53 protein-coding genes, 1 tRNA gene and 1 riboswitch (2 of these 55 cut by a window edge) are annotated in these 55,829 nt (G+C 69.7%); of the genes, 29 read left to right on the top strand and 25 right to left on the bottom strand.

Features of this window, described 5'->3' with window-relative positions:
• Positions 1-259, bottom strand: partial view of a helix-turn-helix domain-containing protein gene (locus tag ACWD5D_RS08925; RefSeq protein ID WP_451372107.1) — the start only. Its footprint begins 1,886 nt before the window's first position; the window shows 259 of its 2,145 coding nt (coding positions 1-259); the start codon lies at positions 257-259; its stop codon lies beyond the left edge, outside the window.
• A 787-nt stretch (positions 260-1,046) separates the two neighbouring features.
• Between ACWD5D_RS08925 and ACWD5D_RS08920 the strand changes: the two genes are divergently transcribed.
• Genes ACWD5D_RS08920 through drmB form a run of 4 tightly spaced genes read left to right on the top strand, consistent with a single transcriptional unit; the run spans position 1,047 to position 12,809 of the window.
• The gene (locus ACWD5D_RS08920; RefSeq protein WP_451372106.1) at positions 1,047-5,798 is read left to right on the top strand and encodes a DEAD/DEAH box helicase; all 4,752 of its coding nucleotides are present in this window, start codon (positions 1,047-1,049) and stop codon (positions 5,796-5,798) included.
• Positions 5,795-7,699: a UvrD-helicase domain-containing protein gene (locus tag ACWD5D_RS08915; protein ID WP_451372105.1), complete on the top strand. Its 1,905-nt coding sequence runs from the start codon at positions 5,795-5,797 to the stop codon at positions 7,697-7,699. The genes ACWD5D_RS08920 and ACWD5D_RS08915 overlap by 4 nt, the downstream gene beginning before the upstream one ends.
• Entirely contained in the window at positions 7,696-10,950 is a 3,255-nt protein-coding gene (locus ACWD5D_RS08910) for a helicase-related protein (RefSeq protein ID WP_451372104.1), read from the top strand. Before ACWD5D_RS08915 ends, ACWD5D_RS08910 begins: the two co-directional genes overlap by 4 nt.
• Positions 10,947-12,809 carry a DrmB family protein gene (drmB, locus tag ACWD5D_RS08905; RefSeq protein ID WP_451372103.1) on the top strand — a complete coding sequence of 621 codons (1,863 nt, stop codon included), beginning with the start codon at positions 10,947-10,949 and terminating at the stop codon, positions 12,807-12,809. Before ACWD5D_RS08910 ends, drmB begins: the two co-directional genes overlap by 4 nt.
• Positions 12,810-12,897: 88 nt before the next feature.
• Here drmB and ACWD5D_RS08900 read toward each other — a convergent pair whose 3' ends face one another.
• Positions 12,898-13,542 (bottom strand): ATP-binding protein, encoded by a 645-nt coding sequence (locus ACWD5D_RS08900; RefSeq protein ID WP_451372102.1) that lies wholly within the window; start codon positions 13,540-13,542, stop codon positions 12,898-12,900.
• A gap of 266 nt (positions 13,543-13,808) precedes the next feature.
• Here ACWD5D_RS08900 and ACWD5D_RS08895 point away from each other — a divergent pair, with 266 nt between their 5' ends.
• The 7 genes from ACWD5D_RS08895 (at position 13,809) to ACWD5D_RS08865 (ending at position 17,959) form a co-directional block, all read left to right on the top strand.
• Positions 13,809-14,657: a helix-turn-helix domain-containing protein gene (locus ACWD5D_RS08895; protein WP_451372101.1), complete on the top strand. Its 849-nt coding sequence runs from the start codon at positions 13,809-13,811 to the stop codon at positions 14,655-14,657.
• 8 nt (positions 14,658-14,665) lie between these two features.
• Positions 14,666-14,860 (top strand): hypothetical protein, encoded by a 195-nt coding sequence (locus tag ACWD5D_RS08890; RefSeq protein ID WP_451372100.1) that lies wholly within the window; start codon positions 14,666-14,668, stop codon positions 14,858-14,860.
• 213 nt (positions 14,861-15,073) lie between these two features.
• The gene (locus ACWD5D_RS08885) at positions 15,074-15,286 is read left to right on the top strand and encodes a hypothetical protein (RefSeq protein ID WP_451372099.1); all 213 of its coding nucleotides are present in this window, start codon (positions 15,074-15,076) and stop codon (positions 15,284-15,286) included.
• The gene (locus ACWD5D_RS08880; protein WP_451372098.1) at positions 15,270-15,788 is read left to right on the top strand and encodes a DUF6879 family protein; all 519 of its coding nucleotides are present in this window, start codon (positions 15,270-15,272) and stop codon (positions 15,786-15,788) included. The genes ACWD5D_RS08885 and ACWD5D_RS08880 overlap by 17 nt, the downstream gene beginning before the upstream one ends.
• Positions 15,778-16,608, top strand: a complete 831-nt coding sequence (locus tag ACWD5D_RS08875) for a helix-turn-helix domain-containing protein (protein ID WP_451372097.1) — start codon at positions 15,778-15,780, stop codon at positions 16,606-16,608. Before ACWD5D_RS08880 ends, ACWD5D_RS08875 begins: the two co-directional genes overlap by 11 nt.
• A gap of 567 nt (positions 16,609-17,175) precedes the next feature.
• Positions 17,176-17,400: a DUF397 domain-containing protein gene (locus ACWD5D_RS08870; protein WP_451372096.1), complete on the top strand. Its 225-nt coding sequence runs from the start codon at positions 17,176-17,178 to the stop codon at positions 17,398-17,400.
• A gap of 91 nt (positions 17,401-17,491) precedes the next feature.
• On the top strand, positions 17,492-17,959 hold the full coding sequence (locus ACWD5D_RS08865) for a hypothetical protein (RefSeq protein WP_451372095.1): 468 nt from the start codon (positions 17,492-17,494) through the stop codon (positions 17,957-17,959).
• On the opposite strand, the gene ACWD5D_RS08860 is transcribed toward ACWD5D_RS08865, so the two are convergent.
• Positions 17,869-18,447, bottom strand: a complete 579-nt coding sequence (locus ACWD5D_RS08860; protein ID WP_451372309.1) for an inositol monophosphatase family protein — start codon at positions 18,445-18,447, stop codon at positions 17,869-17,871. The genes ACWD5D_RS08865 and ACWD5D_RS08860 overlap by 91 nt on opposite strands.
• An 86-nt stretch (positions 18,448-18,533) precedes the next feature.
• On the opposite strand from ACWD5D_RS08860, the gene ACWD5D_RS08855 reads away from it, so the two are divergent.
• Entirely contained in the window at positions 18,534-19,076 is a 543-nt protein-coding gene (locus tag ACWD5D_RS08855) for an MOSC domain-containing protein (protein WP_451372094.1), read from the top strand.
• Between the two features lie 95 nt (positions 19,077-19,171).
• A complete protein-coding gene (locus ACWD5D_RS08850; RefSeq protein ID WP_451372093.1) occupies positions 19,172-19,474 on the top strand; it encodes a hypothetical protein in 303 nt (100 codons plus the stop codon).
• 182 nt (positions 19,475-19,656) lie between these two features.
• On the opposite strand, the gene ACWD5D_RS08845 is transcribed toward ACWD5D_RS08850, so the two are convergent.
• Complete coding sequence (locus ACWD5D_RS08845; protein WP_451372308.1) at positions 19,657-20,919, bottom strand: DUF445 domain-containing protein; 1,263 nt, start codon at positions 20,917-20,919, stop codon at positions 19,657-19,659.
• A gap of 319 nt (positions 20,920-21,238) precedes the next feature.
• Here ACWD5D_RS08845 and ACWD5D_RS08840 point away from each other — a divergent pair, with 319 nt between their 5' ends.
• Positions 21,239-22,573: an SGNH/GDSL hydrolase family protein gene (locus ACWD5D_RS08840; RefSeq protein WP_451372092.1), complete on the top strand. Its 1,335-nt coding sequence runs from the start codon at positions 21,239-21,241 to the stop codon at positions 22,571-22,573.
• A 79-nt stretch (positions 22,574-22,652) separates the two neighbouring features.
• A complete protein-coding gene (gene rdgB / locus ACWD5D_RS08835) occupies positions 22,653-23,255 on the top strand; it encodes an RdgB/HAM1 family non-canonical purine NTP pyrophosphatase (RefSeq protein WP_451372091.1) in 603 nt (200 codons plus the stop codon).
• Between the two features lie 41 nt (positions 23,256-23,296).
• On the opposite strand, the gene ACWD5D_RS08830 is transcribed toward rdgB, so the two are convergent.
• The 3 genes from ACWD5D_RS08830 to bcp form a co-directional block, all read right to left on the bottom strand.
• A tRNA-Leu gene (locus ACWD5D_RS08830) sits at positions 23,297-23,380 on the bottom strand.
• A complete protein-coding gene (locus ACWD5D_RS08825) occupies positions 23,344-23,640 on the bottom strand; it encodes an HNH endonuclease (protein ID WP_451372307.1) in 297 nt (98 codons plus the stop codon). Before ACWD5D_RS08825 ends, ACWD5D_RS08830 begins: the two co-directional genes overlap by 37 nt.
• A 367-nt stretch (positions 23,641-24,007) precedes the next feature.
• Positions 24,008-24,475 carry a thioredoxin-dependent thiol peroxidase gene (bcp, locus tag ACWD5D_RS08820; protein ID WP_451372090.1) on the bottom strand — a complete coding sequence of 156 codons (468 nt, stop codon included), beginning with the start codon at positions 24,473-24,475 and terminating at the stop codon, positions 24,008-24,010.
• Between the two features lie 93 nt (positions 24,476-24,568).
• Here bcp and ACWD5D_RS08815 point away from each other — a divergent pair, with 93 nt between their 5' ends.
• The 3 genes from ACWD5D_RS08815 (at position 24,569) to ACWD5D_RS08805 (ending at position 25,851) form a co-directional block, all read left to right on the top strand.
• A complete protein-coding gene (locus ACWD5D_RS08815; RefSeq protein ID WP_451372089.1) occupies positions 24,569-24,901 on the top strand; it encodes a DUF3618 domain-containing protein in 333 nt (110 codons plus the stop codon).
• Between the two features lie 99 nt (positions 24,902-25,000).
• A complete protein-coding gene (locus tag ACWD5D_RS08810) occupies positions 25,001-25,303 on the top strand; it encodes a GroES family chaperonin (RefSeq protein ID WP_393879221.1) in 303 nt (100 codons plus the stop codon).
• Positions 25,304-25,424: 121 nt separating this feature from the next.
• A riboswitch (guanidine-III (ykkC-III) riboswitch) is annotated at positions 25,425-25,494 on the top strand.
• Between the two features lie 36 nt (positions 25,495-25,530).
• Positions 25,531-25,851 carry a DMT family transporter gene (locus ACWD5D_RS08805; RefSeq protein WP_129308930.1) on the top strand — a complete coding sequence of 107 codons (321 nt, stop codon included), beginning with the start codon at positions 25,531-25,533 and terminating at the stop codon, positions 25,849-25,851.
• Here ACWD5D_RS08805 and ACWD5D_RS08800 read toward each other — a convergent pair.
• A complete protein-coding gene (locus tag ACWD5D_RS08800) occupies positions 25,845-28,628 on the bottom strand; it encodes a transglycosylase domain-containing protein (protein WP_451372306.1) in 2,784 nt (927 codons plus the stop codon). The two genes, ACWD5D_RS08805 and ACWD5D_RS08800, sit on opposite strands and share 7 nt — an antisense overlap.
• Positions 28,629-29,723: 1,095 nt before the next feature.
• On the opposite strand from ACWD5D_RS08800, the gene ACWD5D_RS08795 reads away from it, so the two are divergent.
• The 4 genes from ACWD5D_RS08795 (at position 29,724) to ACWD5D_RS08780 (ending at position 33,193) form a co-directional block, all read left to right on the top strand.
• Complete coding sequence (locus tag ACWD5D_RS08795) at positions 29,724-30,524, top strand: ABC transporter permease (RefSeq protein WP_451372088.1); 801 nt, start codon at positions 29,724-29,726, stop codon at positions 30,522-30,524.
• Positions 30,525-30,630: 106 nt separating this feature from the next.
• The gene (locus ACWD5D_RS08790) at positions 30,631-31,395 is read left to right on the top strand and encodes an ABC transporter permease (RefSeq protein WP_451372305.1); all 765 of its coding nucleotides are present in this window, start codon (positions 30,631-30,633) and stop codon (positions 31,393-31,395) included.
• A 4-nt stretch (positions 31,396-31,399) separates the two neighbouring features.
• Complete coding sequence (locus ACWD5D_RS08785; RefSeq protein WP_451372087.1) at positions 31,400-32,380, top strand: ABC transporter ATP-binding protein; 981 nt, start codon at positions 31,400-31,402, stop codon at positions 32,378-32,380.
• Between the two features lie 9 nt (positions 32,381-32,389).
• Complete coding sequence (locus ACWD5D_RS08780) at positions 32,390-33,193, top strand: DUF1707 SHOCT-like domain-containing protein (protein ID WP_451372086.1); 804 nt, start codon at positions 32,390-32,392, stop codon at positions 33,191-33,193.
• Positions 33,194-33,240: 47 nt separating this feature from the next.
• Here ACWD5D_RS08780 and ACWD5D_RS08775 read toward each other — a convergent pair whose 3' ends face one another.
• The 3 genes from ACWD5D_RS08775 to ACWD5D_RS08765 all read right to left on the bottom strand — a co-directional run bounded on the left by ACWD5D_RS08775 (position 33,241) and on the right by ACWD5D_RS08765 (position 34,969).
• Positions 33,241-33,648, bottom strand: a complete 408-nt coding sequence (locus ACWD5D_RS08775; RefSeq protein ID WP_451372085.1) for a hypothetical protein — start codon at positions 33,646-33,648, stop codon at positions 33,241-33,243.
• Positions 33,649-33,877: 229 nt separating this feature from the next.
• Entirely contained in the window at positions 33,878-34,615 is a 738-nt protein-coding gene (rph, locus tag ACWD5D_RS08770; protein ID WP_451372084.1) for a ribonuclease PH, read from the bottom strand.
• Positions 34,616-34,735: 120 nt separating this feature from the next.
• Positions 34,736-34,969, bottom strand: coding sequence for a glucose PTS transporter subunit EIIB (locus ACWD5D_RS08765; RefSeq protein ID WP_189813583.1), 234 nt, complete (start codon positions 34,967-34,969; stop codon positions 34,736-34,738).
• 185 nt (positions 34,970-35,154) lie between these two features.
• Here ACWD5D_RS08765 and ACWD5D_RS08760 point away from each other — a divergent pair, with 185 nt between their 5' ends.
• Together ACWD5D_RS08760 and ACWD5D_RS08755 are read left to right on the top strand one after the other, a co-directional pair.
• Positions 35,155-36,474: a PTS transporter subunit EIIC gene (locus ACWD5D_RS08760; RefSeq protein WP_451372083.1), complete on the top strand. Its 1,320-nt coding sequence runs from the start codon at positions 35,155-35,157 to the stop codon at positions 36,472-36,474.
• A 216-nt stretch (positions 36,475-36,690) separates the two neighbouring features.
• Positions 36,691-37,950 (top strand): PTS transporter subunit EIIC, encoded by a 1,260-nt coding sequence (locus ACWD5D_RS08755; RefSeq protein WP_451372082.1) that lies wholly within the window; start codon positions 36,691-36,693, stop codon positions 37,948-37,950.
• A 68-nt stretch (positions 37,951-38,018) separates the two neighbouring features.
• On the opposite strand, the gene ACWD5D_RS08750 is transcribed toward ACWD5D_RS08755, so the two are convergent.
• Positions 38,019-38,771, bottom strand: a complete 753-nt coding sequence (locus ACWD5D_RS08750; protein WP_451372081.1) for an MBL fold metallo-hydrolase — start codon at positions 38,769-38,771, stop codon at positions 38,019-38,021.
• Positions 38,772-38,998: 227 nt separating this feature from the next.
• Here ACWD5D_RS08750 and ACWD5D_RS08745 point away from each other — a divergent pair, with 227 nt between their 5' ends.
• Complete coding sequence (locus ACWD5D_RS08745; protein WP_451372080.1) at positions 38,999-39,541, top strand: type II toxin-antitoxin system PemK/MazF family toxin; 543 nt, start codon at positions 38,999-39,001, stop codon at positions 39,539-39,541.
• 29 nt (positions 39,542-39,570) lie between these two features.
• Here ACWD5D_RS08745 and ACWD5D_RS08740 read toward each other — a convergent pair whose 3' ends face one another.
• The 9 genes from ACWD5D_RS08740 to clpS form a co-directional block, all read right to left on the bottom strand.
• Positions 39,571-40,038, bottom strand: a complete 468-nt coding sequence (locus tag ACWD5D_RS08740) for a hypothetical protein (protein WP_451372079.1) — start codon at positions 40,036-40,038, stop codon at positions 39,571-39,573.
• 144 nt (positions 40,039-40,182) lie between these two features.
• Positions 40,183-42,255, bottom strand: coding sequence for a putative Ig domain-containing protein (locus ACWD5D_RS08735; RefSeq protein WP_451372078.1), 2,073 nt, complete (start codon positions 42,253-42,255; stop codon positions 40,183-40,185).
• 260 nt (positions 42,256-42,515) lie between these two features.
• Positions 42,516-43,466, bottom strand: a complete 951-nt coding sequence (locus ACWD5D_RS08730; protein WP_451372077.1) for a PLP-dependent cysteine synthase family protein — start codon at positions 43,464-43,466, stop codon at positions 42,516-42,518.
• A 17-nt stretch (positions 43,467-43,483) separates the two neighbouring features.
• Positions 43,484-43,762, bottom strand: coding sequence for a MoaD/ThiS family protein (locus ACWD5D_RS08725; RefSeq protein ID WP_451372076.1), 279 nt, complete (start codon positions 43,760-43,762; stop codon positions 43,484-43,486).
• A 108-nt stretch (positions 43,763-43,870) separates the two neighbouring features.
• Positions 43,871-43,966, bottom strand: coding sequence for a putative leader peptide (locus ACWD5D_RS08720; RefSeq protein ID WP_393880512.1), 96 nt, complete (start codon positions 43,964-43,966; stop codon positions 43,871-43,873).
• Positions 43,967-44,063: 97 nt separating this feature from the next.
• On the bottom strand, positions 44,064-44,486 hold the full coding sequence (locus ACWD5D_RS08715; RefSeq protein ID WP_451372075.1) for a Mov34/MPN/PAD-1 family protein: 423 nt from the start codon (positions 44,484-44,486) through the stop codon (positions 44,064-44,066).
• A 145-nt stretch (positions 44,487-44,631) separates the two neighbouring features.
• Complete coding sequence (locus tag ACWD5D_RS08710) at positions 44,632-46,050, bottom strand: amino acid permease (protein WP_451372074.1); 1,419 nt, start codon at positions 46,048-46,050, stop codon at positions 44,632-44,634.
• A 406-nt stretch (positions 46,051-46,456) separates the two neighbouring features.
• The gene (locus ACWD5D_RS08705) at positions 46,457-47,065 is read right to left on the bottom strand and encodes a DUF2017 domain-containing protein (RefSeq protein ID WP_451372073.1); all 609 of its coding nucleotides are present in this window, start codon (positions 47,063-47,065) and stop codon (positions 46,457-46,459) included.
• Between the two features lie 13 nt (positions 47,066-47,078).
• A complete protein-coding gene (gene clpS, locus ACWD5D_RS08700) occupies positions 47,079-47,396 on the bottom strand; it encodes an ATP-dependent Clp protease adapter ClpS (protein ID WP_451372304.1) in 318 nt (105 codons plus the stop codon).
• Positions 47,397-47,453: 57 nt separating this feature from the next.
• Between clpS and ACWD5D_RS08695 the strand changes: the two genes are divergently transcribed.
• Positions 47,454-48,800 (top strand): nicotinate phosphoribosyltransferase, encoded by a 1,347-nt coding sequence (locus tag ACWD5D_RS08695; RefSeq protein ID WP_451372072.1) that lies wholly within the window; start codon positions 47,454-47,456, stop codon positions 48,798-48,800.
• A 96-nt stretch (positions 48,801-48,896) separates the two neighbouring features.
• Positions 48,897-49,490: a nicotinamidase gene (locus ACWD5D_RS08690; protein ID WP_451372071.1), complete on the top strand. Its 594-nt coding sequence runs from the start codon at positions 48,897-48,899 to the stop codon at positions 49,488-49,490.
• A 52-nt stretch (positions 49,491-49,542) separates the two neighbouring features.
• Here the strand turns inward: ACWD5D_RS08690 and ACWD5D_RS08685 are convergent, their stop codons facing one another.
• Positions 49,543-49,878 (bottom strand): hypothetical protein, encoded by a 336-nt coding sequence (locus tag ACWD5D_RS08685; protein WP_451372070.1) that lies wholly within the window; start codon positions 49,876-49,878, stop codon positions 49,543-49,545.
• 121 nt (positions 49,879-49,999) lie between these two features.
• On the bottom strand, positions 50,000-52,357 hold the full coding sequence (locus ACWD5D_RS08680) for an immune inhibitor A domain-containing protein (protein WP_451372069.1): 2,358 nt from the start codon (positions 52,355-52,357) through the stop codon (positions 50,000-50,002).
• 377 nt (positions 52,358-52,734) lie between these two features.
• Here ACWD5D_RS08680 and ACWD5D_RS08675 point away from each other — a divergent pair, with 377 nt between their 5' ends.
• On the top strand, positions 52,735-53,028 hold the full coding sequence (locus ACWD5D_RS08675; RefSeq protein ID WP_451372068.1) for a hypothetical protein: 294 nt from the start codon (positions 52,735-52,737) through the stop codon (positions 53,026-53,028).
• A gap of 85 nt (positions 53,029-53,113) precedes the next feature.
• Here the strand turns inward: ACWD5D_RS08675 and ACWD5D_RS08670 are convergent, their stop codons facing one another.
• Complete coding sequence (locus tag ACWD5D_RS08670; RefSeq protein ID WP_451372067.1) at positions 53,114-53,917, bottom strand: RDD family protein; 804 nt, start codon at positions 53,915-53,917, stop codon at positions 53,114-53,116.
• A 74-nt stretch (positions 53,918-53,991) separates the two neighbouring features.
• Positions 53,992-55,536, bottom strand: a complete 1,545-nt coding sequence (locus ACWD5D_RS08665) for an RDD family protein (protein ID WP_451372066.1) — start codon at positions 55,534-55,536, stop codon at positions 53,992-53,994.
• A gap of 232 nt (positions 55,537-55,768) precedes the next feature.
• On the opposite strand from ACWD5D_RS08665, the gene ACWD5D_RS08660 reads away from it, so the two are divergent.
• A protein-coding gene (locus tag ACWD5D_RS08660) for an SsgA family sporulation/cell division regulator (protein WP_451372065.1) crosses the window boundary here: on the top strand, positions 55,769-55,829 show its start. It continues 353 nt past the right edge of the window; 61 of the gene's 414 nt are visible here — the first part of the coding sequence; the start codon lies at positions 55,769-55,771; its stop codon lies beyond the right edge, outside the window.

The raw sequence follows: 55,829 nt of genomic DNA, 5'->3' as shown, positions 1-55,829 counted from the left end.
GGTACCCGGGCCGGTGGTACCAGGTCACCGGCAGGCCAGCCTGCGTGTCGGTGGTACGGGTGTGCACGGTGCCCAGGTCGGTTCCGAGCGCCTTGGCGATCTCACCCATGACGGTGGGGCGCGGGACAGAGCGCTTGGTGATCCACGCCGAGACGGCGGCGCGAGTCAGCCCCAGTTCCTCCGCCAGCTCCGCCTGCGTCTTGTTCGCCAGCTTGAGCTGACGGGACAACCAGGGCCCGAACTCCTCACCGACCTCCATAGGGCCTCCCGCTCTCTGCCGTATGTCGTTGTGCCACAGTCATGGACAGGCTAATTTGACACAAGGGCAAACGTCAACTGACGCTTGACGCAGCGCGATCGAGCGCGATCGACGCCCATCCGACCTGCCCAATAAGTCCGACTCGAGAGCTACCTCCAAGCTTGCCGCCTCAACGACAAGTCGCGGATCGACCGAAAGTTCTCGGATGTAAACCCAATCGCAAATAGGAGCAGCCAACTCCGGTAACCCGCAACGAAATTGGGGTAGCCCAAACGGGTGACACGCCCTAGGATCACGGCAGCGGAAAGTGTCCGCCTCACTCGGGAACTCCCGTGTGACGACGGGTGAGTTGTACCCTCTTGCATTTTCAACGACCCCGAGCGCGCTTACAGAACGGGGATCCTCAACAAGAACCGGGGACGCGAAATCCATGAAGCACCCTCCCGAGGTGGCGGAATCCCTGCACCAGTGCACCCCTCATTCGATGTGTGCGATCAACTCCGTCACTCACAGCCCGATTTAGCCAGCTCCGAACGGAGATAAAGCAGACTCCCGACTCGTCCGGTACGACGGTCGAGGAATTCGAAGAGCTCTTCGAGCCCCGTTCCGGACCCGTCGCCCCCACGACGACTGATCAGCGACAGCCGATGCCCCTCGACGCACGATCGGCGAGGGCATGAGTTCGCCGCTCCACGTCCCCCAGGTCGAACAGGCTTGGACCGCTCCACGCCCGACCCTCTCGTACGTGTTTCGTCGTGCTATCTATCGCAGGAGCCGTGAAGAAGCAATGTCCGATTCCTCAGCGTCGGTCATCCGCACCGTCCTCGAACAGTCCTCTCGCGTCCTGCAGACGTACGAGGTCGACCCCGGTCTCATTCCCGAGCACGCCAACGGTGAGCGCCGCATCACTCAGGGCGGATACGGCGACCGCCAGCTCTTCGAACTCGTGCAGAACGCCGCTGACGAGATCGCGAATGAGCCCGGAGGGAGCGTCCACGTCGTTCTCACCGAGACACATCTCTACTGCGCCAACGAGGGATCCCCGGTCACTCCCGTGGGCGCGGAAACCATTCTCCGAATGAGCATGTCGCGCAAGCGAGGCGGTCAGATCGGCCGATTCGGCGTGGGCGTGAAATCCGTTCTGGTCGTCACCGACACTCCGCAGTTCTTCAGCAGAACCGGCGACTTCGGATTCGACCGCGAATGGGCGCTGGAGAAGATCCGGTCGGTCCCCGGTGTCCTGGAGCACCTGGGCGACCAGTTCGAGGCGCCGGTGCTGCGGATGGCCCGCCCCCTCGACGCGGCCGTCGAGCGCGCCCAGGACTCCGTCCTCGACGAGCTGCTCGACTGGGCCACCACCGTGGTCCGCCTGCCACTGCTCCACGGTGCCGCCGGCAAGCTGGCGCTGGACATGCACGGCGGGCGGACGGCCGCCGGGGCGGCCCGCGAGGAGTTCCCACTCGGATTCCAGTTGCTCTCCCCGCACGTGACGAAGGTCGTCCTCGAGGACCGCCGGCCCCGCCCGGCCGTCCGTCGAGTGCTGACCGCCGAGCGCTCGGGGAATCTGCACACCGTGGTGGAGGAGCGGACGGGGAGGCCGACCGTCAGTGCCCACTGGCGGGTCTTCTCCACCACGCACGAGCCGGGCCCCGCGGCCCGGGCCGACGCCGGGGAACTGCACGACCGGCTCGCCTTGGACCTCGCCTGGGCGGTGCCCGCGCTGGAGAAGGACGAGAAGACCGGGCTCCGCGTCAGTCCGCAGTCGCGGGGGCGGGGACGCTTCTGGTCCTTCTTCCCCACCAAGTACGAGATGTCCCTGAGTGGCATCCTCAACGGCGCCTGGAAGACCAACGAGGACCGTCAGAACCTGCTCGACTCCTCCGCGTTCAACGAGGAGATGGTCAAGGTCTCGGCGTCCCTGGTGGTCGACTCCCTGCCCGGTCTGGCCCCCGCCGAGGACCCCGCCGCGTACCTCCCGCTGCTTCCCGGCCGTGTGAAGGAGGCGATCAGCTGGGCGGACGAGTTCCTGACCCGGGAGATCTGGGAACGGACAGCTGTCCGCCCGTCCCTTCCCGACCAGGAGGGCGTACTGCGCGTCCCGACCGAGCTGTGCGTCCCGCCGCGTCTCGACAAGGACCGGCACTCCGGCTGGCTGCGCATGTGGCACGAGACCCCCGGCCGCCCCTCTGACTGGCTGCACCCGAACGCCGAGGTCGACCCGCTGCGTTCGGGAAAGGTCGAGCACATTCTCGGTGCGGCCGGCCACAAGCGGTCCGACGTGCGCGCATGGCTGGAGGCCCTCGTCGAGTGCGGCACCGCCGAGGCGTCCGCGACCGCAATCCGCATCGTCGCCGACATGATCGAGACCCGGTCGCCGTACGCCGACGAGGCCCGCAAGGCGAAGATCGTGCTCACGGAGGAGCACGGCCTCGTCCCTCCCGTCCCCGGGCAGGTGTTCCGCCGTGCCGACGAGGACGGGCTGCGCGAGTCCCTGGTGTACGTGGTCGGCGAAATCGCCCGGGACCCGGCACTCGCCTCGGCCCTCAACCTGCTCGGCATCCGTGAGGCGGACGTCGAGGGCCGGTTCATCAGCGTGCTCGACCAGGGGTTCCACGGCTACGGGAACGCCGAATGGGCGCGCTTCTGGGACCTGTTCCGCCAGGCCGGCGGGCGCAGGCTGACCCACACCGTGCTCCAGCACGTGCCGAACGTCGGCGAGACTCTGTGCGTGCGGACCGTGGACGGGAAGTTCCGCCCGGTGCGCGACTGCATGCTGCCGGGCGCGGTGGTCGACGCACGACGCGACCCGGGCATCGCCGTCGATATGGGTTTCCACTCCGACGACCTCGCCTTCTTCCGGGAGATCGGCCTGCGAGAACGACCGTCGAGCTCGGTGCGCCCGGAGGGCGAGAGCTGGTTCGAGGAGTACCGGGAAGCGGTCCACGCGGCCTATCTGCGGAGCCTGGACCAGCGGGCTCCCCGCCCGGCCCTCAACCGCATGAAGGTGGAGGGTTCCGCGATCGGCGGCCCGCTACACCTCTTCCGGTCGCTCTCCGAGGAGTCCCGAGCGGCCTTCCTGAAGGCGTTGCCTGACGACGCCGTGGTGGACAACTGGACGCGCCAGATCGGCGTGCAGTCGAGCACCCGGCAGGCCGTGATGTCGCCGATCCGCTGGATGCTCAGGAAGTACGGAACGGTCTCCACCTCCCAGGGCGTCAAGCCGCTGGGCGAGGCGGTCGGCCCCCAGCTCGCCGCCTACCGCGACGTGCTGCCGGTCGCCGACATCTCGCCCGAGAAGGCGCGCAAGCTGCGCCTGCCCGTCACGGTCGACGAGGTCCCGGCCGCACACTGGGAGACGCTCCTCTCGGAGGTGACCCTGAGCGAGGACGACGCCTTCGTCGGCAACACCTACGTGATGCTCACCCGGTTCGAGGCGGACTTCCCCGAGGACGCGCTGACCCGCTGCCGGATCGGCGACGCCTGGGGCACCCGACCCGACGACGAGATCACCGTCGCCGTCGGCACGACCGAGTACCGGGCACTGCGCGCGGAACAGCTTCCCGCCCTGCTCGTGGCGACCGCCGAGGACGCCGAGCTGATGGTCGAGAAGTGGAGCATGAAGCGCTACGCCGAGGCCATCACCCGGGAGACCCGCGAGGTCCCGGACGGCGACCCGGTCCCGCTCATGGAGCTGTATCCCGCCCTGCGCCAGCGGCTCAGCAGTGGCAACCGGAACGCCGTGGTGCAGCGGTGCACGGAGCTGGAAGAGGTGACCCGGACCCCGAACGCGGCGAAGACCCGCCCTCTGGACGCGGTACGCCAGGGCACCACCGTCAAGGTCCGCGTCCCCCTGGAGCCCGAGCCGATGCTCCGCCTGATCGACCGCGAGCTGGAACTCGGACTGGGCACGGACGGCTGCCGGACCGTCCTGGAACGACAGGAGCAGATGGCGCGGGACAGTGCGACGAAGGCCGCTCTGAAGGCCGTGCGCGACACCGAGGACGTGGTCACCAAGATCGAGCTGCTGATCGGTGCCGAGGCCCTGCGGTCCGGTCTCCCTGAAGGGCTGATGGAGGCCGAACTGGAGGCGACCGGCGGGGAGGAGCCGTCCGGGCACCGGATCGCGCAGATGGCCTTCAACGCACGCGGCGACAGGGTGCTCCACCATCATGCCCGGGACATCCAGGCCAAATTTCCCCACGCGCCGGTCGGGTACGGAGGTGCGTCGACCGCCATCGCCTTCGTGTCGAGCCTCGGACTGCCGGTGACCTTCGCCGGCTCCCGGGCGCCTTCGCCGCCGGTGTTCGAGACGATCGACGGCCCGCGGGACTTCCCCGGGCTCCACGAGTACCAAGAGGACCTGGTCCGCAACATCACCACGTTGCTCGATCGCCTGGTCCCGCAACGCGCCATGCTGTCCCTGCCCACCGGCGCCGGCAAGACGCGCGTCACCGCCGAGGCCGTGATCCGCTGGGTGAAGCGGGTCGGCGAGCTACAGGGACCGCTGCTGTGGATCGCGCAGACCGAGGAGCTGTGCGAGCAAGCCGTGCAGAGCTGGAAGTTCGTGTGGAGCAAGGTGGGGGCGGAGCGGCCCCTCACCATCAGCCGCCTGTGGAGCGGCAACGAGGTCGGCGACGTCGAAGGACACCCGCATCTGGTCGTGGCAACGGACGCCAAGCTGGAGCGGTGCCTGGGCACCGAACAGTACGAGTGGCTGCTGGAGGCCTCCCTGGTCATCGTGGACGAGGCCCACACGGCCATCTCCCCGCGATACACCGACATCCTGGGGAAGTTGGGGCTCACCCAGTACGAGACCCGTCGTCATCTGCTCGGTCTGACCGCCACCCCGTACCGCAACACCAACGAGGAGGAGACCAGGCGGCTGGCCGGCCGCTTCGGCCGGCGACGCCTCGACGAGGGTGTGTTCCCGTCCGGCGATCCGTACCGGGACCTCCAGGAATGGGGGATGCTCGCACAGGTGGAGCACCGCACCCTCGAGGGCGGCAGCATCGAGCTGACCCGCGACGAGAAAGCGCAGGCCGAGCGCATGGCCATGCTCTCCCGCTCCGCCGAGCAGCGCCTCGCGGAGGACCACGCGCGCAGCCGTCGGATCGTCGACGAGGTGGCCGGCCTCCCCGAGGACTGGCCGACCCTGCTCTTCGCCACCTCCGTGGACCACGCCAACTACCTGGCCGCACTGCTGAACGACCGGGGAGTGTCCGCCGCCGCCGTTGACTCGACGACCAGCACGCAGGACCGGCGTCGACGCATCGAGGACTTCCGCGCAGGACGCATCCGGGTCCTCACCAACTACGGGGTGCTGACCCAGGGGTTCGATGCACCCGCCACCCGTGTTGTGGTGGTCGCCCGCCCGGTCTACAGCACCAACGTCTACCAGCAGATGATCGGCCGAGGCCTGCGCGGCAAGAAGAACGGCGGCAAGGACACCTGCCTGATCCTCAACGTCAGCGACAACATCGCCAACTTCGACACCCAGCTCGCGTTCACCCAGTTCGAACATCTCTGGAGCCGCAAGTGACCGACGTCTACCTCGCCAGCCCCCCGCTCACCGACGAGCAGCAGGCCGTGGTCGATCAGCCCTGGGACGCGCGTGTCCTGGTCACGGCGGGAGCCGGGGCGGGGAAGACGCACACCCTGGTCCGCCGGCTCGACGCGCTGTGTGGCCACGAGGACCCGGAGGAGGCGTTGGAGGCCGCCGAGATCCTGGTGCTCACCTTCTCCCGGGCCGCCGCCCGCGAGCTGCGTGAGCGGATCGCCCGGCACGGCGAACGCGCACGGCGGGTGCGCGCCCAGACCTTCGACGCCTGGGCGTACGCCGTGCTCCACCGGGCCCGTCCGGACAGCGACTGGACGGCGGCTGGCTTCGACGAGCGGATCGCCGCCGCGACCGCCGCCGTCGAGAAGGGCGCGCTGGAGATCGGTGACGCCGTCCCGCCGGCCCATGTGGTGATCGACGAGGTGCAGGACCTGCTGGGCGCACGCCGCGATCTGGTGGAGACGCTGCTCGACCGGTACCAGGACAGTTGCGGCTTCACCGTCGTCGGGGACGCGGCACAGTCCGTCTACGGTTTCCAGATCGCGGATCCGGGCGAACGCGCCGACGAGACCGGCAGGTTCTTCGACTGGCTGCGCTTCTCGTACCCCGACGACCTGGTGGAGCTGCGCCTCACCCAGAACTTCCGGGCCACCACCACCGAGGCCCGGATCGCGCTCGCGCACGGCCCCCGCCTCCAACAGCTCACCGACCCGGACGAGGCGGGAGCGCTCTACGACGAGCTGCGCGACCTCCTCCTGGACCCGGCGAACGGCATGGGCGACCTCACCGACGAGTTCACCCTAGACGGCCTGCAGAACCTCACCGACACCTGCGCCGTCCTCACTCGCGACAACAGGGAGGCTCTCGTGGTCTCCGGGCTGTTGCACGCGCACGGCGTCGAGCACAGGCTGCGGCGCCCGCTCGAAGACCGTCCGGTGCCGTACTGGGTCGCCGAGTTGCTGCGCCGCACGGAGGCCACCGGTCTCGCCGAGGACCGGTTCCGCTCCCTGCTCTCGGAGATCCCGCTGCCGTACGAGCCGAACGCGGCGGTCCTGTGGACCGCGCTGCGCCGGGTGGCTCGCGGGGCCGGACGCGGCGTGCTCGACCTGGACCGGCTGCGCAGCGCGGTCGCCGCCGGCAGGTTCCCCGACGAGGCGACCGACCCGGAGATCGCCCGCATCGTCGTCTCGACCGTGCACCGGGCCAAGGGCCTGGAGTTCGACCGGGTGATCGTCCTGTCCCCGCCCACCGTCGCGGAACTCCACAAGCGACACAAGGACGACCTGGACCTCCCCGCCGAGGCCCGCGCCCTCTACGTGGCGATGACGCGCGCCCGCCACGACCTTTACCACGTGGCCTCTCCCGAGCTGCCGCACTTCAGGAGGGCGGGACATCGGCGCGACGGCCGCCGCTACGTCGGGTCGTGGCGGTCGTACGACAGGTACGGGATCGTCGCCGAGGCGGGCGACGTGTGCCGGGACAACCCGCCCGACCACGAGACGGACGCCGCCGCCACCCAGACGTATCTCCTGGAACGGGTGCGCTCCGGCCAGGAAGTGGTGCTGCGCAGGCGCCACGACCTGCCGATGGGCGAGTCGCAGAGCCCGCCGTACGCCCTGGTGCACAACGGACGGGAGATAGGCGAGGCGTCACAGCGGTTCCGCGAGGAGCTGTTCCAGGTGCAGAAGGTGAACAGCACATGGGACCCCTGGTGGCCCGACGAGATACACGACCTGCGGATCGACACCCTGGAGACCGTGACGGGCAGCACCGCCGCCGGCGCCAACGCCGGACTCGGCGAGCGAGGCGTGTGGATCAACCCTCGGATCACCGGCATCGGCCGGTACCGGAGAGCCGACGACAACAAGGAGCAGCGCGCATGACGCACGGGGCTGGCCGACACTCCGAGCACTACCGGGTCCGAGACGAGGAACTCCTGGTGGGGCTCCGCCGTGAGCTCCTCGGCCCCGCCGCGGACGCCGAGCCGGAAGACCGGGACGAGGTGCTCACCCAGGACGCGCCGATCGACCGCTATCTGACCGGCGTGCTGTACCCGCGCCCAGCGGACGAGGGCGCCGAGGAACGCAAGAGGGAGCAGGCGGCCGAACAGGACGGTCTGGACGACACACCGCTGCTCTCCCACGACAATGTCGAGGAGTCCGGCACCGTGCCGGACCTCGGCAGGGCGGGTGACAGGCGTCCGTCCTCGATGGGTCTGACCTTCGCGGTCGATCCGGCCATAAGCGCATCGATCCTGGTCTCCGCGCGCGCCGCCGTCTACGAGCCCACGGACACCGACGGCAACCCGGTGGAGCCTCGCCGTGCCGAGGCCCGCAGCACCTCCGACCAGCAAGAACACTGGCGGCGCAGGGAACTCGAACTCCCGGACCACGAGGTCGACGTCAACACACCCGTCGGCGACGAGCGGCAGGAACTGCACGACGGGGTCGTCCTGCGCGTCACCGTCCGACGGCCCGACCCGACCACCGGCACGGTCACGATCACGGTGACGCTGGTCAACGACAACAGGGTCGGCAAGTGGGATCTCCAGGACGCCTTCTCCCTGTTCCAGTGCGGTCTGACGGTGCGGGCCACCGACGGCTCCACCGCGTTCGTCGAGCGTTCCGCCCCGTACTCCGCCCACGACCCGGAGATCGCCACGAGTCGGCTGCTGCACCGCCACGCCCCGACCTTCGCCGTCGGACACGGATGCTCCGCGGAATGGGACTGGACCCCGCCACCGATCGGCATGACCGACACCGTTCGGGCCGCCGTCGCGCAGGTGCGCAGCCAGTTCGTGCCGACCATGGAGGTGCTGCTCACCGACTCCAACCCGGAGATCGACAGCTCGGCGTTGTCCATGCTGGGACTGGCCAAGAAGCCCGACGCCGAGATCCTGGCCGCTCTGGAGGATCTCGCCACGGGCTACGAACTGTGGATCGACCGCAAGGCGGTGGAGGCGGACGCCCTGACGGGCGGCCACCACGAGAAGGCCGCGCGCGAGCAGGTGGCGGCCTGCCGTGAGGCGCTCGACCGGATCGGCGGGGGCATCGACCTGCTGCGGACCAAGCCCGAACTGATGCTCGCGTTCCGCCTCGCCAACCAGGCCATGGCCGACCAGCGCGCCCGCAGCGCATGGGTCAAGGACGGACGCGTCGGCGCCCCCGACCCGACCGCCGGCCGCTGGCGTCCCTTCCAGATCGCGTTCGTGCTGCTGTGTCTGGCCGGCATCGACGACCCCGATCATCACGACCGCAAGGTCTCCGACCTGCTGTGGTTCCCGACCGGTGGCGGCAAGACGGAGGCCTACCTCGGACTGATCGCCCTCACGTCGTTCCTGCGTCGCATCCGCAGGGGCGCGGACGGCGGCGGCGTCACTGTCCTCATGCGCTACACACTGCGGCTGCTCACCCTCCAGCAGTTCGAGCGCGCGACGGTCCTGCTCTGCGCCATGGAGCAACTGAGGCGCCGGACGCCGGAATTGGGCGACGAGGAGTTCTCCGTCGGCATGTGGGTGGGCCGTTCGGCCACTCCGAACACTCTGGCCAAGGCCGACGAGAAGCTCGGCGAGCTGCGTAGGAACCTCGCCAAGCGCCTCGCCAAGGAGAACCCCGTCCAGTTGCACGTCTGCCCTTGGTGCGGCACCCACCTCGACGCCCGCGACTACGACGCGGACGAGGACGCCAAGCGGATGTACGTCCGGTGTCCCGGCGCGGGCTGCGACTTCGCCGACGGCCTGCCCGTCCATCTGGTCGACGAGGCGGTGTACGACGCGCGGCCGACGCTGGTGATCGCCACCGTCGACAAGTTCGCCTCGATGCCGTGGCGCCCGCAGACCTCCGCGCTCTTCAACCTCGACGACCAAGGCGACGGCACCCCTCCCCCCGAGCTCGTCGTCCAGGACGAACTCCACCTGATCTCCGGCCCGCTGGGCACCCTCACCGGTCTCTACGAGACCGCCGTGGACGCGCTCGCCGGTCGCCCCAAGGTGATCGCCTCCACGGCGACCATCCGACGCGCGGCCGACCAGGGCCGCCATCTCTTCGCGCGCGAGGTGCGACAATTCCCGCCCGCCGGTCTGGACGCCCGCGACTCGTGGTTCGCCGTGGAGACGCCCCGCGAGGAGAAGGCGAGCCGCCGCTACGTCGGCCTTCTGGCCCCCGGGACCAGCCAGTCCACGCTGCTGATCCGCACCTACGCCACGCTGCTGCACCGGGCCGCGCACGCGAACACCGTGGACGAGGTGCGCGACGCTTACTGGAGCCTGGTCGGCTACTTCAACAGCCTTCGTCTGCTCTCGGCGGCAGAACTCCAGGTACACGACGACGTGGTGGCCTACCTGGAGTTGCTCGCCGATCGGGAGGCGGTGGCGGTCCGCTCGGTCGCCAACTACTCGGAGCTGACGAGCCGTGTCGACGCCAGCGAGATCCCGACCCGTCTCAAGGGCATCGAGAAGAAGCTGCCTGACGAGGACACCGTGGACGTCCTGCTGGCCACCAACATGATCGCGGTGGGTGTGGACGTGGACCGCCTCGGCCTCATGGCGATGATGGGGCAGCCGCAGACGACGGCCGAGTACATCCAGGCCACCAGCCGAGTCGGCCGCGCGCACCCCGGTCTGGTCGCGGTCATGCTCAATTCGTCCCGTTCCCGTGACCGTTCCCACTACGAGAGCTTCCAGCACTTCCACTCGGCGCTCTACCGGGAGGTCGAATCCACGTCCGTCACCCCGTTCTCCGCCCGCGCCGTCGAGCGGGGGCTGCACGCGGTGGTCGTCGCCCTCGCTCGCATCCTGATCCCTGCCGCCCGCCCCAACGAGGGCGCCGGCGACGTCGAGTCGTACGAGGACGTGCTCCGGGGCCGTATCAAGGACGTCTTCCTGGATCGTGTCCGCGCGGTCGCCCCCGAGGAGACCGACGCCGTGTCCGATGCCTTCGACGAGTTCGTCGACTGGTGGTGCGAGGAGGCCGACGTCCACAGCGGTCTGCTCTTCGAACCCCGACCGGGGAGTCGCGCCCCCTCACTCCTGAAGTCGTTCGACGACGAGTCCGAGGACGCCCAGGCGTGGTCCACGCTGTGGAGCCTGCGCGACGTCGACGCCGAGTCCGCCCTGTTCATGGAGGGAACCCGATGACCCCGCCCCCCGCCCGTCGGCGCCGCACGGCCGCGAACGGCGCAGCGCCCGCCCACAACCTGCCCAGGCGTGGTGCGGTCCGCCGCGCCCAGGCCATCACCACGTACGGTGTCGGATCTCTCATCGCCGTCGACCACGAGTCCTTCGTCGTCTCGGGCCTCGATGACGCCGAGAACAGTTGGAGAGCCGACGAGGCCCCTCGGATCCACGAGCGGCGTCTGGCCCGCCTGCTCGGCGTCGGCCATTTCAGGCTGCCGCCCGCGTCCGACGACGACAGCAAGGACGGCATGCGGGTCCGGCGCTTCCCGCTGATGCACTCCTGCCCCGAGTGCACCGACCTCCAGCGCCACCGCGACTTCAATCCGCCGGAGGGGCGGAGCGTCTGCGGGACGTGCGAGGTCGACCTCGTCCCCTCCCGCTTCGTCGTCGCGTGCGAGGCCGGGCACCTCGACGAGTTCCCCTATTGGCAGTGGGTCCACCGCTCCACCGGGCGCGGGGGCGCGGCGGCAGAGCGGTGCGGCGGGAGACTCAAGCTGCGTTCGTCCGGGCGTACGGCGTCGCTCCGGTCGATCCTCGTCTCCTGCACCTGCGGGCAGGCCCCCGAGGTCTCCATGGAGGGCTCCTTCCGCAGGAACGCGCTCGAGGACCTGGGTCTCATGTGCCGGGGTTCCCGCCCGTGGCTCGGTACGTCCGCCGCCCAAGAGTGCGGGCGCCGCCTGCGCACGCTGCAGCGCGGTTCGTCCGCCGTGTGGCAGCCGGTGATGAAGTCGGCGCTCTCCATCCCGCCGTGGAGCAACGGCCGCTCGGATCCGCTCGCCGAACACTGGGAGAAGCTCCGAAAGTATGACAACCGCGTGGCTGTCGAGGCCTATCTCGACGCAGTCTTCGACGAGGAGTGGCCCTTTTCCCTCGACGAGGTGATGACGCTGCTCGATGCGGAGCGTGAGGAGGACCCTGACGGTGATGCGGCGGCCTCCTTCGACCACCACTATCGCGCACTGCGCAACAAGGAGTACGAGCGCCTCCGCTCGGGAAACGACGAGAGCGAGCATTCCCGCGACGAGCAGTTCATCTGCGAGACGCCGCAGGGCGACGCGGACGTGCTCGACCCGCTCGGCGTCACCGGCCCGATGCTGGTCAAGAAGCTTCGCGAGGTGCGCGCGCTGAAGGCGTTCACCCGACTCGCCGACCCCGAGTCGACCACCAATTCGACGGAGATGCCCCTCTCCTCGTCGCCCCTGCGCTGGCTCCCAGCCATGGAGGTGCGGGGCGAGGGGGTCTTCCTCCGCCTGGACGAGGGCCGACTGGGCACCTGGGAGAAGGCCACGGCGGTGGCAGCCCGCGCGGAGCGGATACGCACCGCGCACCAGCGGGTCCTTGACCAGCGGGCCGGCGACGGAGGCCAGGCCGTCCCCTCCCCCGTCACCCCACGCATGGTGCTGCTGCACACCCTGGCGCACGTCCTCATCAACGAGTGGAGCCTGGACGCCGGGTACCCGGCCGCGTCTCTGCGTGAGCGTCTGTACGCCGCCGACGACATGGCCGGGATACTGATATACACGGCGACGAGCGATTCGGCAGGCAGCCTCGGCGGTCTTGTCGCGCAGGGCGAGCCGGAACTCCTGGACCACACGGTCCGTTCGGCCATCCGCCGTGCCGAGTGGTGCTCCTCCGATCCGCTCTGCATGGAGACCGGGGTGTCCGGCGCCGGCGGGGCGAACCTCGCCGCCTGCCATGCCTGTGTGATGCTCCCGGAGACGAGTTGCGAGCACAACAACATCCTTTTGGACCGTGCGTTGCTCGTCGGAACCCCTGACGACCCCGAAGTGGGCCTCTTCGCCGGAATCCTGAATCCCTGACGTCCGAGCCACCTTGGCGAAGACGCCGACACGGATCGGCGTCTTCGCCTGTTTCGCGAGTCCGGGACCCTTCCGTCACCATGCGGGGTCATAGCGTGTCCGCCTCGAACTGCATCTGGGCGCGGTCGAGCGCCTCATCGGCGTCATGGCCGTGGGCTCGAAGCCAGTGAAGAAGATCGGAGATGACGTCGATCGCCACCTCCTCCGCGGCGATGGCGCTCAGCTTGCTCGATCCCGGCAGGTGGGTCGGCAGCCCCGCGTTGTAGAGGTGCAGGCAACTCGTGGCTCTGGAGACCCGGACGTCCTTGCTGTGGCCGTTCGCCTCCGTCAGTCCCGATGCGAGTTCGACCCACGTGATCTTGCGGTCGGGCAGGAGTTGGACGCCCCAGCGCTCAGACATCGCGTCTACGAGGGCCATACCGCGCCCCGCCTCGGCATCGCTGGCCGAGGCGATCAGACGCGGTAAGGCCCGAGTGTCGGGATCATGGACTTCCATACGCAGGCTCGTACCGCTGATGGAGACGGCGAGCGTCGTCGGGGTACCGGGGCCCACGTGTGTGATCACATTGGAGACGAGTTCGCTCAGGCAGAGCTGGGCCGGCTCCGTCAGCTCTGCCAGTCCCCAATTGCCCAGATGAATGCGAAGCAAGCGCCGCAGCGCCGCCATTTCCGCCGGCTCGGCGGAGAAAGAAAGATCCCAAGGCCTTCTCGGCGTACATCCACCGCAATCCATGTCCCAACTCCTCTGATCACCTGTCTGGTTGCGCTGCTCGTGAAGCAGTGGCCTGTCGCCCTGGCGCAGGCCACCCCTCCCAGGGCAGGAGAGAACAGGTAGGCATGCACGATGCGCTTCTGCTCACCGCCGCGTGTGCGGTGTGATGTTCAAGCTAGAAGAGGCTCAGGTAAATTTGCCATCTGATTCGGAAAATTAGCTCGATCGTGGCTCGGGGATGCCCGCGCACGGCAGACTGCCGTCTGAGCCAACACGGAAGGACCGTCATGCCCCCGAAGGCAGTCCCCACTCAGCGGCAGAAGCGCCTCGGCCACGAGTTGCGCAGGATGCGGATCACCGCAGGCATGTCCGCGGAGCAGGCAGCGAATCTCCTCGGCGTCGATCGCGGCAAGATCTCCAACATGGAGTCCGGCGTCCGGAACATCAGCGAGGAACGCCTGCGGACCCTGGCTCAGCACTGTCTCTGCGACGACGAGAAGTACGTGGGAGCGCTGGTCGAGATGGCGTCGGCCGGACGAGGTTGGTGGGATCAGTACCGTGAGAGCCTCCCCCAAGGCATGTTGGACATCGCCGAGTTGGAGGCCGGAGCCACTCGTATGCGCGTGGCCTGCACGGTGCACATCCCCGGCCTGCTCCAAACGACGGACCACGCCCTCGCGGTTTTCCGTGCTGTCCTACCACAACTGCCCGAGCACGAGGTGGCCATGAGGGCCGCCCATCGCAGTCGACGCCAGGAGCTGCTGGCCCCTGCTTGCGCACCGCCTTTCACCGCGATCGTGCACGAGGCCGCGATCCGGATGCAGTTCGGAGGGCCTCGGGTCGCTCGCGAACAGCTGGAACATCTGATCGCACAGTCCGAGAGGGACGGCGTCACGGTACGCGTCGTCCCCTTCACCCACGGAGCATTCCCCGGCGCGGGCCAGACGGTCCTCTACGCAGAGGGACCGTCCGAGCGACTGGACACCGTACAGATCGACAACTCTCACGGCCCGGACTTCCACTACGGCGAGGCCGAGTTGACCAAGTACCGTGCTCACCTGGATCGGATGGAGGACCTGGCGCTACCGCCTGACGGATCGAGGGACTTCATCCGCACGGTCGCACGCGAACTCTAGGAGGCGTCATGTCCGAAGTTCAGTGGGAAGAGCCCTTCTGCGGAGAGGGCAACTCGTGCTTTCGGATAGGTGTCGACGAGTCCGGCAACGCGTACATAGCGGTGCATGGCCAGGAGGACCGTTTCATCACGGACAGCCGTGACGCTCTGCGAACCATGATTCTCGACATCAAGGCCGGAAAGGCGGACCACTTGCTGAAGTGAAACCGCTCTTGGATCGCTGACCTTCGATGGAACCGCAAGGAGGGCTGTCGCCCGCGCCTTCGCTCCGGGCTACGTCGGACAGGAATCCCGCACTTACTAGATCGACTACCCCAGTACAGGAATATTCCCGTGGTGTCATGGACACTCTCCACCCTTCCGCCCTAACGTCCCCCTGAGGCAGGGAACGGCCCGGCCCGACACACAGGGGGCACAATGGCGCGCGGCGATCTGACGCGACTGACCGGCAACGGCAACGGCAACGGCGAGTGTGGGGGCGACGACTGCCCCAACGTGTACCGAACCAGGTCGGGGTCGTTCGTGGTTCAAGGGGACTTGTCGAATGCCTTCGACCCGCCGGAGGGCGAAGCGCTCGTGGAGATCCCGGAGTCGATTCTGAGGGAGGCAGTCCGTGCTCTTGGCTGGTGAGGACTGGCGGAGGACGTTCGACGCCATGGAACAGGAGGCATGGCGCCTGGAAACCCTGCCTGTCTACCGAGTCCCGCAGGAGGAAGAAGTCGTCCGCCGATTCCTGGACGGGGAGCCTGTGACGCGTGAAGCGACACAACCCTGGTTCGACAGGGTCGAGGCGTACGTGGCCGGCGGCCGCAGTGTCGGGCGGGTGCATATCATCACTCGCCCGCTCTCGGACTACCTCCGCTTCGAGTTCGAGCATTACCGCCACAACGTCGAAGCAGGTGAGGCGATCCGCATCCTCGACGTGACCGATCGCCCCAACCCACTCGACGGCGTCCAGGACTTCTGGATGTTCGACCGTTCCCGGATCGTGCTGATGCACTACGAGGCGGACGGAACTCAGATCAGCCGGGAAGCGTACGAAGGCGACCCGGCACCGTACCGGGAGTACCAGGGCATCGCACTGTCCGAATCGGTGCCCTTCGAGGAGTACGTGAAGGGCCTTGACGCTTGATCCCGAGCAGCTGGGGCAGTCGAAAGCCGACCTGGCCGAGACGCTGAGAGCGATGCGCAAGCGAGCCGGCCTGTCCCAGGTCCGGCTCGCCAGGCGTTGCAATGTTTCGCAATCAAAGATCAGCAAGATCGAGACGGCAGAGATCACGCCGAGCCTGGTCGACGTTGAACTCATCCTGCGCGCACTCGAAGCCCCGGAGCAATTGGTTGCCGAAATAACGTCGCTGGCGCGGCTGGCGAACACCGAATGGCAACCCATCCGGTCGTCATGGCGACGCGGCCTTGAAAAGCGCCAGGCAGAGTTGGCCGGCCTTGAGGCCGAAGCCACGGAGCTTCGTTATTTTCTACCGGCGATGATCACCGGTTTGCTGTCCACGCCAGAATACATCCGCGCAAGCCTCGAATACTCACCGGGAGACGTCTCGAAGACGGTGGCGCGGAAACTGGAACGGCAGGCGGTGCTCTACGACACGACAAAGCGCTTCACCTTCCTGCTCACGGAGCAGGCCGTGCGGTGGGCCGCGGTTCCTCCGGCCGCCATGGCCGTGCAGATCGATCGCTTGGCCTCGCTGTCCCATCTCCTCAACATACGGATAGGGCTCATACCCATAGGCACGGTCATAAGTCGCGGCCCCATGAACACTTTCACCGTCTATGACGACCGTCTCGCCACTGTCGAGACATTCACTGGGCGGACCGTCTTCCGTGACCCCCGTGACATCGCCGAACACCTCGACGTTTTCAGGAAGTACGAGCAGGAAGCTCGATTCGGAGAAGCAGCCCGGAATCTCCTTCAGGAATGGGCGAACCTCTACCGTTGATCTTTAGTAGACAACGGGAATACAGCTCGACTTAGCGCACTCGGCGATGGATCATGTGTGAGTCATGAAAACCTTGGGAGGACCAATGGCGGACACATGCAAGCCTCACGGGTACGAACCGACCGAACTCCCGTCGGAACCTAAAGCGGCACCAGGGTGCAGCACATGCCTCGGTATTTGTATGCGCCGCGAGAATGATCGGTCCATGGGAGACCACAGCGCCGTATCCGACTCGAACGTGCGGCTGCGCAGGCATCAGGCCGAGGCCCACGCGTCATGAGCCGTGGAAATGCGACCGGACTCTTCACCGACAGCCCTCTCATGACCATTCGTGTCTCGCAGGACTCCGGGAAGACGTGGGGACCCGAACATGCGGTATTCACCACGGATGACCTTCCGCCCCTGATCACCACGGAGTGGCCACCCTGTCGGTGCCGACGCTGCGAAGGACGCGATAGGGGCTCCGCACACCGAGGCGCCAGCGACCTCCCCCATGAACTCCCGCCCACCATGGGCGGCGGCGGTCAGTCGTGGCCGCGACCAGTTGGGCAGAAAGAAGGTGCAGTGATGCTGGACGGAAACAGCCTGTACGGGCTCGACATCAGCGGGGCCTCCTTCGTGAAGGCATGCGGAGGTCCCTGTACCGAGGGATGCGTGACGCTCGCGCGGATCGGCGACGACGCCTGGGCGCTCGGCGACAGCAAGCGGCCGGACGCGGAGCCGTTGCGGTTCACCACGGAAGAGTTGGACGCGGCCGGCATCGACCCCGCGAGGTTCGGCCTGCCCGTGTGACCTTCCTCGGCCCGGCCGGTACCCGCTCAGGCCCGGGACCGGCCGGGCCTTCTTCCACCACCGAACCGACGCCGAATGGGGATGGCGACTGGTGCACCACCATGGCTACCTATGGGTCGGGCCGAAGGAATCCTTCGACGACGAAGCCCTACGGCGGCCGCCGCACCCCGAACCGCCCCCGGCGGGAGGCAGACCCGAGCTGATCCAGCGCTATCGCGAGGTGGCCACGGCGTTTCCGACCGCGGATCTTCCTCCACTGGAGACGGCGTACTGGCTGGCCAAACCGCGCTCCCTGGTGCGCGGTACATGGAGTGAGCCCAAGGAAGCGGCAGCCTGGATCGGCGAACGCGTGACCGAGTACGTGCCTCGGTTCGTCTCCGAACGCGACCGTGAGTGCGTCGATCTGCCGAGACTCGTCAACTCCGCTGTGGAGAGGCTGCTTTCGGGTGCTGACATCTCACTCGGGTTCTACCTTGAGCGTCCCTCATACCTGTCGTTGGCCCTGGTGACGTGTTCTCCGAACCGGTCGAAGCCTGAACTGGCCTGCCCCATGGGATAGCTGAGCGGCAGCGGGGCTTCTACACCTCTCCGTCCCGACCCCCCCCACAGCTCCCCCACCTCCTCCGCTACCCCCGGCGCCGCCAACATCAACGGCTCGTCGTACAGGGAGACTTCCGGGAAGGCCACCGCGCCCGCCTCCGTTGCGATCAGATAGGCCGGGAGGCCGTCCACGGAGTGGAATTCGCCGATGGCCGCGGCGGTTGTCCGGCCTGCGGCTACCTGGGCCAGGGAGAGGGCCGTGGAGCCCATCACCCTTGCCGTGCAGTGGCGGGCGGAGAGGGCGGTGAGGAGGGGGTCCAGGCCGGGCCAGTGGGCCTGGGTGGCCCATTCAGTGAGGAAGAGGTGGCTGGTGAGGGTGGTGTGAGGGGCCGCGTGGATCGGGAGGCCGTTGAGGTGGGCGCCCCGTCCTCGGATCGCCGTGAAGGTCTCGCCACGCCAAGGGTCGGCCACCAGGCCGAGCAAAGGGGTGCCGTCAGCAGCTGCCAGGCCCGCCCAGGGCCAAGCGCCCGCTCACCGGCACCGGTTAGGCTTCGGGAGGTCTTGGATTCGTGCGTGGGAACGGGGGTTGTCGTATGGCCGGGGTTGTCACTGCCGTGAGCAGCAACGGGGAGTACTCCTTCACCAAGCCCAACCGGGAGAGCATCAGGTTGCTCGCCGGGCTCGGGGTCGAGGGGGACGTGCATGCCGGGGCGACCGTCAAGCATCGGTCTCGGATGGCGAAGGATCCGACGCAGCCCAATCTGCGGCAGGTACACCTCATCCACGAGGAGTTGTTCGAGGAAGTCGCGGAGAACGGGTTCCGGGTGGCGGCCGGGGAGCTCGGGGAGAACATCACCACCCGGGGGATCGATCTGCTGGGGCTGCCCACGGGGGCGTTGCTGCGGATCGGGGACGAGGCCGTCGTCGAGGTGACCGGGCTGCGCAATCCCTGTGCACAGATCGACAACTTCCGGCGCGGGCTGCTGAAGGAGGTCGTGAGGCGAGGGGAGGACGGGCGCGTCGTCTACAAGGGCGGGGTGATGGGGATCGTGAAGGTGGGGGGCGTGGTGCGGCCGGGAGACGGGATAGCGGTGGAGGTTCCCGCAGGGCCGTCGCGGCCTCTTGAGCGGGTCTGACGGGGCCCGCCGCGAGGGGCGGCCCGACCGCGCGTTAGCCTCGGCGGAGACAAAAGGGCACACAAGGGCAGGCACAGGCATACGAGGAGACACTCATGGCCAAGGTTCCCAGCGCGGTCGTCGCCGCCACCGGACTCGTCGGCGGATACGGCGTCGCCCGCTGGACCAAGAAGCGGCAGCTCGGCGGAGCCGTCCTGGCCGTCGCCGGTGCGGCCGCCGCGCAGCAGTGGCACAAGAAGGCGGGCGCCAAGGCCGCCGGCGCGCTGAGCGCCACCTACGTCGCCGCGTTCGCCGGGTCCCACCCGCTCGCGAAGAAGGTCGGCGCCTGGCCGTCCGTGCTCGGCGTTGCCGGCGCCGTGGCCCTGGCCTCCTGGGCCGTCGCCGACCGCCGCGGCTGAGACCCCGAACCCCGCAGCACGCAGCTCGCAGGGCCGGGCTCACCTACAAAACCCGGCCCACTTGCACCGGCCCCCGCCTCGGACCCCCACCCCAGGCCTCCACCTCACACCCCCGCCTCACGCCCCCACCTCACACCCCCGCCTCGCACCTCCACCCCGGGCCCCCACCCCACACCCCCGCCTCACGCCCCCACCGCACGCGACACCACATAGATCAGCAACCCCGCCAACGACCCCACCACCGTGCCGTTGATCCGGATGAACTGCAGGTCACGGCCGATGTGAGCCTCGATCTTGCGGGTGGTGTGCTCGGCGTCCCAGCCGGCCACCGTGTCGGTGATCAGCGAAGTGATCTCCTTGCGGTAGGTCGTCACCACGTGCACCGCCGCACCCTCGACCCAGCTGTCGACCTTCTCCTGCACCTTCGGCTCCGTCGCCATCCGCGCACCGAGCGAGAGAAGAGCGGCCCGCAGGCGCAGCCGCAGCGCGCTGCGCTCGTCCTCCGCCGCCGCGAGGACCATGGACCGTACGGCACTCCACGCCGAGGCGATCAGGTCCTGCACCTCGCCACGGCCCAGCACCTCACGCTTGAGGCGCTCCACGCGCGTGCGTGTGTCGGTGTCGGACTGCAGGTCGGACGCGAAGTCCGTGAGGAAACGGTCGAGGGCGCCACGGGCCGGGTGGGACGGCATGTCACGCATCTCGGTGACGAAGCGGAGCAGCTCCTTGTAGACGCGCTCGCCCACCTTGCGGTCCACGAAACGCGGGGTCCAGCCCGGCGCGCCACCCTCCACCGCGTCCATGACATCGCCCTGATGCAGCACCAGCCAGTCATGGGCGCGGGCCACCACCAGGTCGACGGCCCGCCGGTGCCCCCCATCGGCGACGATCTTCTCCAGCATCTTGCCGATGCCCGGCGCGACCTCCTGCGCGTCGGCCCGCCGGGTGATCGCCTCCCCCACGACCGCCTGCACATCGGAGTCACGCAGGACCGTCAGAGCGCCTCGGAGCGCGGTGGCCAGCTCGGCGGTCACCCGGTCGGCATGCTCGGGCTCCGCCAGCCAGGCACCCAGCCGGCTGCCGATACCGACCGCGCGCAACCGCTGCCGTACGACGTCCTCGGAGAGGAAGTTCTCACCGACGAACTCACCGAGAGTGACGCCGAGCTGATCCTTCTTCGTAGGGATGATCGCGGTGTGCGGGATCGGCAGACCCAGCGGATGCCGGAAAATCGCGGTGACGGCGAACCAGTCCGCCAGCGCACCCACCATGCCGGCCTCCGCGGCCGCCGCCACATAGCTCGCCCACTCGCCCGCGCCCTCGTTCGAGGCCCACTTCGCCAGGACGTACACGACCGCCACGAACACCAGCAGTCCGGTGGCCGTCAGCTTCATACGCCGTACCCCGCGCCGGCGTTCCTCGTCGGCGGGGGTGAAGGCGGTCATGGTCCGGTGGGTCGGGGTGCCGCCCGGGTTCCCCGGGGTCTCCCCCGCAGCGCGTTCCATCGCGCTGTCCGCGCGTTCCGTCTCGCTTTCCGTGCGTTCCATCTCGCTCCGCCCGTTCGGTGATCCCGCACACACATTGTCCCTTCCTGACGACTCCCGGAACGGAACCGGAGTTCCCAGCATCTGTGTGGAGGGGACAGGCAGGCTTCTGACCGGGGGGTTCGACAGGGGCCTGTCAGCTCCCCAGAGCTCATGACTCATCATGGGCTCTTCGGATCGGAGCCTCGGGCTCCCATTTCCCGGGGAGAACAACACAAGCGTGACCAAGCGTCATGGTTATGCGGTACTGAGTGCGCTCGTCGCACTCGTCGTGGCCCTGTCCGCCGCCATCTACCTCACAGTGGCCACCGACGGCGGCACCCCGCGCAGCACCCTCGCCGGCAACCGCCCCCAGCACGACTTCTCAGCAGTCCCGGCCTCCGCCGGCACCTGGGTCGGCTCCTGGACCACAGCCCCCGTGGGCGGCGAACCCGGCACGGAGACCGAGGGCCTCGCAGGCCGCTCGGTGCGCAACGTCGTCCACGCGGGCACCGGCGGGACGAGCGCCCGCGTCACGCTCTCCAACCTCTACGGCCAGGCCCCGCTGACCATCACGCACGCCTCCCTCGCCCTCTCCGCCGGCCAGGGCACCGCCGCGGCCGCCGCCGAAACGATGCGGCGCCTCACCTTCGACGGCGGCACCAGCGTCGTCATACCCCCCGGCGGCGAGACAGTCAGCGACGCGGTGCGGATCGTCATCCCCCACGACACCGACATCCTCGTCACCACCTACTCCCCCACCCCCTCCGGCCCCGTCACCTACCACCCCCACGCCCGACAGGTCTCCTACGTCGCCGACGGCGACCGCACCGAGGACGCCACCGGCACGCCGTACACCCAACAGACCGAGTACTGGCGCTACCTGACGGCCCTCGACGTCCTCAGCAACGAGGCCGACGGCACCGTCGTCGTCTTCGGCGACTCCATCACCGACGGCGTCACCTCCACCGTCGGCGCCAACCGCCGCTGGACCGACATCCTCTCCGGCCGCCTGCGCACCGCCGTGGACGACGGCCGGCCACTGCCCCGCTACGGCATCGTCAACGAAGGCATCAGCGGCAACCAGATCCTCGCCGACGGCCTCGGCCGGCCCGCCGAGAACCAGAGCGGCCTCGGCCGCTTCAACCGCGACGCCCTCACCCGCACCAACGTCAAAGTCGTCGTCATCGACCTCGGCGTCAACGACATCCTGCGCAACCCCGGGCTCGCCGACCCCGACCGGATCACCGAAGGACTGCGCACCCTGGTCCGCCAGGCCCACGCACGCGGCCTGAAGGTCGTCGGCGCCACCCTGATGCCCTTCCGCGGACGTCCCGGCTGGACCCCCGCCCGGGAGGCCGTGCGCCGGCAGGTCAACGCCCAGATCCGGGCCGGAAGCGTGTACGACGCCGTCGTCGACTTCGACCGGGCCCTGAGGGACCCCTACGACCCGCGCCGGCTGCGCCCCGACTACGACTCCGGTGACCACCTGCACCCCAGCGACCTGGGCTTCCGCAGGATGGGCGAAATCTTCGACCTGGGCGCGCTGAAGGGTGCGGGGCAGGCGCAGCTGTAGGGACGTGCGGGGACTGGAAGGCGCCCTGGGCCAAGGGGCGGCGGGGGACGCGCCCCACCACCCCGGGATACTGGCCCCCATGACCCGCCTGATCCTCGCCACCCGCAACGCCGGAAAGATCACCGAACTGAGGGCCATCCTCGCCGAAGCAGGACTCCCCCACGAGCTGATCGGCGCCGACGCCTACCCCGACATCCCCGACGTCAAGGAAACCGGCGTCACCTTCGCCGAGAACGCCCTTCTCAAGGCCCACGCCCTCGCCCGGGCCACCGGCCTGCCCGCCGTCGCCGACGACTCCGGCCTCTGCGTCGACGTCCTCGGTGGCGCCCCCGGCATCTTCTCCGCCCGCTGGGCCGGCCGCCACGGCGACGACAAGGCCAACCTCGACCTCCTCCTCGCCCAGCTCGCCGACATCGACGACACCCACCGCGACGCCCACTTCGCCTGCGCCGCCGCGCTCGCCCTGCCGGACGGAACGGAACGCGTCGTCGAGGGCCGGCTGCGCGGCACCCTGCGGCACGCCCCCTCGGGCACCAACGGCTTCGGCTACGACCCGATCCTCCAGCCGGACGGCGAGACGCGGACGTGCGCGGAACTGACCCCGGACGAGAAGAACGCGATCAGCCACCGGGGCAAGGCGTTCCGGGCGCTGGTACCGGTGGTGCGGGAGCTGCTGGGCTGAGCACGGGAGAGGGGTCGCCCACCGGACGACCCCTCTGCGTGTGCGGCCGGTGGGACTCGAACCCACACGGGCTTTCGCCCACGGCGTTCTAAGCGCCGCTTGGCTGCCAGTTACAACACGGCCGCGCGCACCGCCATGGTACCGGTCGTCCACCGCCTGCCCGAGGGGAACGTCGGCGACCACCTCGACACCAGGTACTTGTGATTGCGTGACAGTTGGGACACAGCAGCCGCAGGTTCTCCCGCCGGTTGTCCCGCCACTCCCCGCTGATGTGGTCGATCTCGAGGGTCATGGGCTTGCCGATCCATTGCGAGCCGACACCGCATCCCGCGCACTCCTCCGGGACACCGACTTCGCGGAGCGCGCGGCGCAGCACTTCGTTCATGCTGGCCGAGGCAGCCACAGCCCGCTCAAGGATCTCCCGCGTCCACCTCACCCCCTCCCGCTCGAAGTGCGAGACATCCACCCCCAGCTTCTTCATCCGCGCGAGCACGTACCGCCGCGTCGAACTCCTCGGATCCACCCCCAGCCTCTCCAGTGCCTCCGACAACGTCCGCGCTCCCCGAGCCGCCTCTTCCAGCCGCTCCTTGGTGTACGTACTGGCCCCCATTGAGCCCCCTCCGTTTCCGGCTGCGTGTTCGCAGCCTCGCACGGAGTAACGAACCGGTTATCGGACAGTCACGCCCGATATACGGAACGGCCCGTACCGGGGTGCCCCGGTACGGGCCGTTCCGACGGTGGAGGGGTGGGGCTCAGATGCCCAGGTCCTTGATGATCTTGGCTACGTGGCCGGTGGCGCGGACGTTGTAGAGGGCGTGTTCGACCTTGCCCTGTTCGTCGACGACGATCGTGGAGCGGATGACGCCCATGTAGGTCTTGCCGTAGTTCTTCTTCTCGCCGAAGGCGCCGTACGCGTCGAGGGCCTTCTTGTCGGGGTCGGCGAGGAGGGTGACCTTGAGGGACTCCTTCTCGCGGAACTTGGCCAGCTTCTCCGGCTTGTCGGGGCTGATGCCGATGACGTCGTAGCCGGCGCCGGCCAGGAGTTCCAGGTTGTCGGTGAAGTCGCAGGCCTGCTTGGTGCAGCCGGGGGTCAGGGCGGCCGGGTAGAAGTAGACGATGACCTTGCGGCCCTTGTGGTCCGACAGGGACACCTCGTTGCCGTCGGCGTCGGGGAGGGTGAAGGCGGGGGCCACGTCGCCCGGCTGGAGTCGCTCGCTCATCGGGCCAGCGTAACCGGGGGGCCTTGCGGTGCGGGGTGAGGAGAAGCTGACAGACTGTCCAGAACAGCATCAGGAGACTTCGGAGGCCGTACGGTGGCGGACACGTCGGACACCAGAACCCCGGCGCAGATCGAGGCGGACATCAAGCGCCGCCGCGACGTGCTGGCCGACACGCTCGACGAGATCGGGGTGCGGGTGCATCCGCGGACGATCGTCGGGGACGTCAAGGCGAAGGTCGTCGCCAACATCGACCACACGGTCGGCCGGGCGTATGTGCAGGTCAATCGGATGGTGAGCGAGGTCCGGGCGCAGTTCGTCGATGACGAGGGCGAGCCGCGGATGGAGCGGGTCGTGCCGGTGGCGCTGCTCGCCGTGGGTGTCGTCGGGCTGCTGGCCGTGGGCTCGCGGCGGCGGCGCAAGGGCTGACCGGGCGGGTACGGGCGTGGCGAGGACAGGTAGGTTCGAGGCGTGAGCGCCAACAGAAACGTGCAGAGCACCCCCCATCACGACAAGCTGCCGATCCGGATGTTGCACGACCGGGTTCTCGTGCGGCAGGAGGCCGGTGAGGGCGAGCGGCGGTCGGGGGGCGGCATTCTGATTCCCGCGACCGCCGCGGTGGGGCGGCGGCTGGCCTGGGCCGAGGTGGTCGCGGTCGGGCAGAACGTGCGGACCGTGGAGCCTGGTGACCGGGTGCTGTTCGATCCGGAGGACCGGGCGGAGGTCGAGGTGCGGGGCGTGGCGTACGTGCTCATGCGCGAGCGTGATCTGCATGCGGTGGCGGCGGACCGGTTCGAGGGGTCGGAGGACTCCACGGGTCTGTATCTCTGAGGCCTGCGTCTGTATCTCTGAGGCCTGCGTCTTCATCTCGGAGGCCTGCGTCTTTGGGGGCTAGGCCTCGGGATCGATGGTGTGGAGGGGCTGGTGACTGTTGTCACCAGCCCCTTTTGTCGTTTCTTTGCTATGTTCGAAGGAGCCCGACGAGACGCGCCGTACCGGGATGCAGGCAAAGACGACGCACCCGATGGAAGCGGTCGTTCGTCTCGGAGGTGCCTGTCATGGCCTGGGTTCTGCTTGTCGTCGCCGGTCTGCTCGAAGTGGGCTGGTCGATCGGGATGAAGTACAGCGACGGGTTCACCCGGCTCGTGCCCAGTGTGCTGACGGGTGCCGGGATCGTCGCGAGCATGGTGTTGCTGTCGTACGCCGCCAGGTCGCTGCCCATCGGTACCGCTTATGGCGTGTGGGTGGGGATCGGTGCGGCCGGGGCGGCGGTGCTCGGCATGGTGGTGCTGGGTGAGCCGGTCACCGCCGCCCGGGTGTTCTTCGTGTGTCTGCTGCTGGTCGCCGTGGTGGGGCTGAAGGCGACCAGCGGTCACTGACGGCGGGGACTGAGCTGCTGGCCTCCGGTGCCGGTCGTGGTGCCTGTGGTGCCGCCGGTGTCGGTGGTGCCGCCGCCGGGGGTGCCGCCGTCGGCCGCGCCGCCCGGGGTGCCGCCTCCGGTGGTGCCGCCGGCGGGGTCGCCGCCGGTGACGGTTCCGCCGTCGGTGGTCGTTCCTCCGTCGGTGGTGGTGCCGCCGTCGGTGGTGGTGCCGATGGTGCCGCCGTCGGTCGTGCCGCCCTGGGTGCCGCCGTTGTCCTGGCCGCCGTCGGTGGGTGTGGCGCCGCCGGTGGGGGTGCCGGTGGTGGTGCCGCCGTCGTCCTGGCCGCCGTCTGTGGCGGGCGTGCTCGGGGAGAGGCTGCCCGGTGCCTGGGTCTCGGCGCCCTGCTGGAGCTGGAGGTCGAAGTCGGTGACGGGCTTGTCCTGGAGTGCGGCCTGCGTGTACTGCGCCCAGATCTGGGTCGGTGCGCCGCCGCCGTTGATGCGGGCCAGGCCCGTCACGCCGTACAGCGACTTGTGGCCGGCGGTCACCGGGTCCTGGCCCATCACGGAGACGACGGTGGCGAGTTCGGGGGTGTAGCCCGCGAACCAGGCGGCGGTGTCCTCCTCGGCGGTGCCGGTCTTGCCGGCGGCCGGGCGGCCCGCGGCCTTCGCGGCGGTCGCGGTGCCGTTGTCGACGACGCTCCGCAGGACGGAGGTCGTGGTGTCGGCGGCCTCGCGGCTGACGGCCTGCTCGGTCTGCCGTTCGGGCAGCTGGACCTCCTCTGTGCCTTCCTTGCTGATCTTCTCGATCATGGTGTACGTGCCGTGCTTGCCGTGGTTGGCGAGCGTGGCGTACGCCTCGGCCATGTCGAGGACGCTGGCGGTGGCGGTGCCGAGGGCGATGGACGGGTACGGCTGGAGGTCCTTGGTGTCCTTGGGGATGCCGAGGTCGACGGCGGTCTGCTTGACCTTCTCGGGGCCGACGTCGACGGCCATCTGCGCGTACACCGCGTTGACGGACAGGTCGGTGGCCTTGCGGACGGTGATGTCGCCGTAGGACTTGGAGTCCTCGTTCTCGGGGGCGTAGGGGCCGCCGCTCCAGCCTTGTACGGGGCGCTTGTTGGTGCCGTCGTAGTAGGTGTTGGGCGAGATGGCCTGGCCGTCCTGCGTGGTGGAGCCGTTCTCGACCGCCGAGGTGAACACGAACGGCTTGAAGGTGGAGCCGACCTGGAAGTCGCCGCGGGTGGCGCCGTTGGTGTACTGCTTCACGTAGTCGATGCCGCCGTACATGGCGACGATCTTTCCGGTCTTGGGGTCGACGGAGGCTCCGCCTGCGCGGACGTAGGAGTCGACCTTGCGGTTCTTCGGGTCCAGTTTGGACATGAGCTGGTCGTCGACTGCCTTGACGAAGGCGTCCTGCCGGCTCTTCTGGATGGTGGTGGTGATGCGGTAACCGCCGCCCTCCAGCTCCTCCTTGGTGAGGATGTCGTTCTCGGTGAGGTAGTCCTTGACGGCCTCGACGAGGTAGCCGCGCTGGCCGGACAGGCCGGTGGAGACGGTCTGCTCCTTGGGCATCGGGAACTTCATGCCGGCGCGCTCGGACGGGCTGAGCCAGCCCTTCTTGATCATGCCGTCCAGGACGTAGTTCCAACGGGCGACGGCGGCGGGCTTGTTCTCCGGATGTGCCACGACGTCGTACTCGCTGGGCGCGTTGACGAGTGCGGCGAGGTAGGCGGCGCGGCCCGGGTCGAGGCCGATGGCGTCCTTGCCGTAGTAGGCCTGCGCGGCGGCCTGGATGCCGTAGGCGTTGCGGCCGAAGTAGCTGGTGTTGAGGTAGCCCTCGAGGATCTCGTCCTTGGACTTGGTGCGGTCCAGCTTGATCGAGATGAAGAACTCCTTGGCCTTGCGGGTGACCGTCTGTTCCTGGGCCAGGTAGTAGTTCTTCACGTACTGCTGGGTGATGGTGGAGCCGGACTGCGTGCCCTTGCCGATGGCCGTGTTCCAGGCGGCGCGGACCATCGCCTGGGGGTCGATGGCGGGCTCGGTGTAGAAGTCCCGGTCCTCGGCGGCCAGTACGGCGTGCTGGGCGTCCTCGGAGACCTGGGCGAGGGGGACGCTCTCGCGGTTGATCTTTCCGTCGCGGGCGAGCTGGGAGCCGTCCGCGTAGAGGTAGACGTTGCCCTGCTTGATGGCCATGGCGTTGGCGGGCGGGATCTTCACGAGGGAGTACCCGAGGAAGAACAGTGCGATGAGCAGTAGGAGACCGAGGGTGAAGGTGCCGAGAACCATGCGCCAGGTGGGGATGATCCGTCGCCAGCCGGTGCGCTTGGGGCGCTTGGGCTTCTTGCCGTCGCCGCCGGTGCCTCCGGCCGGGGGCTCGGCGGAGGCGGTGGGGTCGGTGGCGGGGGTGGCGGAAGCGCCGGTGGCCTGGGCCGAGTAGGCGTTGGGGGTGTTGCGGGTGCCGGGCGCGTGGGGCGAGGAGATCCTGGGGGCGGCCGGGAATCCCGGACCGGCGGGGGCCGCCGAGGCTGCCGCGGCCGCACCGGCAGCCGCGCCCGCACCAGCGGCCGCGCCGGCACCAACGCCGGTTCCAGTGCTGGTGCCAGTGCCGGTTCCAGCGCCGATTCCCGTGCTCCGGGAGGCCGTTGAGGCGGGCTCGCCGTCCTGGCCGGGCTGTGCCGGCTCTCCCGTCCGGGGGGCGTTCACCCGCCGGAGAACCTGGGTCGTCTCAGCGGCCGGCCTCTCCCCCGCGTCCTTGGGCGCGCCGGTTCCCCGCGGCGACTCGATGCGCCGCAGGACCTGGGTGCTCTCCGAGGACTGGGGCGCACCGGAGGACTGCGGCGCGCCCGCCGGCTGAGAGGCGCCCGACGACTGCGACGCGCCGGACGACCGGCCCGCGCCCGACGGCTGGCCCGCACCAGCGTCCCGGTCGGCGCCGGACGACTGAGCCGTGCCCGACTGGGCTGTGCCCGACTGAGCCGTGCCCGACGTCCCGGAGGGCTGCTGCCTCGTCGGTGTCCGGGGCTTCTCGGAGGGCGGACCCTGGTCCGCGGTCGGGCTTCCCGTGTCGGTGCGCCCGGCGCGGGCGGCCTGGGCGGCGCGGCGGGCCTGGTCGAGGCGGCCGGTGCGGTCCGGCGCCGGGATCGTGGGGTTCTGGGCGGTCCGGGACGTCCGCTCCGCGGAGGGCTCCTCGTCCCCGGACCGAGCGGCCGAACCGGTCTTCTCCCGGCTCTGGGCAGCCGTGTTCGCCCGGTCGCCGTCCTTGCCCGGGGATTCCGACCGGTTCCGTTCCGTCCGAGACGCTCCGGAGGCCCGGACGCCCCACTCCGCCGGCTCGGCCGACTTCTTCGGCTCCTCGGACTTCTTCGGCTCCTCCGGCCTCTTCGGCTCCTCCGGCCTCTTCGGCTCTTCCGACCTCTTCGGCTTCGCCGACTCCTCGGCCTCGCGTCCCTTGCCCGGGTCCTCCGGCCCGTTGCCGGACTCCTGCGCACCGACCGCCCCGCCGGAGCGCTCGGCCGGCTCGCCCGTCTCGTTCTTGCCGGCGCGCTCGGCCCCCTCTGCCTTCTCCGGGGTCTGCTCGGTGACCGGCGTGTCGCGGGGGCTCGGCTCCGCGGGTCCCTCAGCCGGCAGCGGTCGTCTCGGCGCCCCGCCCTCGTTCGGCTGCTGCGGCTGCGGCTCGTCGCTCATGTCGTGCACGGACTCCTGTTTCGCGTCGTACATTCCCGTACGGCTCGTACGCCTTCTACGCCCCCGGGGTGAAGACTCTCGCACCCGGCGATCCGTTCCCGGATTCCGGCACGCTTCCGGCACGGAAAATGCGTGGCCGGCAGCCAAGCCTCCGGACTAAGCTCCTGCGCTTCGGTGTCGAGCGGTCTTGGGAGGTGGACTGGCGTGGGCGCGGGACGGTTGTACATCGCCGTCGCGGCGGGGGGATTCAGACGGTACGCGACGTATCGGGCCGCCACGGCGGCAGGGGTGTTCACGAACACGGTTTTCGGGCTGATTCTCGTCTTCACATATCGCGCTCTGTGGGACGAGCGGCCTCATCTGGGCGGGTACGACCAGGCCCAGGCAGTGACGTACGTGTGGCTCGGTCAGGCATTCCTGTCGACGCTCGCGATCGGTGGCGGGGGCGTCGAGGACGAGTTGATGGAACGCATCCGAACGGGGGACGTGGCGATCGACCTGTACCGTCCCGCCGATCTGCAGTTGTGGTGGCTGGCGGCCGATCTGGGCCGGGCCTTCTTCCAGTTGCTGGGGCGGGGTGTGGTCCCGTTCGTGTTCGGGGCGCTGTTCTTCCCGGCGTATCTGCCCACCGACGTGGGCACCTGGGTGGCGTTCGCGGTGGCCGTGCTGCTGGCGATGCTGGTGGGGTTCGGGATCCGGTTCCTGGTGGCGCTGAGCGCGTTCTGGTTGCTGGACGGTACGGGGATGGCGCAGATGGTGTGGCTGGCCGGGTACTTCTGCTCGGGGATGCTGCTGCCGCTGAACGCCTTCCCGGGCTCGCTCGGCGAGGTCGTACGGCTTCTGCCGTGGTCGTCCCTGCTCCAGGCGCCGGCGGATGTGCTGCTGGGGCACGCGGACCCGCTGGGGACGTATCTGTTCCAGGGGACGTGGGCGGTGGCGCTGCTGGGCCTCGGGCGGTTGGTGCAGTCCTCGGCGACGCGGCGGGTGGTGGTCCAGGGTGGCTGACACCGGTGGCGCGCCGGAGAAGGGTGTGCGGGCGCCGGAGCGGGCGCTGACGGGGCAGCGGGCGCGGGTGCTGGAGGGGGCGCGGGCGTATCTGCTGATCGCGGGGATGTGGACGCGGTCGACGATGGCCTATCGCGCGTCCTTCGTGATGACCACGCTCGGGAACTTCACGGCGACCTTCCTGGACTTCGTCACGATCATGCTGATGTTCTCCCGGGTGGACGCCCTGGGCGGTTACTCGCTGCCGGAAGTGGCGTTCCTGTACGGGCTGTCCGCCACCTCCTTCGGGCTGGCCGACCTGGTGATCGGCTCGATGGACCGGCTGGGGCGGCGGGTGCGGGACGGCACGCTGGACACCCTGCTGGTGCGGCCTGCGCCGGTGCTGGCGCAGGTGGCAGCGGACCGGTTCGCGCTCAGGCGGCTGGGCCGGGTGACGCAGGGGGCGCTGGTGCTGGGCTGGTCGCTGACCCGGGTGGACATCGACTGGACGGCGGCGAAGCTGCTGCTGATGCCGGTGATGGTGCTGAGCGGGTTCGGGATCTTCTGCGCGGTGTTCGTGGCCGGGGCGGCGTTCCAGTTCGTGGCGCAGGACGCCTCGGAGGTGCAGAACGCCTTCACGTACGGCGGGACGACGCTGCTGCAGTATCCGCCGACGATCTTCGCGAAGGAGCTGGTGCGCGGGGTGACGTTCGTGCTGCCGCTGGCCTTCGTCAACTGGCTGCCCGCCACCTATGTGCTGGGGCGGCCGTACCCGCTCGGGCTGCCCGGGTGGGTGACGTTCACGCCTCCGCTGGTGGCGGTGGCGTGCTGCGCGCTCGCGGGGCTGGCCTGGCGGGCGGGACTTCGTTCGTATCGGAGCACAGGGAGCTAGCGCGGTGGCGGACAGCGGGTTCATCAGCGACTTCATTCATCTCGACCGGGTCGAGAAGGTCTTCGAGGTGCGCAGGAAGACCGGGTTCATGAAGCGGGAGCGGCGTGAGGTGCGGGCGGTGGACTCGATCTCGTTCGCCGTGGCGCGTGGCGAGATGGTGGGCTACATCGGTCCGAACGGTGCCGGGAAGTCGACGACGATCAAGATGCTGACCGGCATTCTGACGCCGAGTGCCGGGCGGTTGCGGGTGGCGGGGATCGACCCCTCGCGGGAGCGGACGCGGCTGGCGCACCGGATCGGGGTGGTGTTCGGGCAGCGTACGACGCTGTGGTGGGACCTGCCGCTGATCGACTCGTACCGGCTGGCGCACCGCATGTACCGGATCCCGCAGGCCCGTTACCGGGAGAACCTGGAGCGGTGCGTCGAACTCCTCGAACTCGGTGAGCTGTTGGACGTGCCGGTGCGGCAGCTGTCGCTCGGGCAGCGGATGCGCGGGGACATCGCGGCGGCGCTGCTGCACGATCCGGAGGTGCTGTATCTGGACGAGCCGACGATCGGTCTGGACGTGGTGTCCAAGGCCAAGGTGCGGGGGTTCCTGAAGGAGTTGAACGCCGAGCGCGGGACGACGGTGCTGCTGACCACGCACGATCTGCAGGACATCGAGCAGTTGTGCTCGCGGGTGATGGTGATCGACCACGGGCGGCTGATGTACGACGGTCCGCTGGCCGGGCTGCACGAGGCCGGGGAGGGTGAGCGGACGCTGGTGGTGGACCTGGAGCGGGAACTGCCGCCGATCGAGGTGGAGTCGGCGCGGGTGGTGCGGGTGGAGGGGCCGCGGCAGTGGCTGGCGTTCCCGGCGGGTCAGTCGGCGGCGCCGCTCGTGGCGCGGATCGCGGCGGGGTACCCGCTGGTGGACCTGTCGGTGCGGGAGCCGGACATCGAGGCCGTCATCGCGAAGATGTACGCGGAGAAGGCCGTCTCGTAGTCTGCTGTCATGACCGACGACGCAGTCCCGGACGTCCCGGCCTCGGCCTCCTCCTCCCCCTCCCCCTCGTCCTCCTCCTCGTCCTCCTCGTCCTCCTCCTCGCCCTCCGCTCCCGTCCCGGATCTTCGCGCCTCCGACGCCGATCGTGAACGGGTCGCCGAGGTGCTGCGGGACGCGCTCGCCGAGGGGCGGCTGGACATGGAGGAGTTCGAGGAGCGGCTGGGGGCGGCGTACAAGGCGCGTACGTACGGGGAGTTGACGCCGATCACCCGTGATCTGCCGGTGCCGGGGGTGGTGGCGCCGAGCCCGGTGTCGTTCTCCAAGGAGCCGGTGGAGAGCGGGAGTTGGGCGGGCCGGATCGTGGGCGGGGAGGGTACGTCCTCGGGTGCGTTCGCGGTGCTGTCGGGGTTCGAGCGCAAGGGGCGCTGGACGGTGCCGAAGCGGTTCGACTGCTTCGTGTTCTGCGGGGGCGGTGAGATCGATCTGCGGGAGGCGAACTTCGCCGACCGCGAGGTCGAGATCAACTGTGTGGCGATCATGGGCGGGGTGCAGGTGATCGTGCCGCCGGGCGTCGAGGTCGTCATGCGGGGCGTCGGCATCATGGGCGGCTTCGAGCACCCCGACGAGGACGGTGAACCGGGCGGGCCGCGCGTGGTCATCGGCGGCTTCGCCTTCTGGGGCGGCGTCGGCGTGGAGCGCAAGCTCACCCGTGAGGCGCGTCGACGACTGAAGGAGCAGCGCCGGCAGGAGCGGCTGGACCAGCGAGAGCAGCGGCGGGAACTACGGGAGAGGCGCAGGCTCGGGGGGAGCTGAGCCCCCCGCGTGAGGGGGGGCTGGTGTCCGGACCTGACCCGAGAGCCCTACGGCGTGCACACCTTCGTCAGTTCGCCCGCCGCGTCGGTGACCGGGCTGACGTCGGGGGTGTCGTCGCCGTTCCTGATGGCGGTGCGGACGTTCTCCACGGCCGTGGTCAGGTCGTCGACGGCCCTGTTGACGTCGGCGTTGTCGGTCCTGTCGCCGATCTTCTTGAGGTCCTGCTGGATGGAGTCGAGGGACTCGTCGGCCTGGGTGGGGTCGCTCGCCGCGTTCTCCACGGCCTGCTGGAGGTCGGTGACGCTGTCCGCTATCGAGTCGGCGGTCTGCACGCAGTCCAGGGCCTTGTTCACGGCGTCGCAGCCGGTGGTGAGGCCCGCGGTGAGCGCGACGGCGGCAACGGCGGCGGCGATGGCGGTGGTGCGACCTCGTCGTCGGCGTCCACTGGCGGCCATGTGGGTGTTCCCTCCCTGGTGCGGCTTTCCGTACGGCTTCGCGTACGGGTTCCGTACGACTGTGCCCTGTAACAGCTGACCGGGCGCGCGGTGGTGGGCCGCGCGCCCGTACCCATAGGGACGCCGGGCTGGGTGCGGGGGTTGCCCGCTCACCTTCCCGGTTGTTGGTGGTCCCTTTACTTCTGCTTCGCCTTATACAGGTTCGCGCCCCGCCGGGGTGGGAGGCTGCCTACTCGACCGGGGTGGCGGTCAGGGCCGCCTTCTGGATGGCGGTCAGATCGGCGCAGCCGGCGACGGCGAGGTCGAGCAGGGAGTTGAGTTCCTCGCGGGCGAAGGGCTCGGCCTCGGCGGTGCCCTGGACCTCGACGAAGCGGCCGTCGCCGGTGCAGACGACGTTCATGTCGGTCTCGGCGCGTACGTCCTCCTCGTAGCAGAGGTCGAGGAGGGGGACGCCGCCGACGATGCCGACGGAGACGGCGCTGACGGTTCCGGTGAGCGGCTGACGGCCGGCCCGGATCAGCTTCTTGCCCTGGGCCCAGGTGACGGCGTCGGCGAGGGCGACGTACGCGCCGGTGATGGCCGCGGTGCGGGTGCCGCCGTCGGCCTGGAGGACGTCGCAGTCGAGGACGATGGTGTTCTCGCCGAGCGCCTTGTAGTCGATGACGGCGCGCAGGGAGCGGCCGATGAGGCGGGAGATCTCGTGGGTGCGGCCGCCGATCCGGCCCTTGACGGACTCGCGGTCGCCGCGGGTGTTGGTGGAGCGGGGCAGCATGGCGTACTCCGCGGTGACCCAGCCCTCGCCGCTTCCCTTGCGCCAGCGCGGGACGCCTTCGGTGACGGAGGCGGTGCAGAAGACCTTGGTGTCGCCGAAGGAGACGAGGACGGAGCCCTCGGCGTGCTTGCTCCAGCCGCGTTCGATGGTGACCGGGCGGAGCTGTTCGGGCGTGCGGCCGTCGATTCGAGACATGGCCACGAGCCTATAGGGAGCGACGCAAGGGGCTCCTCCCCCGGTGGGAAGAGCCCCTTTCCTGGTGAACCCGAGCGGGTCCTGGTGAAGCCGAGCGGGTCCTGGTGAAGCCGCGTGGGCTCACATCATGTCTTCGATCTCCGCGGCGATCGGGTCGGCGTCGGTGCCGATGACGACCTGGATGGCGGTACCCATCTTGACGACTCCGTGGGCGCCGGCGGCCTTCAGCGCGGCGTCGTCGACCAGCGCGGGGTCGGAGACCTCGGTGCGCAGGCGGGTGATGCAGCCCTCGATCTCCTCGATGTTGTCGATGCCGCCGAGGCCGGCGACGATCTTCTCAGCCTTGCTGGCCATGTCCGTACTCCCTGATCCGAACCGCTTTGTCGCAGTAACCCACAGTTGGCCCATCTTCGCGAGCGGCCGTGCCGAGGGTGCCGAATGATGGCGATCACGGCAGCGGAACCGTCCGCCGACTGGTCTACACCACTCCCGTGACGGTCGCCAAACCGCGCCTCAGCCCAGCGGCCCGGGAGGACGCCATGAGCGCCAACAGCGCCGACAGCACGGCCAGTACGGCCGGTACGGCGCGAGACCGCTGGAACCGGCTGTTCCAGGGCCTGCAGAAGATGGGCCGCAGCCTGCAGCTGCCGATCGCGGTGCTGCCGGCGGCGGGCATCCTCAACCGGCTCGGGCAGCCGGACGTGTTCGGCAAGGACGGGCTGGGCTGGACCGACGTCTCCCGGGTGATGATGGGCGCGGGCGGCGCCCTGCTGGACGGCTCGCTCGGTCTGCCGCTGCTGTTCTGCGTGGGCGTGGCGATCGGCATGGCGAAGAAGTCGGACGGCTCGACGGCGCTGGCGGCGGTGGCCGGTTTCCTCGTCTACTACGGCGTGCTGCACCAGTTCCCCCAGTCGTGCCCCGGCGGCGCGAAGGCGATCGCACAGGTCGGCTGTCAGGTGACGGTCGGCGCGGGCACGGGCTCGGTGACGCCCTTCACCTTCCAGAACCCGGGTGTGTTCGGCGGCATCGTGATGGGTCTGCTGGCCGCGTTCTTCTGGGCCCGCTTCCACCGCACCAGGCTGGTGGACTGGCTGGGCTTCTTCAACGGGCGCCGGCTGGTGCCGATCATCATGGCGTTCGTGGCCATCGCGTTCGCGGCGCTGTGCCTGTGGATCTGGCCGCCGATCGGCAGCGGCCTGGAGAGCTTCAGCCACTGGCTGCGGGACGCGGGCGCGTGGGGGGCGGGCATCTTCGGGGTCGCGAACCGGGCGCTGCTCGTCATCGGTCTGCACCAGTTCCTGAACGTGCCCATCTGGTTCCAGTTCGGCAGCTTCACCAAGCCGGACGGCACGGTGGTGCACGGCGACATCAACATGTTCCTGGCGGGCGACCCGCACGCGGGGCAGTTCACCTCGGGCTTCTTCCCGATCATGATGTTCGCGCTGCCGGCCGCGGCGCTGGCCATCACGCACTGCGCGAAGCCGCACCGGCGCAAGGAGGTGGGCGGGCTGATGCTGTCGGTGGCGCTGACCTCGTTCGTCACCGGCATCACCGAGCCGATCGAGTACTCCTTCCTGTTCATCGCGCCCTTGCTGTACGCCGTACACGCGGTGCTCACCGGCGTCTCGATGGCGGTGACGTGGGCGCTGGGCGTGCACGACGGGTTCAGCTTCTCGGCGGGCCTGATCGACTACGTCATCAACTGGAACCTGGCGACCAGGCCATGGGCGATCATCCCGATCGGCCTGTGCTTCGCCGTCGTCTACTACGTCGTCTTCCGCTTCGCGATCACGAGGTTCGACCTGAAGACCCCGGGGCGCGAACCGGAGGAGGAGGTCGAGGACGTCACCAAGCTCTGACGCCCTGACGCCCCGCCACCACCAGCACTCCAGGCCCTCGGACCTCCCGGTCCGGGGGCCTTCCCCATGCCCCCCACGAGGCCACCGCTCGACGTCGTTCGGCCACTGCGCGTAGCCCTCCGGTTGCGATTTTCACGGGTTCCTTATACGGGTGCGCGCGTGCTACAACAGGTCTACACCACTGAGTGGTGTAGACCACCCCCCGATGGAGGACGTATGAGCACCGCCAGCGCCACGGCGGCCCCCGCGAAGAAGCGGGGATCCGGGCTGTTCCAGGGCCTGCAGAAGGTCGGCCGCAGCCTGCAGCTCCCGATCGCCGTTCTGCCGGCGGCAGGCATCATGGTGCGTCTCGGCCAGGACGACATCTTCGGCAAGGACGGCCTGGGCTGGGACAAGGTCGCGACCGTCTTCAACGCGGCGGGCGGCGCCATCACCGGCAGCCTCCCCATCCTGTTCTGCATAGGCGTGGCCATCGGCTTCGCCAAGAAGGCGGACGGCTCCACCGCTCTCGCTGCCCTCGTCGGCTTCCTCGTCTACAGCAAGGTGCTGCAGGCCTTCCCGCTGACCGAGGAACACATCGAAAAGGGCAAGATCGTCGCGGCGACGTACAACGACCCCGGTGTCCTCGGCGGCATCATCATGGGTCTGCTCGCAGCCGTGCTGTGGCAGCGCTTCCACCGCACCAAGCTGGTGGACTGGCTCGGCTTCTTCAACGGCCGGCGTCTGGTGCCGATCATCATGGCCTTCGTCGGTCTGCTCGTCGGTGTGTTCTTCAGCCTGGTCTGGGAGCCCGTCGGCGAGGGCATCACGCACTTCGGTGAGTGGATGACGGGCCTCGGCGCCGGCGGCGCGGCCCTGTTCGGTCTGGTCAACCGCGGCCTGATCCCCATCGGCATGCACCAGTTCGTGAACACCGTGGCCTGGTTCCAGCTCGGTACCTACAAGGACGCGGCCGGCACGGTCTACAACGGCGACTACAGCCGCTTCCTGCACGGCGACCCGTCCGCCGGAATGTTCATGTCCGGCTTCTTCCCGATCATGATGTTCGGTCTGCCGGCCGCGGCCCTCGCCATCGCGCACTGCGCCCGCCCCGAGCGCCGCAAGGCCGTGCTCGGCATGATGATCTCGCTCGCGCTGACCTCGTTCGTCACCGGTGTGACCGAGCCGATCGAGTTCTCCTTCATGTTCATCGCCCCGCTGCTGTACGCGATCCACGCGGTGCTGACGGCCGTGTCGATGGCCGTCACCTGGGCGCTGGGCGTCCACGCGGGCTTCAACTTCTCGGCCGGCGTGATCGACTACGCCCTCAACTGGAACCTCGCGACCAAGCCCTGGATGATCATCCCGATCGGCCTGGTGTTCGCGGTGATCTACTACGTCGTCTTCCGCTTCGCCATCATCAAGTTCAACCTGCCCACCCCGGGCCGCGAGTCCGACGAGGAGCTCGCGGAGATGCAGAAGGCCGAGGCCAAGTAGGCCGCGCCCTTGCATGGCGAAGGCCCCGGAACCGGGACGGTTCCGGGGCCTTCGTGCGTGTCAGCCGGTCAGAGCTCGTACGTCACCCGGGGGGCGGCCAGTTCCACGCGGCCGCGGAACGCTTCGCGGGCGTCCGCGAGGTTGGTCTGGGGGTCGGTCCACGGGGGGATGTGGGTGAGGACGAGGAGACGGGCTCCGGCGCGGGTCGCCGACTCGCCGGCCTCGCGGCCGTTGAGGTGCAGGTCGGGGATGTTCTCCTTGCCGTGCGTGAAGGCCGCCTCGCACAGGAAGAGGTCGGTGTCGCGGGCCAGTTCGTCCAGGGCCTCGCTGACGCCCGTGTCACCGGAGTACGTGAGGGACTTCCCGCCGTGCTCGACACGGATGGCGTACGCCTCCACGGGATGGCGGACCCGCTCGGTGTGCACCGTGAAGGGACCGATCTCGAACGTGGACGGCTTGACCGTGCGGAAGTCGAAGACCTCGCTCATGGAGGACGCCGAGGGGACGTCGTCGTACGCCGTGGTCAAACGGTGTTCGGTGCCCTCGGGGCCGTACACCGGGAGCGGGGCGCAGCGGCCGCCCTCGTGGCGGTAGTAGCGCGCGACGAAGTAGGCGAGCATGTCGATGCAGTGGTCGGCGTGCAGGTGGCTGAGGAAGATCGCGTCGAGGTCGTAGAGACCGCAGTGGCGCTGCAGCTCGCCCAGGGCGCCGTTGCCCATGTCGAGAAGCAGCCGGAAGCCGTCGGCCTCGACGAGGTAGCTCGAACAGGCCGATTCCGCGGACGGGAACGACCCCGAGCAGCCGACGACGGTGAGCTTCATGAAGCAGAAACCTCCGTTGGCGGAACGCGGTGGGCAGAGAGATGGCAGGGGGATGGCAGAGGTCGTGCGGTTTGTCGAGCGTAAGGCGCGAAAGGGTCACGCGCTCCTCCGCCAGGGGCCGTTGTGGGCGAACTCACCTGTGGTGTCACCGGTTCGGCTGGAACCGGGGTGCGGAAGGGCAGTCGGAGGGCGCGCGATGCTCGGCGCGCGCCGGTAACGTCGTGGCTATGGACACGTCCTGGTGGCTGGCGCTCGCGGCGGTGGTACTGCTCGCGCTGGTCGCCACGCTCGTCGACGGCTGGGGCCGCGGCCGCCGGCCCGGAGGGCGCCGGCTGCGGCCACCGGGACGCCCCGGCACCCGGGACAGGACGGCGGCCCGTCCGCACCCCGGCGACATCTGGTGGGCGAACGTGCCCTACGAGGACCGCCCGGAGTCAAAAGGGGCCGCGCGCCGGGGGTCCCCCCGGGCTTTCGGCACCGGGGAAGTGTCGGGCAGGGCGGTGGTGGGCGACGCAAGGGCGAAGGACCGGCCCTGTCTGGTGCTGGCCGTGCGCGGCAACCGGGCCACGGTCGCGAAGATCACCAGCAAGTACCACGACGAGCGCGCCGGGGTGATCCCGCTGCCGCCCGGCGCGGTCGGCGACGCCCATGGCCGTCCCAGCTTCCTGGAGACCGACGAGCTGCGCGAGGTCCCGGTGTGCGACTTCCGGCGCCGGGTGGGCGTCGTCGACCCGGTCCTGTGGGACCAGGTGCGCCACCTCGCGAACTAGATGCCGTCGGGCGTACGCGCCGCGCCGGTTCACCGCACGGTCACGGTGACCGTCCATGTCTGGATGCCCTGGCAGGAGACCTGGCCGGGGCCGGTGGGCTGGGCGCACAGGGGGCGCGAGGAGGTCAGTCTCGCGACTCCGGGGTGTACGGCCCGGTAGGCGGCCGTGGCGTCGCCCGGCAGGATGACGATGCCCGAGTTGATCGCCTCCAGGACGGTGCCGCTCGCCATGACCGGCTTCCAGGGGCGGCTGCGCGTCCCGTCGAGAGTGATCCGCAGTTCGCCGCCCTGGGTCAGGCAGACGGTGCGGCCGTTGTCGACGACGGTCAGTTCCGCGTGGGAGACGCAGCGGCCCGGTGCGGGGACGGAGCGCGAGGGCGACGGCGAGGCCTTGCCGCTGTCGTCGGTGCCGCTGCCGGTGTTCCCGCCGCTCTGGGAGCCGCAGCCGATGAGGAGGAGCGCCGCTGCCGCGAGGGCGATGGGCGTCGTACGGCGCATGGTGTCCGCCTTCCGCTTGTCCGCCGTGGCCGTCCGGCCCGGTCACGGATGAGACGTACCACCGGCGCGAACGGATCCCCCGCGACGCACGGATCCCGCACACGGACGGCTTCCGTGTGCGGGACCGATTGGCGTAGGGCCGGCTCAGCCGGTCGTCAGGGCGGTGTCGTCCACGACGAAGCTGGTCTGCAGCGAGGAGTCCTCCACGCCGTTGAACTTCAGGGTGACCGTCTGGCCCGCCAGCGACGACAGGTCGAAGGTCTTCTGCGCGTACCCGGAATTGGCGTTGAGGTTCGAGTAGGTCGCCAGGGTCGTCGAACCGGCGGTGACCGTCAGCTTGTCGTACGCGGTGCTGCTGGTGGTCTCGGCGGTGTCGATGTGCAGGTAGAAGGTGAGCGTGGCCTTGCAGCCGGCCGGGATCGTCACCGACTGGGACACGGTGTCGGTGTGCGCGGCGCCGTAGCCGTCGAGCCAGGCCTTGTAGGAGCCGCCGTGGGCGGCCTCACCGGTGTCGTTGGTGATGGCGCCGCTGGTCGCGCTCCAGCCGGTGCTGCCCGACTCGAAGCCGGGGTTGGCGAGCAGCTGGGTGGCGGTGCAGCCGCCACCGCCGGAGCCGACCGTCCAGGTGAAGGAGGCCGAGCCGGAGGCGCCGGTCGAGTCCTGCGCGGTGACCGTGACCTGGTAGGTGCCCGCGGTGGAGGCGGTGCCGGAGATCAGGCCGCTGGAGCTGTTGACGGACAGGCCGGTCGGCAGGCCGGAGGCGCTGTAGGTCAGGGCCGCGCCCGCGCTGTCGGTGGCGTGGATCTGGAGGCTGGCCGCGGCGCCCGTGGTGGTGGACTGGCTGCCGGGATTGGTGACGGTCACCGTGTTGCCGCTGCTGGTGCCGGCGGTGAAGGCGGTGGTGCCGTTCGGGGTGCCCCAGCCGGTCGGGCCGTCGTAGCCGGCGCCCGCGGTGCAGAAGTACGACGGGGAGCAGGAGCCGTTGCTGCCGCTGGTGACGTCGTACAGGTTGCCGGTGTGCTGGTACGGGTACTTCGCCGGGTAGTCGGTGCCGCCCGGGGTGCCCGCGAGGGCGTAGACGCCGGCGACGATGGGGGCGGAGGCGCTGGTGCCGCCGTAGACCGCCCAGCCGGAGCCGCCGTAGGTGTCGTAGACCGCGACGCCGGTGGCCGGGTCGGCGACCGCGGAGACGTCGGCCTCCATGCGCTTGGTGCAGCCGGTGTCGGTCTGCCAGGCCGGCTTCGGGTCGTAGGCGGAGCAGCCGGAGCCGGTGCCCTCGGTGGCGTTGGTGTGCCACACCGACTCGCTCCAGCCGCGGGAGTTGGAGGCGGTGGTGAGGGCGGTGCCGCCGACGGCGGTCACGTACTGGGAGGTCGCCGGGTACTCGGCGCCGTAGGCGGAGTCACCGGAGGAGACGGTGATGGCGACGCCCGGGTGCTTGAAGTACTGGGTGTCCTCGGTGGTCTGGCCCGAGGCCTCGGAGCCGCCCCAGCTGTTGGAGACGACCTTGGCGCCGAGGGTGACGGCCTCGTTCTCGGCGATGCCGAGGTCGGTGTCGTTCGCGGAGTTGGCCTCGACCAGGATGATGTTGCAGTTCGGGCAGACCGCGCTGACCATGTCGATGTCGAGCGCCTCTTCACCGGCCCAGCCGGTGTCGTTGGTCGGCAGCGAGGTGGTGGAGCCGGTCTGGCTGACCTGCTTGAAGCAGCCGTTGGCCTTGGTGCAGGAGGACAGGCCGTAGGTGGAGCGGTAGGTGGCCAGGTCCGACTCGGCGTTCGGGTCGTTGTAGGCGTCGACGATGGCGACCGTCAGGCCCGAACCGCCCGTGGAGGGCAGGTTGTAGGCGCTGTGCAGGTTGGCCGGGGAGAGGCCGGAGGGCGCGGCGGCGGCGACCGCGGAGGCGAGCCGCTGCTCGATGTCGGTGCGGCGCTGGGCGAAGCAGGACGCGTGGCCGGGCTTCGCGGTGGCGCACAGGTGGGTCGTGGGGACCTTCTGACCGGGCTTGCCGGTGGTGTGGAAGCTCTGGCGCTCGGGGGAGGTGAGGGCCTTGGAGTTCTGCGCGGACCGGGAGGCGGTGTGGTGCGCGGGGGCGGTGGCCTGGGCCCCGGCCGTGGGTGCCGCCGCAAGTCCGGCGACGGTCAGGGCGAGGGTGGGCAGGGCGACGGAGAGGAGTCTGCGCAGACTCCGTCTGCGCCCGCTCGGGCGTGACTCACGCATGGGGTACTGCCTTCCATCGGGAAGTGGGGTTTCTCGCACTGGTTGGGCAGGCCCGTGACGCGCGTAGCGGCGGAGGAGCGCGCAGTCATGAGCATGACACTCACACACCCCGGCGTGCCGGGTGAGCGAGACATGACAGGGTGCGGGAGGAAACTAGTCCCGGGGTCCGGGCGACCGGCAGTACCGGAGGGAATTCTTTGCCCCTCCATAGGATGAGATTGGCCCCCTCATAGGAGGGGGCTGACACGTGCTTGGGGCGGTCAGGCCCAGAGCTGCCCGTGCAGGGTCTCGATGGCCTCTTCCGTGGTGGCCGCCGTGTAGACGCCGGTGGAGAGGTACTTCCAGCCGCCGTCGGCCACGATGAAGACGATGTCGGCGCTCTCGCCGGCCTGCACGGCCTTCCTGCCGACGCCGATCGCCGCGTGCAGGGCGGCGCCGGTGGAGACGCCCGCGAAGATGCCCTCCTGCTGGAGGAGTTCACGGGTGCGGGTGACCGCGTCCGCCGAGCCGACCGAGAAGCGGGTGGTGAGGACGGAGGCGTCGTACAGCTCCGGCACGAAGCCCTCGTCGAGGTTGCGCAGGCCGTAGACCAGGTCGTCGTAGCGCGGTTCGGCGGCGACGATCTTCACGTCCGGCTTGTGCTCGCGCAGGTAGCGGCCGACGCCCATCAGGGTGCCGGTGGTGCCGAGGCCGGCCACGAAGTGCGTGATGGACGGCAGGTCGGCGAGGATCTCCGGGCCCGTCGTCGCGTAGTGGGCACCGGCGTTGTCCGGGTTGCCGTACTGGTAGAGCATCACCCAGTCGGGGTGCTCGGCGGCCAGCTCCTTGGCGACGCGCACGGCGGTGTTGGAACCGCCCGCGGCCGGCGAGGAGACGATCTCGGCGCCCCACATGCCGAGCAGGTCCCGGCGCTCCTGCGAGGTGTTCTCGGGCATCACGCACACCATGCGGTAGCCCTTGAGCTTGGCCGCCATGGCGAGCGAGATGCCGGTGTTGCCGGAGGTCGGCTCCAGGATCGTGCAGCCCGGGGTGAGCCGGCCGTCCTTCTCCGCCTGCTCGATCATGTGCAGCGCGGGGCGGTCCTTGACCGAGCCGGTCGGGTTGCGGTCCTCCAGCTTCGCCCAGATCCGGACGTCGGCGGACGGCGAGAGCCGCGGCAGGCACACCAGGGGGGTGTTGCCCACCGCGGCCAGCGGGGAGTCGTAGCGCATCGCTGCTCAGCGACCGATCAGCGCATGCCGCCGGCAACAGCCGGCAGGATCGTCACGGTGTCCCCGTCGGACAGCTTGGTGTCGATGCCGTCGACGAAACGGACGTCCTCGTCGTTCAGGTAGACGTTGACGAAGCGGCGCAGCTTGCCCTCGTCCACGATGCGGGCCTGGATGCCCGCGTGCCGGGTCTCGAGGTCGGCGAACAGCTCGGTGAGGGTCTCACCGTTGCCCTCCACCGCCTTCTGACCGTCGGTGTACTGGCGGAGGATGGTGGGGATGCGGACCTCGATGGCCATGGTGGCGGGCTCCTGTCGGAAAAGTTCGGTTCGACGAATTCGACGATCGGTCTGGGCGCGCGACATCGGCGCGCGCCGCGGCTCACGGCCGTACGGCGGCGGGGAACGTCAACAGATGGCGCTGTTCAGCCGGCACAGGTCGACGTGCAGCCGCGCCACGAGCAGCATGCCCGGCGCCTTCTCGCACACGTCGTTCAGAACCATGGGCTCATCGTAACGATTCCCGGTCCGGCTCCTGGAATGTGATCTCGCATGCTGGATGAACTCTGCCCGAACTGTGGTCACGGCAGGTCAGGGCGGCTCAGTACGCGGTCACGACCTGGACCTCCTCCTCGGTGACCTCGCCGTCGAGGATCCGGAAGGAGCGGAACTGGAAGTCGCCGAGGCCGTCGGTGTCGGCGGTGGAGACGAGGACGTAGTGGGCGCCCGGTTCGCCCGCGTAGCCGATGTCGGTGCGGGAGGGGTAGGCCTCGGTCGCGGTGTGGGAGTGGTAGATGATCACCGGCTCCTCGTCGCGGTCGTCCAGGTCCCGGTAGAGCCTCAGCAGATCGCCCGAGTCGAACTCGTAGAACGTGGGCGACATGGCCGCGTTCAGCATCGGGACGAAGCGCTCGGGGCGGTCCGAACCCGCCGGGCCCGCGACGACGCCGCACGCCTCGTCGGGGTGGTCCTTGCGGGCGTGCGCGACGATCTGGTCGTACAGGGCCTGGGTGATGGTCAGCATGGGGGTCAGGATAAGCAGATGGGCCGTCCCGTACCGAGGTGTGGTACGGGACGGCCCACATGGTGGACGTCCTGAGCGGCGGCCGCCGGGGGTGCCACGAGTACTCCCGCCGGCCGGACGTCCAGGGGTTGGTCTCCCCGGGTGGTCAGCCCACCTTCTCGAAGGTCTGCTCGTGGCGGTCGGCGATCTGAGGCGTGCGGTTCTTCAGGAACAGCCAGCCGACGCCGAGCGCGGCGGCCCAGCCGGCCATCACGTACAGGCAGACACGAGAGTCGGCATCGTACGCGATCAGACCGGTGACGAAGATCAGGAAGGCGATGGCGATGTACGAGCACACCGCGCCGCCCGGCGCCGGGAAGGACGAGGCGGGCAGCCGGCCCGCGACGACCGCGCGGCGGTAGAGGACGTGGCTGACCAGGATCATCAGCCAGGTCCAGATGCCGGCCGCGGTGGCGACGGAGGTGACGTAGCCGAAGGCCTTCTCCGGGACGATGTAGTTGAGGATCACGCCGATGCCCATGAAGGCCACGGAGGTGGTGATGCCGATCGCCGGGGTCTTGGTGGCGGACAGCCTGGAGAAGACGCGCGGCGCCTCGCCGTTGTCCGCGAGGGTGCGCAGCATGCGGCCGGTGGAGTACATGCCCGAGTTGCAGGACGACAGGGCCGCGGTGAGCACCACGAAGTTCACGATGCCGGCGCCGGCCGGGATGCCGATCAGGGCGAACGCCTTCACGAAGGGGCTGACGCCCGCCGCGAACTCGGTCCACTTGACCACGCACAGGATGACCGTGAGGGCACCGACGTAGAACAGGGCGATACGCCAGGGCAGGGTGTTGATCGCCTTCGGGAGCGTCTTCTCCGGGTTCTTGGACTCACCCGCGGTGACGCCGACCAGCTCGACGGCGAGGTAGGCGAACATGACGCCCTGCAGGGTCATCAGGGAGGAGCCGATGCCCTTGGGGAAGAAGCCGTCGAACTGCCACAGGTTGGAGACGGACGCGGTGTCACCGGCGGCGCTGAAGCCGAAGGTGAGCACGCCGAGACCGATCACGATCATGCCGACGAGGGCGGTGACCTTGACCATGGAGAACCAGAACTCGATCTCGCCGAACAGCTTCACCGAGATCAGGTTGGCCACGAACAGGACGACCAGGAAGACCAGCGCCGTCACCCACTGCGGAACGGCCGGGAACCAGTAGTGGACGTAGATCGCGGCGGCCGTCAGCTCGGCCATGCCGGTCACGACCCACATCAGCCAGTACGTCCAGCCGGTGAAGTATCCGAAGAACGGGCCCAGGAACTCCCGGGAGTACTCCGCGAAGGACCCGGAGACCGGGCGGTAGAGCAGCAGCTCGCCGAGGGCTCGCATGATGAAGAAGATGATCACGCCCGCGAGGGCGTACATCAGGATGAGGCTGGGACCGGCCTTGGCGATGTTCGCCCCGGCTCCCAGGAACAGGCCGACGCCGACGGCGCCGCCGATGGCGATCATCTGGACCTGACGGCTGCCGAGCCCGCGCTCGTACCCCTCCTCGGGGGCAGCGGTGACCTTCTCAGAGGTCATGTGTGGTGCGCCTTTCTCCATGCCGAACCGCGGCCTTTCGTCGGCCTCGGATCGGGTTTCGATCCCCCCGGATTGATGGAGCTGAGCGGGTTTCGGGGACCCGCTCGTGCCTGGCCGGCGGTCGCCGGCTCGGTGGCGCACCCGGCCGGACATGGGTGGTGTCCGCCGGGCGGTCGTGAAGATTTATCACGGCCGCAATATTCAGGACAGCGGGCTCTTGTGACGCAACGCACAGGAAGAACCGGACAAAGAACGCCCAAATGCTGCAAACCCGGCCGCAACGGTGACTCGATCGTTATCCGGATTTGAGTGTCCTCTGAGCGAACGCGAAATCACCCAAAGTCAGGACAGAACGGCCGCCGGGGTCGGGGCATCCGGCGGCGGTCAGCCCGTCGGCGTCGAGCGGTCAGCCCGTCAGCGTCGAGACGAGCGTCTCCTGAAGGCCGCCCAGCCACAGATAGGCCAGCACCATCGGCTTGCGCGGATCCTCCTCCGGGAGCCGGAAGAGCAGATCGGTGTCGTCCTCGTCGGTGATCTCCAACCGGGCGCCGATCGCGAGGCGCAGGTCGTTGAGGGCACCGAGCCACTGCCGGGACTCGTCCGGGGTGAGCTTCAGGACCGCGCCGCCGTCACCGGCCGCCGGGGCCAGCGCGTCCAGCGAGCGGATCACCGCGAGGGCGTTCTCCCGCTTGCCGGCCCTCAGGTCGTTCTCGGTGTAGCGGCGGAACTCGGCGGAGTACTCCCGCCGCTCCTCGGCCTGGGCCGGGGAGTCGGGCGCCTTCTCCGGATCGCTGTAGGCGTCCGGGAAGAGTCTGCGCAGCACCGGGTCGGCGGGCGGCTCGCTCGGCCCCTCGGAGAACAGCTGGGCGAGCGGGTCGGTGGGGGCGTCCTCGGCGGGGCCGGGGCCGATGAGTTCCAGGAGCTGGACCGCCAGCGACCGGATGATGGAGATCTCGACGTCGTCGAGTGCGACGGCCGCGCCGCCGCCGGGGAGCGGTTCGAAGTGTCCGGGCATCTGAGTGGGTTCGCTACTTCCGGTCCTGCTGCAGGGTGGCCCACAGACCGTATCCGTGCATGGCCTGCACGTCGCGTTCCATCTCCTCGCGCGAGCCGCTGGAGACGACCGCCCGGCCCTTGTGGTGGACGTCCAGCATGAGCTTGGTGGCCTTGTCCTTGGTGTAGCCGAAGTACGACTGGAAGACGTACGTCACGTAGCTCATGAGATTCACCGGGTCGTTGTGCACGATCGTGACCCAGGGGACGTCGGGCTCGGGTACGGCGAAGACCTCCTCCGCCGGTTCGGTGCGTTCGATCTCTGCGGGCGCGGGTGACGTCACAGTGCCCATGCTGCCACGCACGCCACAAATCGTCACACTGACGAAATGGGGGTAGCATGCACTGCCATGAACACAGCGGACCTTGGGCTGCCGGTTGACGTCCCCTCGACGGCGCTCTTCACGGACCAGTACGAGCTGACGATGCTGCGTGCAGCCCTGAAGGCCGGTACGGCCGAACGGCGCAGCGTGTTCGAGGTCTTCACCCGGCGCCTGCCCGACGGACGCCGCTACGGCGTGGTCGCGGGCACCGGGCGGGTCCTGGACGCGGTCGAGAACTTCCGCTTCGACGCGGACGTCCTCGGCTTCCTGCGCGAGCAGGAGATCGTCGACGAGGAAACGCTCGACTGGCTGGCCGGATACCGCTTCAGCGGTGACGTCTGGGGCTACCCCGAGGGCGAGGTGTACTTCCCGGGCTCGCCGATCCTGCGGGTCGAGGGCACCTTCGCCGAGTGCGTGCTGCTGGAGACCGTGATCCTCTCCATCCTCAACCACGACTCGGCGATCGCGGCCGCCGCGTCCCGGATGTCCTCCGCCGCCGGCGGCCGGCCGCTGATCGAGATGGGCGCCCGCCGCACCCACGAGCTGTCCGCCGTGGCCGCCGCGCGCGCCGCGTACGTCGGCGGCTTCGCCACCACCTCCGACCTCGCGGCCGGCTTCCGCTACGGCATCCCGACCGTCGGCACCTCCGCGCACGCCTTCACCCTGCTGCACGACCACGAGCGGGACGCCTTCCGCGCCCAGGTGGACGCCCTGGGCCGGGGCACGACCCTCCTCGTGGACACCTACGACGTCGCCGAGGCGGTCCGTACGGCGGTGGAGGTGGCCGGGCCCGAGCTGGGCGCGGTGCGCATCGACTCCGGTGACCTGCTGCTCGTGGCCCACCGGGTGCGTCAGCAGCTGGACGAGCTGGGCGCGACCCGCACGAAGATCGTGGTGACCTCGGACCTGGACGAGTACGCCATCGCCTCGCTCGCGGCGGCGCCGGTGGACGCGTACGGCGTCGGGACCCAGCTGGTGACCGGCTCCGGGCACCCGACCTGCTCCATGGTCTACAAGCTGGTCGCGCGGGCCGAGTCGGCCGATCCGGCGGCGCCGCTGGTGCCGGTCGCGAAGAAGTCCTCCAGCGGCAAGACCTCCATCGGCGGCCGCAAGTGGGCGGCGCGCCGGCTGGACGCGGAGGGGGTCGCCGAGGCCGAGGTCGTGGGCACCGGGCGGGTGCCGGACGAGCTGGTCGACCGGCAGTTGCTGGTGCAGCTGGTCAAGGGCGGCGAGGTGGTCGCACGCGAGCCGCTGGACGTGCCCCGGGAGCGGCACATCGCGGCGCGGGCGAATCTGCCGCTGTCCGCGACGCAGCTGTCGCGAGGGGAACCCGTCCTTCCGACGGAGTACGTGCACCTGCGCACGGGTAGCTAGAGCGGGACGCCGTCCGCATCCGCGAAGGACCCCTCCCGCACAGGCCGCAAAGTCTCTAGGCTCAGTTACTCAACCCACAGTCGAAGGACACCCATCATGCGTCGCGCCTTGATCGTCGTAGATGTGCAGAACGACTTCTGCGAAGGGGGCAGCCTCGCGGTGTCCGGTGGTGCCGACGTGGCCGCCGCCGTCACCGAGCTGATCGGTCAGGCGGCGGGCGCGGGCTACCAGCACGTGGTCGCCACCCGGGACCACCACATCGCCCCGGGCGGGCACTTCGCGGACAACCCCGACTACGTCCACTCCTGGCCCGCGCACTGCGTCGCCGGCACCGAGGGGGTCGGCTTCCACCCGAACTTCGCCCCCGCGGTCGCCTCCGGCGCGGTGGACGCGGTCTTCGACAAGGGCGCCTACTCGGCCGCCTACAGCGGCTTCGAGGGCGCCGACGAGAACGGCGTCCCCCTCGCGCGGTGGCTGCGCGAGCGCCACATCACCGAGGTGGACGTGGTCGGCATAGCCACCGACCACTGCGTGCGGGCCACCGCCCTGGACTCCGCGAGGGAGGGTTTCCGCACCCAGGTCCTGCTGGACCTGACCGCGGGAGTCGCCCCGGAGACGACCGAGCGGGCCCTGGAGGAACTGCGCGAGGCCGGAGTCGAACTCACCGGCAAGCCGGTGGTCAGCGGCTGACCGTCCGGGCCACAGAACAGCGCCGGGCCGGACAGCGGACCCCGGGAGCCCCCTACCCCTGCCGCGCCACCGCGGGTCTTCGCAGCAGCGCGCGGATGGGATGCCACAGCTCCGTCACGGTGACACCGTTGTCGGGCGCCGTGCGCCATATGAGGCCGTCGGGGTGGTGCAGGACCGCGGTGATCTCGTCCGGGGTCGGCGGGGCGGCGTTACCCCGGAGGTAGACCGCGCGCAGGCCGAGATTGCGGAGCCTGGTCAGGGCCCGGGCCCGGTTCTGGGCGTGCACCAGTACGCGCACCCCGGCGGAGCCGACGTCGGCGACATGCGGCAGGTTGAGTGCCACCACCACCGTGCCGTTCGGCAGCTTGCAGAAACCTCCTGCGGCCATGCGGTCACATCCCCGTTTCGATCGATGTCAATAAGCGATCCACAGGACGCACCTAAACACGATCGGCGGCGACCCGCCAGGGGGTCACCGCCGATACGCTTCTGACCTGCAGAAATAACGCTTACTTCACCGCAGGGCCGACTTCCAGCTCGATCGTGGAGCCATCCTTCGCCTGCTCCGTGATCCTGATCTTGGTGTTGGTGTCAGTGATCTTGACACCACCCGTCGGGTTCGACGCGTCGTAGTAGGTGTGCGTGTGGTCGTTGAAGACCGGCACCCCCTTCTGCGACGCGATCTTGGTCGCGGCGCCCGCCTGGTGCAGCGTGATCGCGTCCGTGGCCTCGAAGCCGAACGGCGAGTCGTAGGCCTGGATGCGGTTGCGCAGCAGCTTCCCGTCGGACCACTTCAGCGCCTTCGGGTGCGCGTCGACCGGCAGGATCAGTCCGGTGCCCGGGTGCTCGTCGACGTTGGTGTTGTTGTCCGCCTGGGAGGTGTCCCACTTCCAGATCAACAGGCCGTTCTGGTACGGGTAGTGCTCCACCCAGTCCGGCCGGTCGGTGCCCAGGTAACCGAAGTTGTACGGGCCGACCTTGAGGGTCTTGTCGTACGACACGTACTGGCGGTTCTCGGCGATGTAGTACTGCTTGTAGTCCTTGGTGAAGGACGCGCCGATGCGGGAGAACCCGGTCGCGGCCCAACCGGCGTCCGCCGACTCCGCGTTGTCGAAGAACAGCGCCGCACCGTCGGCGGTCACCGTGATCTCGTCGGCCGCGAAGCCCTTCAGCGCCACACCGCCGTCGGTCTGGTAGCGGAAGCGGACGTCGACCTTCTTGCCCGCGTAGGCGTCCAGCGAGTACGACAGCTTCTTGTAGCCGTCGACCGTGCCGGTCAGGGCCGGCTTGCCGGAGCCGTCGCGCGGAACGGCCTGGCCGTCCACCGTGCCGTCCAGGGCGGTCCAGTTGGCGCCGCCGTCGGTGGACACCTCGGTGTAGAGGTAGTCGTAGCCGCTCTCGATGTCGTACCAGCCGTCCAGGCTCAGCGTGGCCGAGGACTTGCCGGTCAGGTCGACCGAACGGGTCAGCGTGTTCCTGAGGTTGTCACCGCTGCCGCTCCACCACTGGGTGGCGCCCTGCGCCGGGGTGACGACCTCGGTCGTGACCGGCTTGTCGGGCAGCGAGACCACCAGCGCCTGACGGTGCTTGGTGTTGTACTCGGCAAGGCCCAGCTTGTGCCAGGAGGAGACGCCGGCCTTGGCGGTGTCGTAGTTCAGCCAGCCCAGCTGGAGCTTGTCCCAGGCGTTCATGTCGCCGGGCAGGTCGCCGATGGCCTCCTTGCCGGTGCCCAGCCAGGAGCCGGAGGACATCAGCGTCCAGAAGCCGGTGGAGTTGTCGCCGCCGCCGGTGTCGTACTCGTCCGGCAGACCGAGGTCGTGGCCGTACTCGTGGGCGAAGACACCGAGGCCGCCGTTCTCCGGCTGGATGGTGTAGTCGCCGACCCAGACGCCGGTGTCGCCGACCTGCGCGCCGCCGAGCCTGTTGTCCTGGGGGCCGGTGGCGCCCGCGTCGGTGCCGAAGGCGTACCAGCGGTGGGCCCAGATCGCGTCCGTGCCCTGGACGCCGCCGCCCGCGGACTCGTCCTCACCGGCGTGCACGATCTGGAAGTGGTCGACGTAGCCGTCGGGCTCGTTGAAGTCGCCGTCGCCGTCGAAGTCGTAGCGGTCCCACTGGTCGTACTTGGCCAGGTCCGCCTTGATGTCGGCGTCGGACTTGCCGGCCGCCTTCTGCTGCGCGACCCAGGAGTTCAGACCGTCGCGGACGACGTTCCACACGCTCGCGCAGTTGGTCTGACCGCAGACGTTGTTGCCGTAACGGGCTTCGTTGTAGGGGACCTTGACCCAGTCCGAGACCTCGCCGTCGACCGAGTAGCGGCCCGAGGACTGCTTCTCGTAGTACTTCTTCAGCGACTCGGTGGCACCGGTGCCGAAGTAGAGGTCCTGGTAGTGCTTCTGGTCGTAGTCCTGCTGCCAGGCCGTCGAGTTGTCCTTCGCACGGTCCGGAGCGGCGATCTGGTTGTGCAGCGGGCCGGGGGTGCCGCCGTACCTGGGGTCGGTCTGGTCGCCGAACTCCACCAGGATCGTGAAGATCTTGTCCGTCTTCTCGCGGCTCAGCTCGACGTACTTGCCGTCGCCCTTCTTGCTCTTGAGCTGGACGACCTGCGAGCCGTTGCGCTCCTGAGCCTTCGCCTCGCCCGATATGAGCTGGCTGAGGGCTTCCTGCCGCTGGGCGTCCTGCGTCTTGCTGAGGGGGCCGTCGAGATCGTGCTTCTGCTGCTCGACCGGGGCCGGGTCGTGCCGGTTCGCGGCGGCCGACCGGGCGGTGGTGCTCGCCTCCGCGACGGCGAAGGTCGCGAAGGTGGCGGAGGCCGCCGCGAGCGCCACACCGATCGCGGCGGCTCTGAACGTCCAGGGTCTGCTGGTCACTTGAGGTCCTCCCCCGCGCCGCGCACACGGACAAAGGGGTCCTGGTCGTGGAAGGGTCCGTGTGCACACGATCAACGCGTGTAATCAAGTGACGACATTTGACTAGAGGTTTAGGAGAAAAGACAGATCTTGACTTGACGTGTACAACTGCACTATGCGGAGCGGACGTTCGGTTTACGGACGGCCGGGCATCCCCCGACGGGCGCGTGACCCCGTCCACTTGCCGGGTGCCATGACTCCGTGCGCCCCCTGTGCACCGGCGCCGTGGGTTAGGTCACGCTTACCGGCCGTTCGGGTCGGGCATGCACGCCAAGAGCCACGCATGCCAAGAGAATCGAACGGCGCCCCCATCTTCATCTCCCGAGGACACGATTGCCATGCCTCGTCCGACTGCCGCACAGTTCGCCTACGGTTCGTGCACCGTGATCTTCTCGACGCTCGCCATGCTGCTGCTGTCCCAGACCGGTTCGGGCATCGGGGTCGCCGTCATCGCCGCCGCCGCGCTCGCCCTCGGGCTGCTCGTGGCCATGACCGTCCCCCTCCCCCGGCCCCGTCCGGGCACGGCGCCGTCCGAGTCCGCGGCGGACCAGAACACCGCCGCACGGGTGCCCGCGCCCCGGGAGCCCGTGGCCGCGGCGGCCGAGCCCGTGCGCGAACCGACGGCGTCCTGAAGGGCACACGTGTGAGCGGCGGGTCCGTGCGTCATGCCGGACCCGCCGCTCGCGCGTGACCCCGATACCCCTCCCCCGGGGGGACTCAACCGGTGCTGACCACCACCGTCTTGGCCGCCTTGTCGTGCAGACCCTGCTTGTACGGCTTGTCGAAGTAGCTCCAGCCGCCGCAGATCGCGGTCCAGATGCACGCACAACAGAAGGCGAACGGCACCCACAGCACCAGGGCGCGCAGGAACGAGGTCTGCATGGAGGGGGTGGAGCCGTCGGCCAGGTCGGCCACCCGCATGTTGAGCCACTTCTTGCCGAGGGTCTGCCCCGTCTTCGCGATCAGGATCGTGTCGTAGGCGACGTAGAGGACCGCGGCGACGATGGACTGCGCGAAGGACTTGCCGACCTCGATCCGGTCCCCGTCCACCGTGTACTCGCGGACCCCGAACGCCCAGGTGAGCAGCCACACGACGATGCCCACGAGGATCATGTCGATGATGCGGGCGAGGGTGCGCCTGCCGCTGTCGGCGAGCGGGGGCATGCCCGCGAGGGGATCGGCGGGGTAGTCGCCCGGACCGCCGGGTCCGCCGCCAAAGGGGCCACCGGTGTCGTACGGGGGCGGTTGCCGGCCGCCGTACGGGGGCGGTTGTTCACCGCCCGGAGGCGGAGGCGGCTGTTCACCGCCCGGAGGCGGAGGCGGGGGCGGCCCGCCGGGTGGAGGGGGTCCACCGGGCGGGGGTTGGCCGCCGGGCGGGGGTTGGCCGCCGGGCGGGGGCTGCTGGGAGGCGTACGGGGCGTCGTACGGCGAGCCCGACCCCTGGTCCGACGGAGGCCGTTTCGTGAACGGGTCGTCCTCGGGGGGCTGCTCTCCGGGGCCGGGGGGCGGTTCGCTGCTCATGGCCCGAGTGCACCGCGACCGCCCCGGTCCCGCATTCCCAGGGCGGCCGTACGAGGGACGACCGGGCCGTGCGGTCAGCCCGCGACGAAGGTGTGGGCCGCCTTGTCGTGCCAGCACTGGCGCCAGGGCCGGTCGAACAGGCACCACAGCACGCCGACGATCCCGATGCCGAGCAGACCGGGGATGCAGTAGACCAGCCAGCGGCGCAGGGCCGCGCCGAACGTCGGCGGCTCGAAGCCCTCGATGTCCCGCACCTGGAGACCGCACAGCTTCTTGCCCAGGGTGCGGCCCCACTTGGCGGTGGGCAGCACCTCGTAGAGGACACCGAAGAGGAGGAGGACGGCGAGGACGATGCCGAGGGAGGTGCCGGTGGTGCCGTCGAGCAGCCAGACGGTGACGGTACGGCCGGACAGCCTGGCCTCGTCGATCTTGTGCTGGACGTGGTCGAGCGCGCTGCTGCCGAGCGGGACCGCGGCGGCGGCCGTCACCGCGCCGAGGACCACGCTGTCGATCAGACGGGCGGCAAGACGCTTGCCGAGGCCGGCCGGGCGGGTCGCGGCCTGGAGCCGGGCCGCCGCCTGGAACGGGTCCTCCACGACCGGCTTCCACGGCGCCACGGGCTGCTCGTCCGCGCCGCCGGCCAACCGGTGCACCTGCTGGGCCCAGGAGGCCTGGCCGCCACCGGGACCCGCGGTCACCGGAGCGGAGACACCGGCACCCGGCTGCCGGCCGCCCTGCTGCGGCACCGAGGGGGCCACGGCGGAGGCCTGCGGGGGCGGGGCGGCCGCGCCCCGCGCGGCCGCGGCGCTCCCGGCCGCGAACCCTGACGCCGCGCCGGGCGGTCCGGGCTGCGCGGCGGGCGCCCCGACCGGCCCCTGCGCTCCGAACCCGCCCCCGGCCGCCGCACCGGAACCCGGAGCACCGGGACCGGCCGCACCGGGACCACTTGCCGCGCCACCGAAGCCACCCGCACCCGGGCCGCCCGGTCCTGCCGCGGCCGCCGAGCCGGAACCCCGGGCACCGGGACCGGCCGTGCCGGGGCCGCCGGCCGCGCCACCCGGGCCGGCGGTCCCCGGGCCGAAGGCCGGGCCGGGGACCGCCGAGCGCGGGTCCGCGCCGTGTGCCCCGAAGCCGGGAGCGCCGGAGCCGTCGTCGGCGGGCGGGCCGGAGGCACCGGGCTGCCCGCCCGGTGCCGCGCGGAACGTCATCGTGCCGTCGTCCTGGACGCCGGCGGGGCCCTGGACCGGGCGGCGGAAGACGAACGTGCCGCCGGGGTCGCGGGCGGGGTCCTCCCCGGCCGGGACGGGCTGCGCACCGGGGTCGTGACCGGCCGGTTCCGCGGGGATCCTCGGGTCGGCGCCCCAGGCCTGCTGCTGGCCGGAGGGCCCCGGCTGCGGGTCCTCGTCGAAGAAGTGCGGGCCCGTCTCCTCCACGGCCGGGGCGGCGGGACCGACGCCCGGCGGCGGGGCGAGCGGTTCGCCGTCCTTCGGCGCCGGCCTGCTGGTGCCCGGCACCCATGAGGCGCCGTTCCAGTACCGGACGTAGCCGGGGATGGACGGGTCCGGGTAGTAGCCCTCGCGGGGCCTGTCGTCACCCGGGGCCGGGGTTGGGGCGCTCATGTCCGTCGTCCCGTATCTGCTCGAAGGTGGGAAAGAGGCCTCCACATCTATCAGACGCGGGCGCCCGCCACCTCCAGTCCGGCCGGACCCACCCCTTTCCGGGCGACGCGGCGCATGCCTGCCCCGCCGCGAAAAAAACTTCCCGGAACCCGCGTAATGCCCGCGCCCCTGCCCCCTCTCTCCTGGCACGGGCCCACTTTGAGCGGCCCCGGCCAGAGAGGAAACGCAGGTCATGGAGCACACGGTGGTGGAGCGCGAGCTCGAGCTGAAGCTCATCCTGTCGCCCGAGCGGA

The sequence above is a fragment of the Streptomyces sp. NPDC002520 genome, from assembly GCF_053595235.1.
The sequence above is the reverse complement of the archived record's forward strand: the minus strand, read 5'-3'. Positions and strand labels throughout refer to the sequence as shown.

Excerpts from the sequence above, each read along its gene's own strand:
- ACWD5D_RS08740 (WP_451372079.1), bottom strand. The coding sequence starts at position 40,038 with ATGCGCCGTACGACGCCCATCGCCCTCGCGGCAGCGGCGCTCCTCCTC.
- ACWD5D_RS08685 (WP_451372070.1), bottom strand. The coding sequence starts at position 49,878 with ATGGCCGCAGGAGGTTTCTGCAAGCTGCCGAACGGCACGGTGGTGGTG.
- ACWD5D_RS08675 (WP_451372068.1), top strand. The coding sequence starts at position 52,735 with ATGCCTCGTCCGACTGCCGCACAGTTCGCCTACGGTTCGTGCACCGTG.
- drmB (WP_451372103.1), top strand. The coding sequence starts at position 10,947 with ATGACCCCGCCCCCCGCCCGTCGGCGCCGCACGGCCGCGAACGGCGCA.
- ACWD5D_RS08805 (WP_129308930.1), top strand. The coding sequence starts at position 25,531 with ATGGCCTGGGTTCTGCTTGTCGTCGCCGGTCTGCTCGAAGTGGGCTGG.
- ACWD5D_RS08870 (WP_451372096.1), top strand. The coding sequence starts at position 17,176 with ATGCTGGACGGAAACAGCCTGTACGGGCTCGACATCAGCGGGGCCTCC.
- ACWD5D_RS08790 (WP_451372305.1), top strand. The coding sequence starts at position 30,631 with ATGTGGACGCGGTCGACGATGGCCTATCGCGCGTCCTTCGTGATGACC.
- clpS (WP_451372304.1), bottom strand. The coding sequence starts at position 47,396 with ATGGGCACTGTGACGTCACCCGCGCCCGCAGAGATCGAACGCACCGAA.
- ACWD5D_RS08750 (WP_451372081.1), bottom strand. The coding sequence starts at position 38,771 with ATGAAGCTCACCGTCGTCGGCTGCTCGGGGTCGTTCCCGTCCGCGGAA.
- ACWD5D_RS08665 (WP_451372066.1), bottom strand. The coding sequence starts at position 55,536 with ATGAGCGCCCCAACCCCGGCCCCGGGTGACGACAGGCCCCGCGAGGGC.
- ACWD5D_RS08705 (WP_451372073.1), bottom strand. The coding sequence starts at position 47,065 with ATGCCCGGACACTTCGAACCGCTCCCCGGCGGCGGCGCGGCCGTCGCA.
- rdgB (WP_451372091.1), top strand. The coding sequence starts at position 22,653 with ATGACCCGCCTGATCCTCGCCACCCGCAACGCCGGAAAGATCACCGAA.
- ACWD5D_RS08825 (WP_451372307.1), bottom strand. The coding sequence starts at position 23,640 with ATGAACGAAGTGCTGCGCCGCGCGCTCCGCGAAGTCGGTGTCCCGGAG.
- ACWD5D_RS08890 (WP_451372100.1), top strand. The coding sequence starts at position 14,666 with ATGTCCGAAGTTCAGTGGGAAGAGCCCTTCTGCGGAGAGGGCAACTCG.
- ACWD5D_RS08695 (WP_451372072.1), top strand. The coding sequence starts at position 47,454 with ATGAACACAGCGGACCTTGGGCTGCCGGTTGACGTCCCCTCGACGGCG.
- ACWD5D_RS08845 (WP_451372308.1), bottom strand. The coding sequence starts at position 20,919 with ATGACCGCCTTCACCCCCGCCGACGAGGAACGCCGGCGCGGGGTACGG.
- ACWD5D_RS08850 (WP_451372093.1), top strand. The coding sequence starts at position 19,172 with ATGGCCAAGGTTCCCAGCGCGGTCGTCGCCGCCACCGGACTCGTCGGC.
- ACWD5D_RS08710 (WP_451372074.1), bottom strand. The coding sequence starts at position 46,050 with ATGACCTCTGAGAAGGTCACCGCTGCCCCCGAGGAGGGGTACGAGCGC.
- ACWD5D_RS08920 (WP_451372106.1), top strand. The coding sequence starts at position 1,047 with ATGTCCGATTCCTCAGCGTCGGTCATCCGCACCGTCCTCGAACAGTCC.
- rph (WP_451372084.1), bottom strand. The coding sequence starts at position 34,615 with ATGTCTCGAATCGACGGCCGCACGCCCGAACAGCTCCGCCCGGTCACC.
- ACWD5D_RS08670 (WP_451372067.1), bottom strand. The coding sequence starts at position 53,917 with ATGAGCAGCGAACCGCCCCCCGGCCCCGGAGAGCAGCCCCCCGAGGAC.
- ACWD5D_RS08775 (WP_451372085.1), bottom strand. The coding sequence starts at position 33,648 with ATGGCCGCCAGTGGACGCCGACGACGAGGTCGCACCACCGCCATCGCC.
- ACWD5D_RS08720 (WP_393880512.1), bottom strand. The coding sequence starts at position 43,966 with ATGGTTCTGAACGACGTGTGCGAGAAGGCGCCGGGCATGCTGCTCGTG.
- ACWD5D_RS08885 (WP_451372099.1), top strand. The coding sequence starts at position 15,074 with ATGGCGCGCGGCGATCTGACGCGACTGACCGGCAACGGCAACGGCAAC.
- ACWD5D_RS08810 (WP_393879221.1), top strand. The coding sequence starts at position 25,001 with ATGTTGCACGACCGGGTTCTCGTGCGGCAGGAGGCCGGTGAGGGCGAG.
- bcp (WP_451372090.1), bottom strand. The coding sequence starts at position 24,475 with ATGAGCGAGCGACTCCAGCCGGGCGACGTGGCCCCCGCCTTCACCCTC.
- ACWD5D_RS08755 (WP_451372082.1), top strand. The coding sequence starts at position 36,691 with ATGAGCACCGCCAGCGCCACGGCGGCCCCCGCGAAGAAGCGGGGATCC.
- ACWD5D_RS08745 (WP_451372080.1), top strand. The coding sequence starts at position 38,999 with ATGGACACGTCCTGGTGGCTGGCGCTCGCGGCGGTGGTACTGCTCGCG.
- ACWD5D_RS08900 (WP_451372102.1), bottom strand. The coding sequence starts at position 13,542 with ATGGATTGCGGTGGATGTACGCCGAGAAGGCCTTGGGATCTTTCTTTC.
- ACWD5D_RS08910 (WP_451372104.1), top strand. The coding sequence starts at position 7,696 with ATGACGCACGGGGCTGGCCGACACTCCGAGCACTACCGGGTCCGAGAC.
- ACWD5D_RS08730 (WP_451372077.1), bottom strand. The coding sequence starts at position 43,466 with ATGCGCTACGACTCCCCGCTGGCCGCGGTGGGCAACACCCCCCTGGTG.
- ACWD5D_RS08895 (WP_451372101.1), top strand. The coding sequence starts at position 13,809 with ATGCCCCCGAAGGCAGTCCCCACTCAGCGGCAGAAGCGCCTCGGCCAC.
- ACWD5D_RS08855 (WP_451372094.1), top strand. The coding sequence starts at position 18,534 with ATGGCCGGGGTTGTCACTGCCGTGAGCAGCAACGGGGAGTACTCCTTC.
- ACWD5D_RS08725 (WP_451372076.1), bottom strand. The coding sequence starts at position 43,762 with ATGGCCATCGAGGTCCGCATCCCCACCATCCTCCGCCAGTACACCGAC.
- ACWD5D_RS08690 (WP_451372071.1), top strand. The coding sequence starts at position 48,897 with ATGCGTCGCGCCTTGATCGTCGTAGATGTGCAGAACGACTTCTGCGAA.
- ACWD5D_RS08735 (WP_451372078.1), bottom strand. The coding sequence starts at position 42,255 with ATGCGTGAGTCACGCCCGAGCGGGCGCAGACGGAGTCTGCGCAGACTC.
- ACWD5D_RS08760 (WP_451372083.1), top strand. The coding sequence starts at position 35,155 with ATGAGCGCCAACAGCGCCGACAGCACGGCCAGTACGGCCGGTACGGCG.
- ACWD5D_RS08780 (WP_451372086.1), top strand. The coding sequence starts at position 32,390 with ATGACCGACGACGCAGTCCCGGACGTCCCGGCCTCGGCCTCCTCCTCC.
- ACWD5D_RS08715 (WP_451372075.1), bottom strand. The coding sequence starts at position 44,486 with ATGCTGACCATCACCCAGGCCCTGTACGACCAGATCGTCGCGCACGCC.
- ACWD5D_RS08765 (WP_189813583.1), bottom strand. The coding sequence starts at position 34,969 with ATGGCCAGCAAGGCTGAGAAGATCGTCGCCGGCCTCGGCGGCATCGAC.